The sequence below is a fragment of the Hydrocarboniphaga sp. genome (genome assembly GCF_965279055.1).
Taxonomy (GTDB): domain Bacteria; phylum Pseudomonadota; class Gammaproteobacteria; order Nevskiales; family Nevskiaceae; genus Hydrocarboniphaga.
In genome coordinates this window covers 4,502,471-4,560,141 of sequence record NZ_OZ257125.1, presented here as the reverse complement: position 1 = coordinate 4,560,141, position 57,671 = coordinate 4,502,471, and the positions used below count along the sequence as shown (strand labels likewise).

Here is a 57,671-nt window from a genome sequence, read left to right as displayed (position 1 = left end):
CGAAGATCGCGCCTCGCGCCTCCGGGTCCCAGTACGGCGCACCGAGGCCGGTGAAGGCGGGCACCAGGTAGACGCCCTGGGTGTCTTTTATCGAGCGCGCCAGGGCTTCGGTCTCACCGGCCGAGCCGATCAGCTGCACCGCGTCGCGCAGCCACTGCACCGCGGCGCCGGCGACGAAGATCGCGCCTTCCAGCGCATACGTGGTTTCGCCTTTCAGCCGATAAGCGACCGTCGACAGCAGGCGTTTTTTCGAGTGCGTGAACTTGCGGCCGGTGTTGAGCACCATGAAGCAGCCGGTGCCATAGGTGCTCTTGATCATGCCCGGTTCGAAGCAGGCCTGGCCGACGACCGCGGCCTGCTGGTCGCCGGCGACGCCGCGGATTTTGATCGGCGCGCCGAACAGCTCGGCGACGGTGCTGCCGTAGTCGTCGGCGCAGTCGCGCACTTCGGGCAGCAGCGACGCCGGAATCCTGAAGAACTCGAGCAGCTCGTCGTCCCACTGCTGACGGCGGATGTCGAACAGCGCGGTGCGCGAGGCATTGGTCGCGTCGGTCGCATGCAGCTGGCCGCCGCTCAAATTCCACAGCAGCCAGCTGTCGATGGTGCCGAAGGCGAGTTCGCCGCGCTGCGCCGCCTCGCGCGCGCCGCTGACCTTGTCGAGCAGCCAGGCGATCTTGGTCGCCGAAAAATACGGGTCGATCAGCAGCCCGGTTTTTTTTGCGATCCACTCGTCGCGATCGCCGTTCCTGCGGCAGAAATCGGCGGTGCGGCGGTCCTGCCAGACGATCGCCGGGTGGATCGGCTTGCCGCTTTTGCGATCCCAGATCAGCGTCGTTTCGCGCTGGTTGGTGATGCCGAGCGCGGCGATGCCGTCCGCTTTCAGTCCCGATTTCTGCAGCGCTTCGCGCACGCATTCGACGGTATCGGTCCAGATGCGCAGCGCGTCGTGCTCGACCCATCCCGGCTGCGGGAACGACTGCGGCAGTTCGCGGCTGGCGCTGGCGAGCTTGGCGCCGCCGCGATCGAACACGATCGCCCGCGAGCTGGTGGTTCCCTGGTCGATCGCCAGTAATGCCGCGGCAGGCTGGGCCTGACTCATCGTTCTTCTCCTTCCACTCAAGGTATGCCTCGCTCGACTCATCCGGCGCGCCGTGGAACACTCGGCGGCAGGAGAGGCGCAGACATAGCACAAGACTAACGAATCGCGCCCATATGAACCTCGAAATGAAAGCCGCGGCCAAGGCCGGTGCCAAAAATGGTGAGTTTCAACTGACGGTGAGCAAGAGCGCGATCGCGTTCGTGCGTTGCTGGCTGCCGGAAGGCGCGCCGCGCGCGGTGATCCAGATCGTCCACGGCATGGCCGAGCACAGCGGCCGCTACGACCGTCTGGCGGCGGCGCTGACCGCCGAAGGCTACGCCGTCTACGCCCAGGATCTGCCCGGCCATGGCCGCACCGCGCGCGCGCCGGACGAGCTCGGGCACTTTTCCGAAACCGGCGGCTGGCGCCTCGCGCTGCAGTCGCTGCGCTGCCTGCAGCGCGAACTGGGTGAATGGCACGAGGGCGTGCCGCAATTCATGCTCGGCCACAGCATGGGCTCGTTCCTGCTGCAGGATTATCTGAGCCGCCACGCTCACGATCTCGCCGGCGCGGTGCTGTCGGCGAGCACCGCCGATGCCGGCCCGCTGCGCGCGGTCGGCCTGGCGCTGCTCAAGGCCGAGGGCCTGTGGCGCGGCCTCGATACGCGCAGCGCGCTGGCCGAGGCGCTGACCTTCAAGAGTTACAACCGCAAGTTCGCGCCGACGCGCACCGCCTTCGACTGGCTCAGCCGCGATCCCCATGAAGTGGACCGCTACGTCAGCGATCCGCAGTGCGGCTTCCGTTGCACCACCGGCCTCTGGGTGCAGTTGCTCGAGGCCATGGGCCGGCTCGACAAGCGCCGCGCCGCGCGCGTGCCCAAACGCCTCGCCTTGCTGGCGATCGCCGGCGAGGACGACCCGGTCTGCGCCGGCCGCAAGGGCCCGGCGTCGCTGAAGAAGCGCTACAGCGAAGCCGGGCTGAGCGATGTCAGCGCGCGCAGCTACGTCAAAGGCCGGCACGAGCTGCTGAACGATGTCTGCCGGGATGAAGTCACCGCGGATCTGATTGGCTGGCTGAACCAGCGCGCGCCAGTCGCTTGATGCTTCCCCTGTAGGAGCGGACCCTGTCCGCGACTGTGCACTCGACGCCTCAGTCGCGGACAGGGTCCGCTCCTACAGGTGCAGACCGAAAGCCCTTCGCGCCATCACCGCCGGTGGCGCGCCGCCAGGCACAACTCGCAAGTGCGGTTGGGTCCCTGGATTCGCCGAGTAGCGCCGCAGGCGCGTATCGAGGGACCCGACGAAACCAGCAGGCTTATAATCCCGCCCTCATCGCATCAACCTCCCAGGATTCCGTCTTGAGCCAGCACGCTTTCCCGCGTACCCGTCCGCGCCGTCTGCGCCGCGCCGAATTCATTCGCGGCATGGTGCGCGAGCATTCGCTGCATGCGAGCCAGCTGATCCAGCCGATCTTCGTCGCCGAAGGCGCGCAGAAAGGCGCGGTGTCGTCGATGCCCGGCGTGGTACGGCTGGACATTCCGGAGCTGGTCGCCGAGTGCCAGGAGCTGCTCGCGCTCGGCGTCGGTTGCGTCGCGCTGTTTCCGGTGCTGCCGCAGTCGCTGAAGAGCGAAGACGGCGCCGAGGCGCTGAATCCCGACGGCCTGGTGTGCCGTGCGATCAAGGCGGTGAAAGCGGCCTGCCCGGACTTAGGCGTGATGGTCGACATCGCGCTCGATCCCTACACCACGCATGGCCACGACGGCCTGCTCGACGAGCATGGCTACGTCACCAACGATCTGACGCTGGAGATGCTGCGCAAGCAGGCGCTGCTGTATGCGCGCGCCGGTGCGGATATTGTCTCGCCGTCGGACATGATGGACGGCCGCATCGGCCAGATTCGCGAAGTGCTGGAGCGCGACAGCCAGCACAACACCATCATTCTTTCGTACGCGGCCAAGTACGCGTCGAGCTTCTACGGCCCGTTCCGCGACGCGGTCGGCTCGGCGGCGAACCTCGGCCGCGGCGACAAGCGCACCTACCAGATGGACCCGGCGAACACCGACGAGGCGCTGCGCGAGGTCGAGCTGGATTTGGCCGAGGGCGCCGATATCGTCATGGTCAAGCCGGGCATGCCTTACCTCGACATCATTCGTCGCGTGAAAGACAAATTTGAAGTACCGGTGGCGGCCTACCAGGTCAGCGGCGAGTACGCGATGCTGCACGCGGCGATCGCCAACGGCTGGCTCGACGAGCGCAAGGCGCTGATGGAGGCGCTGCTGTGCTTCCGCCGCGCCGGCGCCGACATCGTGCTGACGTATTACGCGAAAAAAGCCGCGAAATGGCTGGCTGAATAAGCATGGCCGCATCACGCTACGCGGTGATCGGCCAGCCGATCGCGCATTCGCTGTCGCCGCGCATCCATCCGCTGTTCGCCGCGCAATTCAGTATCGAGTTGAGTTACGAGGCGATCGAGATCGCGCCGGCTGAACTCGCAGTGCGTCTGCCGCAACTGCATGCAGACGGCTATAGCGGCATCAACGTGACCTTGCCGCACAAAGCCACGGTCGCCGCGCTGTGTGAAAGCGTCAGCGAACGCGCGCAACTTGCCGGCGCGGTCAACTGCCTCAAGCGCAGCGACACAGGCTGGGTCGGCGACAACACCGACGGTGAAGGTCTGATGCGCGATCTGGCGCGTCTCGGCATCGCGGTCGCGAGCCAGCGCGTGCTGCTGCTCGGCGCCGGCGGCGCCGCGCGCGGCGTGATCGCTCCGCTGCTCGCACTGCAGCCGAAAGAGCTGGTCGTGTCCAGCCGCAATCCGTGGAAGCCCGAAGAACTCGCGGAGCGATTCAAAGGCCGCGGCCCGCTGCGTCCCTGCACGCATCTGGCGCTGAAAGGCGATCACTACGATCTGATCATTAACGCCACGTCCGCCGGCCACGATGGCAGCATGCCGCGCCTGCCCGGGCCGCTGCTGGTCTCAGGCGGCAGCTGCTACGACCTCAGCTACGGCAAAGCGCACGCCCCGTTCGCCGCCTGGGCGCAAAGCCAGGGCGCCGCAAAAATCGCCGACGGCCTCGGCATGCTGGTCGAACAGGCGGCGGTGTCGTTCGAGATATGGCTCGGCAAGAGCCCGGATGTCGAGCCGGTGCTGGCGGCGTTGCGCAACAGCTAGCCGCAACGCCGTTGCAGCGCGTCGATCAAGGCGCCTTGATCTTGACGATGTAGTCCTCGACTTCACCGAAGATCACTTTGCCGGTGGCTTTGACGGTGCCTGTGTCAGCAGGGCTCAAGCGGAAACGCGCATAGGTCAGGCCGAGGGTCGCGGCGTCGGGCACCGGGAACTTGAGCGTGTTGGTGCCGTTGCTGACTACGATCTTCGCGAAGATCTGCTCGCCTTCATCGCTCCAGTCACCATCGGCATTGAAGTCGATCCAGGCGTCGAGTTGCGCGGTGCCGCTCGGTGCGGTGGCAACGACGGTGACCTTGGCCTTGGTGCCGGGTTTGAGCTTGGGCAGTGTCACACCGTCCTCGTCGTCGCTGCCGGCGATGTCGTCACCGGTGGCGCCGCTGTTGGGCTGACCATCCGTTTCGGCGTCGATGCTGCTGCCCAGGTAGGGGCCGTCGGTGTTGATGAAGTGGCGCGCGCCGTTGTCGGCGACGACGGTCGGGTAAGGTGCCGGCGCGTCGCCGTAGTCGGTGCCGATGCGGAATGTGTGCACAGCGCCGCCGTGGGCTCCTTCGGGTACGTTCTCGTCGGATGATCCGATCACGATCCTCGATCCTGCCAGCGCCACGGATTGTCCAAAGCCGTCATGCCCCGACGAGGTGGCGGAGACCAGCCGGGCTTGCTCCGTCCAGGCCGTGCCCGACCGCGCAAAGACTGTTGCGCTTCCCGGTGTCGTTGGCTGCGTTGCAGGAGAGGGGGCTCCGACCAGCGCCAAGTCGCCGGCCACGCTCACCGAGGTGCCGAACAGGCCGAAGGATTGGTCGACCGAAGACTGCAATCTCGCCTGATGTGCCCAAGCGGTTCCCGTGCGCAGATATACGTGGGCTGCGCCCGTTGCCTTTTTGCTGATGTATTCTCCGGACGCACCCACCAAAGCCGTACTGCCGGAGATGGACACCGCGCAACCGAGGTTCGCCGGGGTTGCAGTCGACGTGTTTTCCGGCAATGTCAGCATGGCTTGTTGCGCCCAGGTCTCACCGGAGCGGATAAAGACATAGGCGGCTCCGGCGCCCAGCTCATGATTCGGGGAGCCGACCAGGGCATAGCCGTCGCTCAGCGCGACAGCCGAACCAAATCTGTCGTTGGCCGTTCCACCGGTTGCAGACAGCCGGGCCTGCTGGCTCCAGCCAGAGTCCGTGCGAGCGAAAACATAGACCGAGCCCTGATTCACATTCGAGCTCGTGTCGTCGAAAGGCGTGCCGACCAGCAGGCTGTCTTCGTCAATGGCGACCGAATGGCCGAAATCGTCATAGGCTGCGCCGTCGGAAGCGACGAGCTTGGCCTGCTGGCTCCAGCCAGAGTCCGTGCGAGCGAAAACATAGACCGAGCCCTGATTCACATTCGAGCCCGTGTCGTCGAAAGGCGTGCCGACCAGCAAAGTGTCCCCGGACACCGCGACGGAATATCCAAACTCATCGCCGCTGGACGGATCGGGCGCCTCCAGCCTGGCTTGCTGTACCCAGTTGTCTGCGTCGAGCACGAAAACATAGGCTGAACCTTGCTGATCGTTCGAGCCGATATCGTCGTTGGGCACGCCAACGAGCAGCGTGTCCCCGGACAGGGCGACCGAATAGCCGAAGTGATCGTAGGCCGCCGCACCGTTGGCCACCGCCGTCAGTTTTGCCTGCTGTTCGCCGAGACCGTCGGCGAGCGCGAAAACATAGGCGGCACCCTGATCCACGTCACCGCCAATGTCGGCGCCAACAGCACCGACTATCGCGGTGCTGGCCGACAATGCGACCGATGTGCCAAAGGCGTCGTGGGCGCTACCGTCGGCGGCGGTTAACCTGGATTGCTGGAGCCATTGCGTTCCCGAGCGTGCATACAGGTAGGCCGAACCCTGGTCTTCATTGGAGCCGACGTCGTCGCGTGCGCCGATCAGGGCGATATCGCCCAGCAGCGCAACGGCGTAGCCGAAATCTGGGGCGTGTGATTTGAGCTTGACCTGCTCAGTCCAGTTGGCTTCCGAACGAACGAACACGTAGGCGGTGGACTCGTAGTAGCCGCCGATCAATGCCGTGTCGCCGTCCAGCGCGACAGCGTGGCCGAACGACGCGTATTGACCTGAGCCCGATCCGATCAAGTGGGCCTGTGTCTGCCACACTGCTCCCGAGCGCACGAACACGTAGGCCGAGCCCGACCCGTGTTTGGGATAGCTGTCGTGAGACGCCCCTACCAGGGCGGTGTCTCCTGATAACGCAACGGAGTTGCCGAAGCGGTCGTAGTTTTTGCCGTCGGACGCGGTCAGTCTTTGCTGTTGAGACCAGCTTCCTGCGGAGCGGACGAACACATACGCCGAGCCGCCTTGAGTGATGCCTTTCTTGGAGCCGAAGTCGCCGGGCGACCCGACCAAGGCGGTATCGCCAGACAAGGCGACGGCACTCCCAAACCCGTCTCCATAGATGCCGGCGCCGGTTAGCTTGACCTGTTCCACCCAGGTCGGTCCCGTGCGTAGATAGATATAAGCCGCTCCGGGTCCGGGGGTGACGGCGCTGTCTGGAGATCCGTTCTCGCTTTCAGGAGCTCCGACCAGGATGGTGTCTGCGGACAAGCTGACAGACGCGCCGAAACGATCGTCTGCCGTGGCGTCGCTGGCTCTCAACTGCTGCTGCAGCTGCCAGCTGCCTTCGGTATTGGAAAATACGTACACGGCGCCGTAGCCGTTGGCACCCGGAGCACCGACGAGCAGGGTTGTATCGTTAACCGCAACGGCGGCGCCGAAATCTTGGCTCAGCGAGTTGTATCCATCGCCCGCGTTTTGAATCGTTTGTTCTTCGTTTATAAGCAGAGGATCGACGGTCAACGGGTAGTGCGCTTCGCGATCGTCGAAAACGATGTCGATCCGGCTATCGCCTGATGTTTCCAGCTTCGCCGGCAGCACGAGCCCGTTCGCATCGGTGACGACCAGCTTGCCGTAACTCAATTGATGGCCGTGGTTGTCGCTAAGGCGCAAGCCACCGGTTGCGGTTTCTGTCACCTGCATGCCGGTGATGCCGAGCAGAATACGAACCTCGTCTCCATTCGCTTTATGCACCTCGTCGACGAGCGGACGCTGATCGATCGTGTAACCGTGTTCGAGGCCGTTGCTGGCATTGATGAACCATTCGGTCCATCCCGCGCGCCGGTACTCGACGCGAGGGCCCTGCGCGATCGGCTGCACGGCTTCTGCATCCTGACGGTGAGCGCCGCGTGTCATCGCGACGGTACGCAAGCGCAAGGATGCCGGTGTTTGTTGCGATTGCTTGCGCTGATCACGGGTCGGCGAATTGCGCGATGATTCAACGCGGCCACCATCGCGGTTAAAGGCGAGCCGAAAATCCTGCTCCGCATTGTGTGCGCGGATCGTGGTCGGCTCGGACGGCAGGGAGGCGGCTTCGTACTGCGCCTTCGCAATCTGCTGCTGGATTCCCGTCCAGGCTTGGGCCGTGATGCCCTGAGGGATAACGCCTGAAGCGATCCGCTGGGTTTTTGCCCCTTTCTCCGCGCTCTTTGCAGAGGGCGGCGCAACCGCATCGATGGAGATGTTATCCACATTGTGATCGGCGACGCCGGCAAGGTAAGCCAGATCGTGATCCACCGGCTGTTGTGCTGCATAAGCCGATGTGCAGCACAGCGCGGAAACTACCATCACGTGGAGCAGACTCTTGAAAGAGGGCTGCATAAATTTTCTCCGGTGTCTTTCGAAACGCACTACGGTGTCTTGACCTTGACGATGTAATCCTCGACTTCACCGAAGATCACTTTGCCGGTGGCCTTCACACCGCCGGAATTTGCCGGGCTGATGCGGAAGCGTGCATAGGTCTGGCCGACGACGGCCGTCGTCGGCACGGTGAACTTCAGCGTGTTGCTGCCGTTGCTGACGACGGTCTTCGTGAAGACCTGCTCGCCGGCATCGCTCCAGTCACCGTCGGCGTTGAAGTCGATCCAGGCGTCGAGCTGGGCGGTACCGCCAGGTGCGGTGACGACGATGATCGCCTTGGCATTCTGGCCGGGTATCAGCTTGGCGATCGTCACGCCGTCTTCGTCATCGGATGTCGCGATATCGTCGCCGGTGGCGCCGCTATTGGGCTGGCCGTCGGTTTCCGCATCGATACCGCTGCCCAGGAAGGGACCATCGGTATTGATGAAATGGCGCGGACCGTTGTCGGCGACCAGGGTCGCGTAGGGCGATGGCGCATCGCCGTAGTCGGTGCCGATGCGAAAAAAGTGGACAGAACCGCTGTACTGGCCTTCGGCTGTGAGGCCTTGCGGAGCACCGATCAGTATTTGAGCGCCGGAAAGGCCGACAGGGGAGCCGAACTGGTCGGAAGCCGCGCCATCGGCTGCCGTCAGTTTGGATTGCTGCTCCCAGCCGGTGGAGGTGCGCAAAAACAGGTAAGCAGCACCCTGATCGGTTTTGCCGTCGACGTCGCTACGATTGGCGCCGATCAGCGCCGCGTCGCCCGCAAACGCGACCGAAGTTCCGAAAGCATCATCCAGAGCTCCGTTGATCGCTCTAAAGGTCTGGGCCTGCTGCCATTTGCCGTCGGAGCGCTGATACAAGTAAGCCGAGCCTGTGTCACCGTCGCCGGGTACGCCGATCAGGACGGCGTCGCCTGATAGCGCAACCGCGTTTCCAAAATTGTCGTAGCGCTCGCCGCTGGACGACTCGGATAGCTGCTGCTGCAGCTTCCATTGAGAACCCGATGCCACGTAGATATAAGCGGCTCCCTGGTAGATCTTGTCGCCGTTGCTCTGCAAGGGAGCGCCGATGACGGCGGTATCCGAGGACAGCGCGAGGGCGGCCCCGAAACTGCCGCCCTTCGAAGGAATCAATTTGGCCTGCTGTGTCCACAGGGAGCCGGATCGACCGAATACGTAAGCCGCCCCCTGGCCGCCGTTGAAGCCGGTCGCTCCTATCAGCAGTTTGTCGCCGGACAGGGCAACGGCGCTGCCGAAATTCAGTCCGGGCACGGCACCTGGATCCTCGGCGGCGCTGAGCGCGGCCTGCAGCGTCCAGTTCGGGCCAGTGCGCACGAACACATAGCCGCCACCTTCATCGAAGTCTCCGCGACCCGATGCACCGACGAGAGCGGTATCGCCATCGAGTGCAACAGCGCTGCCAAAAAAATCGCCCGACATCGCGTCAGCGATGGTCAGCTTCGCCTGCTGCTTCCAGCCTGTATCCGTATGCACGTAGACGTAGGCCGCACCTTGATTGGCGATCGAATCCGTGGAGTCGCCGGGAACTCCGACCAGGGCCGTATCGCCGGAAATTGCGATCGAGGTACCAAAGTATTCGCGATAGGCTCCGTCATTCGCCATCAGCTTGGACTGCTGCGTCCAGGTGGTTCCGGACCTTGCGAAGACGTAGGCGGCGCCCTCGTCTTCCGCAAGACCATCGACACGTGGCGCGCTTACTACAGCCGTGTCGCCGACGATCGCGACCGCCGCTCCGAAGTCGGGGGAATATGGCTGCGTCGCGCTGTCGTCGGCGACCAGTTTCGATTGCAGAGGCCAGTTCAGCCCGTCACGGTGAAACACGTAGGCCGCGCCGAATCCGCGTAAAACGCCGACGATGGCCGTATCGCCAGATAGCGCCACCGCCGATGCGGTGAAGGTGTTGGGCGCCGTATCCTCGCCGGCGACGAGCTTGGCCTGCTCGGCCCATGCCGAGCCGGACCGCGAGTAAAGGTAGGCGGCCACATCGCTCGCGTCGACGCCTATCAGAGCCGTATCGCCGGTGAAGGAAATCGATCCGCCGAAGAGGCAGCCGGACTCCTTGGGCTTGAACTTCGCCTGCTGCGGCCATTGGGTGCTGCTGGTTCGCACGAAGACATAGGCAGAGCCGGATTTCTGACAGTCTCCGGGTGCACCGACGATCGCCGTGTCACCCGATAGCGCTACGGCTTGACCGAAGGTGTTCGAGGCGTAGCCGTCAGTCGTCGTCATGACGAGTTGCTCGGTCCATATGCTGCCCGAGCGTGCAAACATGAAAGCACGCAGCCGGCGGTTCCCGACCAGCGCCAGATCACCTTCGATCGACACGGCGGAACCGAAATGGTCGCCGGATCCGCTGATGCTCGGTTTGAGTCGCGCCTGCTGCACCCAGTGCGTGCCGGAATGAACGAACACGTAGGCCGAGCCCTGGCCTTCATGAGCGCCTAGCGCCCCGACCAGCGCGCTGTCGCCCGAGAGAGCGACGGACGATCCAAAATTGTCGCCGACACGGGCATTGTCGCTGGTCAGCCGCTGCTGCAGCGTCCAGGCCGATCCGTCTGACGTGAAAATGTAGGCGGCACCGAAGCCTAGGGCTTCGGGCGCTCCAACCAGCAGCGTTCCAGACGTCATCGCGATGGCGCTGCCAAGCAGGCGCTTACTGTAATTCGGCCAATCGGCCGGATTGGTTATCGCCTGCTCTTCATTCACCAGCAGTGGATCGACCGTCACCGGGTAGCGCGCGTCGCTGTCGTCGATCGCGATCTCGATCCGGTCTGCGCCCGGTGCGCTCATCGTCGATGGCAGCGTTCGGCCATTGGCGTCGGTCGCGATCAGTTTTTCGTACCGTAGCCTGCGTCCATCGGCGGCGGTAAACCTTAAACTCTCGCGCATGCCGTTGGCAGCCTGCATGCCGTCGACCGACAGCAGAATCTTCAATGGCTCGGTCGCCGAGCCAACGCCTGCCGGCACATCGACAGGGCGTCGATTCAACGTGTAGCCGTGCTCGATACCGCCAGGGCTGTTGATGAACCATTCGGTCCAGCCGTCGCGGCGGTACTCGACGCGCGCCCCGTCAGCGACTGGCGGTACGGCTTCAGCCGGTTGTTGTCGCAGTCCCCGCGCGAATGCTGTGGTCTGTAATTTTAGGGGCTGTCGATTTTCGGCGTGGACTTCATCACGAATTTGGCCGACGGCGCTGCGATTGCGTAGCGATTCGAAGCGCGAGCCTGCACGGCTGAAGCTCAGACGCAAATCCTGCTTCGGATTGTGCGCGCTGACCGTAGCCGGATCGGCCGGCGGCGGTGCCGCTTCGTATTGCGCCCTGGCGATCTGCTGTTGGATACCGGCCCAGGCTGCTGCGGTGATTTGCTGCGATGGGACGTCAGCTGATGCAGCCGTCGCCATCGACGGCCAGCACAGGCTCAGCATCACAGTAGCGAGCCATTTTTTCTTTGCATGTCTCATGGATTCCCCTTTGCGTCGCGCTGCTGCTACGGCGCCTTGACCTTGACGATGTAGTCCTCGACTTCGCCGAAGATCACTTTGCCGGTGGCCTTCACACCGCCGGAATCGGCCGGGCTGATGCGGAATCGTGCATAGGTCTGGCCGATAGCGGTCGTCGTCGGCACCGTGAATTTCAGCGTGTTGGTGCCGTTGCTGACGACGGTCTTCACGAAGATCTGCTCGCCGGCATCGCTCCAGTCGCCGTCGGCGTTGAAGTCGATCCAGGCGTCGAGTTGGGCGGTGCCGGCGGGCGCGGTGGCAACCACCGTCAATTTGGCTTTCTGGCCGGGAATGAGTTTGGGTAGCGTCACGCCGTCTTCGTCGTCGCTGGTGGCGATGTCATCGCCCGTAGCACCGCTGCTCGGAGCACCGTCGGTCTCGGCGTCGATTGCACTGCCCAGATACGGGCCATCGGTGTTGATGAAATGGCGCGGGCCGTCATCGACCAGTTTCGTCGGATAGGGCTGCGGCGCATCACCGTAATCGCTGGCAATGCGGTAGATGTGGACAGAGCCGCCGTCGAGACCCTCCGGTACGTCGGCACCGGGTGCGCCCACGACCATCGCTGATCCGGACAGTGCTACCGAGCCGCCGAAGAATTCGTAGTCGGTGCCATCGGGATCGTGAAAATCCTGTTGCTGCTTCCAGTTCGACTCCACCCGGACAAAAACATAGGCCGCGCCACGGGCATATTTTCCGATCGTGTTGAACGACGCGCCGATCAGCGCAATGTCTCCGGCGAGGGCCACGGAGTGGCCGAAGTAATCGGCCGCCGCCCCGTCGCTCGCCGTGAGTTTGGCCTGCTGTATCCAACTGCTACCGGAGCGCACGAACACATAGGCCTGACCCTGGTCCGCGTGGTACTGGGCGCCGACCAAAGCGGTGTCTGCCGATATTGCGACCGAATAGCCGAAGTAGTCGTATGCCCCGCCGTCACCGCCTTTCAGCTTGGCTTGCTGTGACCAGGACGTGCCGGACCGAACGAAGATCGTCGCCGTACCCTGATCGACAATCCCGCCAATGTCTTCGCCATAAGCGCCGATTACGGCGGTGTCGTTCGATATTGCAACCGAATGGCCGAAGTGGCCTCCACCGGTCATCTTGGCTTGTTGCGCCCATGCAAGGCCGGAGCGCACGAAGACGTATGCAGCGTTCGCGCCCTCGGTGCCGATCAATGCGGTTTCTCCAGACAGAGCGACGGACACGCCGAACTGGTCTGATTTGGCGCCGTCTGCGGCGGTCAGCAGTGCCTGTTGCTCCCAGGTATCTCCCGAGCGCAGGTAGACATAGACCGCGCCCTGGCCCGAGTTGGAGCCGACCTGATGCAGGTCCGCACCGATCAATGCCGTGTTGCCCGACAGCGCGACCGAAATGCCGAAGTGATCGCCTTCGGCGCCATCTGCGGCAACCAGCTTGGCGCTCTGGATCCAGTCGCTGCCGGAGCGCACGAATACGAACACCGAACCCTGCTCGATGTTGGCGCCGAGATCGTCGCCGGGAGCACCCACCAGCAAGGTGTCGCCGGATACCGCGACCGACTGTCCAAAATTGTCCTCGACAGCGCCGTCTGACGTGGTGAGTTTGGACTGCTGCGTCCAAGCAGCTGCCGAACGGGTGAACACGTAGGCGGACCCCTGGTTCCGATACGATCCGAAATCGTCTCCGAATGCACCGACCAGGATGGTATCTCCGAACAAGGCGACGTCGATCCCGAAGGCATCGGATTGGCCGCTGTCTTCTGCCCTGATCTTGGCCTGCTGAGTCCAGATCGTTCCCGAACGGACGAAGATATAAGCCGAACCTTCATAGCTCGTTGCGCCATTGTCACCGCGTGCACCGATGATCACGCTGTCGCCAGACAAGGCGACGGTATCGCCAAAGTTGCCGACCGGCCCATCGTCCGCGCTCAGCTTGCTCTGCTGGTTCCAATTCGTACCGTTTCGCACAAACACATAGGCCGCTCCGGCTGAGCCGATCAGAGCGGTGTCGGCTGACAAGGCTGCCGCGGTACCGAACGCGTTGCCCACCGTCCCATCCAGGGCTGTGAGCTGGGCCTGCTGAGTCCAGGCCGTGCCGGACCGAACGAACACGTAGGCCGAGCCTTGCTCGTTGTTTGCGCCGACATCGTCAAGAGGCGCGCCGACCAGGGCGAAGTCTCCTTCAAGTGCAACCGAAGACCCAAAGCGGTCGTCCTTGGCCGCATCGCTGGCAACCAGCTTGGTCTGCTGCGTCCAGGTGGCTCCGGAGCGCACGAAGACGAAGACGGATCCGCGCTGCTCTTTGGTCCCGAAGGCATCGCTTGAAGCGCCGACCAGTGCGGTGTCGCCGGAAAGTGCGACGGACAAACCGAAATCGCCCGCGCCGTCGCCGGCTTTCAACGCTGACTGCAGCACCCAGTCTTCCGCGGAGCGCGTAAAAACGTAAGCCATTGAGTACGAGCCGATCAGCACGGTGTCGCCGTCCATCGAAATGGAAGCGCCGAAGGTGTTGGAGTCGTCGGCTGTCAGTCGCTGCTTCAGTGTCCAGTCGCCGCCGGCGCCCTCGAAAACGTAGACCGCGCCTCGCCCGAGCGCGCCGGGGGCGCCGACCATCAGGACTCCATCGCCGAGGCTTACGCTGCCACCGAATTGCCGGTAGACGTAGGCGTCCTCGTCGTCGCCAGGGTTTTCCAGCAAGCGTTCTTCGTTAACCAACAAGGGGTCGACCGTCACTGGATAGCGTGCTGCGCGGTCGTCAAACACAATCTCCGCACGGTCGGTACCGGCGGTGGCGAGCATCGATGGCAGAAGCTGGCCATCGGCATCTTTGACGATCAGTTTGTCGTAGCGGAGTTGGCCACCGAGTCCGTCGCTGAATTGCAGGCTGCCATCCGGCTGCGCGCCGACCTGCATGCCGGAAACCGACAGCGAAATTCTCACCGGCGCATTCGGGGTGCGCGTTGTCGTGCCGGATAGCGGGCGCTGCAGCAAGGTATAGCCATGCTCAACGCCATCGGCCCCGTTGACGAACCATTCTGTCCAACCGCCGCGCCGATACTCAACGCGTGCGCCTTCCGCAACGGCGGGTACTGGCTCTGCGTCGATGCGCTGCGTGCCGCGCGATATAGCGAGTGTTTGCAGGCCTAGACTGCGAGCGCCAGGTTCACTGCTGCGTCGGGAGTTGATGAGCGCGCCATCCTCGCCGAAGAGGAGGTGCAAATCCTGTCTGGCGTTATGTGCGCCGATCGTGTTCGGGACAGATGGGAGTGCAACAGCCTCGTACTGCGCTTCGACGATCTGTCGCTGGATCCCAGCCCAGGCTTGCGGCGTGATGCCCTGTGGCGCGGCGGAAACCGACGCGTTCTGGCCACCGGCAGGCGACGCTGCGGCGCTGTCAAAAAAAGCCGCGATGCTGATGACCCACGACAGCGCAATGAAACGAACGCATAAACGCGTGACTGACGACATGGCCCGCCCTCCCTGACTGCCGCGCCGCGACCAGCGGCGGCTGTTTCCGTGCATCCCCTGCTCCGACGCTATGCGATGTCGGTTACAGCCGCAATCACGATGGTCGGTTTTCTGTGCTGCAGGGACGTAGATCGTTAATTCCACAGCAAGTCTCACTTAAGCCCCGGCTCATAGGCGCACAGGCAATCTGGCTGCAGTTGAACGGATCGGTGGCGCAGCCTCCTTCCGTCAGCAACCACAACAAGGAGGCTGTCATGCTGAGTTATGCCGTTATCTTTCTGGTGATCGCGCTGATCGCAGGCGCCCTGGGCTTCTTTGGCGTCGCGGGCACCGCGGCCTGGATTGCCAAGGTCCTGTTCCTGGTGTTCCTGGTGCTGTTCGTGGTGTCGCTGATCACCGGCCGCCGCTCGGTACCGTGACGATACGGGCCGGCGCTGCAGGACGCAGCGCCGGCCCGGTCACCGCATCACCCACGAATCGAGTTGAGTTGCCGCCGATTCGTCTCGTCCAAGCGACGAAACCGTTACGCCCCGAATTCCCCATTCCAATCAAGCAAAGGATTTGCTCATGAATACTTCGACTTCGCTGTTCAAGAAATCGCTGATGATCGCCGGCATCGCCGCGACGCTCGGTGTGGCCGCCTGTAACCGCAACGACGGCCAGATGACCGACGGCGCCGCCGCCGATGCGCCCAAGGAAAGCGCCAGCATCGGCGCTGCGATGGACGACACCGCGATCACCGCGAAGGTCAAGCAGCGCCTCGCCTCGGACGAGCGCATGGAGACCGCCAAGATCGATGTCGAAACCAACAACGGCGTCGTCACGCTGACCGGCTCGGCGCCGAGCGGTGATGCGAAGAAGGCCGCTGAAGAACTCGCGCGCAACGTCGCCGAGGTTCAGGGTATCGACAACAAGATCGCCGCGCCGGGCGCGATGGATGATCTCAGCGCCAAGGCTGAAAACGCCGCCGATAAGGCCGGCACCGAAATCTCCGACGCGACCATCACCACCAAGGTCAAGGCCCAGTTCGCGGCCGACGACATGGTCAAGGCCACCGCGATCAACGTCGACACCGACAACGGCGTGGTCACGCTCAAGGGCGAAGTCGCCAGCGCCGCTGCGCAGAAGCGCGCGATCGATATCACCAAGAAGATCGACGGCGTGAAGAGCGTCGACGACGACGAGCTGAAGATCAGCCAGTCGTAAGTTGTACCGCCAGATTTCCGTTGCACCCGCATCAACCCAACGCAGGAGCAGAACATGGACAAGAATACTGTCGAAGGTAAGGCCAAGCAGGTGATCGGCGCCGCCAAGCAGAAGACCGGCGAGCTGATCGACAACAAGGAAATGCAGGTCAAGGGCGGTGCCCAGCGCGCCGAAGGCAAGGTCCAGGAGGGCTATGGCAAGGCCAAGGACGCGGTCAAGGACGGCGCCCGCAAGCTCGACCACTAGTCTCCGCCGTCATCCCCGCGCAGGCGGGGATCCAGGGCCGTTCCCACTGCGCTGGATTCCCGCTTCTGCGGCAATGACACAGACAAAAGGCCGCGTCGATGTCCGACGCGGTTTTTTTGCGTTCTGGCATCCATCTGGCATTCGCTGACGTATGCTTCAAGCTCAGCATGAACCTTCCGCGCCGGGATCGGTCGCGGATCCGATGCAAAAGGAGAACGCCATGTATCACTCGAATCAGCTGAATTTCTTCCGCCGCACCAGCCTCGGCCTGGTGCTGAGCGCCGCTGTTGTCATCGCCGCGCCGGCGATGGCCGATTCTTCCGAGTCGGCGCCCGAAGCCGTTGCGCCGCTGGCCGCTACGCCCGCCGTCGCACCGGTCGCAGCCAGCACGCCGGCGGCAGCGACCCAGAGCGTTGCGATGTCGGCGCCCGCCGAGGCCGCGGCGCCGATCAGCGGCGTCGAGGCGCGCATCCTCACCGGTGCCGAAGTGGTCGAGGACATCACGCCGTACACGATGACCCAGGCCGATCGCGACATCGCCGCCAAGGTCATCGACATCCTGTCCAACGACCCCAAGCTGCGCGGCCGCATCGCGGTGTCGGTGCTCAACGGCGAAGTGCTGCTGTCGGGCAAGGTCAAGTCGGTGCCGATGATCTATCGCGCGGTCGAGCTGTCGCGCAAGGTGGTCAGCGACGGCAAGGTCAACGTCGACAACCTGTGGCGCGGCTGATCGTCGACCGCTGATGCACTGAGCCCGTCGCGTCGCCCGGCGCGCCGCGACGGCGCTGTAACCGGACGGCCCCGCGCCGTCGTCATCGAATAAACTGCGGGACGATGATCCGTCGTTTCACCGCAACCTGCCTGCTGCTCCTGCTCTGCGTGTCGGCCGCGCGTGCGGCCGACGGCGTGCACGTGGACGTCAGCGGCCTCGGCCCCGACGAGAAAGCCAATGTGCTGGCACGGCTGGCGATCCGTCAGCAGGGCGACCGAAAGGACTTGAGCGAGTCGCTGGTCGAGCGTCTGCACGAGCAGGCGCCGGCCGACATCCGCAGCGCGCTGCAGCCTTTCGGCTGGTACACGCCGGTGATCGAGGCCGAGCTGACCGGCTCGGGGCCGAACTGGCAGGCGCACTACCACGTCGACGCCGGCGAGCCGACGCTGATCAGCAAGATCGACATCCAGTTGCTCGGCGAAGGCGCCGACCACGAGGCCTTCAAGCAGGCGCTGCGCCGCGCCAATCGCCGGCTGACGCAGGGCGACCGGCTCAAGCACGCCGACTACGAAGAGGCCAAGAAGCAGCTCACCGACGCTGCCTATGCCGGCGGCTTCCTCGACGCCTACTGGGCGGTCAGCGAGCTGCGCGTGAATCCGCAATTGCGCCAGGCCGAAATTTACCTGCACCTGCAGACCGGTCCGCGCTACGCCTTCGGCCGCGTCAGCCTGCAGCAGGACGGCGAGCAGGGCCTGAATCAGGCGTTTCTGGAGCGCTACATCAGCCTCAGGGAAGGCGAGCCTTTCGACCCGCAGAAACTGCTCGACCAGCAGTTCGCGCTCAGCGATCTGGGCTACTTCCAGTCGGTGGAAATCACGCCGCAGCGCACCGAGGCCGACGCAGAGCACCGCGTGCCGCTGGTGATCCACACCACGCCGCGCAAGAAGCATCGCTATGAAGGCGGCCTCGGCTACGGTACCGACACCGGCGCGCGCATTTCGCTGGGCACCGAATGGCGGCAGATCAACCAATGGGGCCACAACCTCGACGCCAGCGCGCGCGTGTCGCAGATCAAGGACACGCTGGCCGCCAACTACCGTGTGCCGCAGGGCAGCAAGCCCGGCGAGAACATCACCTTCAGCGGCCTACAGGATCAGGAAGACCTGAAGGACGGCGACACCGACAAGTACACGCTGGGTGTCAGCCTGAATCGCCATCCGGGCGAATGGCAGCGCCGCGTGTACCTGGAGTACACGCACGAAGAATCGACGTTCATGCGCGACGCGGTGGACATCGATCCGGTTACCGGTATGCCGAAGGTCGACACGGATGGCAATCAGGTCACCCAGCGCGTCGCCCAGGTGACCACCGCCGACCTGATGACGCCGGGCGTGTCGTTCACCCGCACCGACGCCGACGATCCGATCTTCGCGCATCGCGGCTGGTACCTGTTCGCCGACGTGCATGGCGCGCAGAACAATCTGCTGTCGAACACCTCGTTCGTGCGCACCTACCTGCAGACGCGCGGCGTGTATTCGCTGAACTACAAGACGCGCCTGCTCGGGCGCATGGAACTCGGCGCCAACTTTCACGACCGCTTCGCGGATCTGCCGGCGTCGCAGCGTTTCTTCGCCGGCGGCGATCAGAGCGTGCGCGGCTACAGCTACGAGTCGATCGGCACCGATGCCAACGGCAATGTCATCGGCGGCCAGTACCTGGCCACGTTCAGCGCCGAACTCGAACGCAACATCAAGGGCGCCTGGGGCGCCGCCGTGTTCGTCGATTCGGGCGGCGCCGACGACCGGTTCCTGCCCAAGCAGTACTTCGGTGTCGGCGCCGGCGTGCGCTACCGCGCGCCGGTCGGCAGCTTCCAGCTCGACCTCGCGCACCCGCTGACCGGCGACGCCGAAGGCCAGTTCATCGGCCTGCGCCTGCATATCGGCGTGAGGGTGGGGCTGTGATGTTCTCGCTTGGGATGCCCGACCGCCCCCCGTTCGTCCCGAGTAGCCGCGCCTGCGCGGCGTATCGAGGGAGCCGGCCGCGCTCGATGCGTCCCTCGATACGCTTTGCTGCGCAAAGCTACTCGGGAGGAACGCAGAGTCGAGGTGTGATCGTATGAAGCGCGTCCTGCTCGTTCATCGGCCTGCGTCTGCATATCGGCGTGAGGGTGGGGCTGTGATGTTCTCGCTTGGGATGCCCGACCGCCCCCCGTTCGTCCCGAGTAGCCGCGCCTGCGCGGCGTATCGAGGGAGCCGGCCGCGCTCGATGCGTCCCTCGATACGCTTTGCTGCGCAAAGCTACTCGGGAGGAACGGAAAGTCGAGGTGTGATCGTATGAAACGCGTCCTGCTCGTTCATCGGCCCGCGCCTGCATATCGGCTTGCGGGTGGGGCTGTAATGTTCTCGTTTGGGATGCCCGACCACCCCCCGTTCGTCCCGAGTAGCCGCGCCTGCGCGGCGTATCGAGGGAGCCGGCCGCGCTCGATGCCTCCCTCGATACGCTTTGCTGCGCAAAGCTACTCGGGAGGAACGCAGAGTCGAGGTGTGATCGTATGAAGCGCGTCCTGCTCGTTCATCGGCCTGCGCCTGCATATCGGCGTGCGGGTGGGGCTGTAATGTTCTCGTTTGGGATGCCCGACCATCCCCCGTTCGTCCCGAGTAGCCGCGCCTGCGCGGCGTATCGAGGGAGCCGGCCGCGCTCGATGCGTCCCTCGATACGCTTTGCTGCGCAAAGCTACTCGGGAGGAACGGAGAGTCGAGGTGTGATCGTATGAAGCGCGTCCTGCTCGCCGCCGGCGCGCTGTTCCTGTTCTTCTCGCTGAGCCTGCCCGGCGGACTCTGGTGGCTGATCGCCAGCGAGGCCGGCAATGGCGTGCTGCTCGACAAGCTGGCGCCGCTGATCGGCGCGAAAATCAGCATCGGCGAACGCCGTGGCGACATCAGCGGCGCGCTGGAATGGCGCGATATTTCGTATGAAGACCGCTACGTGCTGGTCACCGCGAAAAGCCTGAAGCTGAACTGGAAGCCGCTGCGGCTCTACGAGCGCCTGGTGTCGGTGCAGGACTTGAGCGCCAGCGGGCTCGAGGTGCATCTCAAGCCCAGTGACTCGCCGTCGCCGCCCAGCGATGCGCCGCCGCTGTCGCGGCTGCCGGTCAACATCGGCCTCGAGTATTTGCGGGTCGACGATCTGAAGCTGTGGCTGGCGGGCGCCGAACAGCCGATCGTGCTGCCGCACGCAGAAATCAGCGGCCGCTGGATCGGCTCGCGCCTCACCATCAAAAAGCTCGAGGCGGACTATCCGCAGGCCGGGCATATCTCGCTGCAGGGCGATGTCGACCTCAGCGGCAAGGGCGTCACCGTGCGCAAGCTGTCGGTGCTGTCGCCGGTGCTGGCGACAGCGAAAGGCTTCGTCGGCTACAAGAGCGCGAGCGATCTGCAGATCGCCTGGCGCGATCTGGTGTGGCCGCTGCCGGGCGTCGCCGGCGCCGCTGCCGATGCGCCGCCGATGGTCAGCAGCCAGCAAGGCGAAGCGACGCTGAAAGGCCCGTGGAGCGATATCCAGTTCAGCCTCGCCGCCGCGCTCGGCGACCACGGGCAGCTCAAGGCGGATGGCCGCTGGAACGGCCAGCTCGACGCAAGGGCGCAGTGGACGCAACTGAGCTGGCCGATGATCGCGCCGCCGCCGTCCGCTGCGAACGCGAAGACGCCGCCGCCGTACCAGAGCGCGCGCGGCGCGCTGTCGTTCAAGGGCCTGCCCGAACAATATGCTTTCGATCTGGACGCCGACCTGGTCGCGCAGCAGCAGGCCGGGCATGTGACCACGCGCGGCAGCGGCACGCTGCAATCGGTGGATCTGCAGGCGCTGAAGCTGCAGGTCGGCACAGGCCTGCTCGAAGCCGCCGGCCAGCTCGCCTGGGCGCCGCAGCCCGGCGGTGCGCTGAAAGGCAAAGTCGAAAAGTTCGATCCGGGCTTGCTGCTGCCCGGCTGGCCCGGTGACATCAACGGCGAATTCAGCGTCGAGGGCGAACTCGCGCAGAAGAGCAACGCGGCCGAACCGGCGCTGCGTTTCACGATCGCGCTGCACGACTCCAGGCTGCGCAATTACCCGCTGAAACTCGACGCCGAAGGCCGCTACGCCGACCAGGTTCTCGATATCGCCAGCCTCGAGCTGCGCAGCGGCGCCAGCGTGCTGACCGCCAGCGGCCGCGCCAGCGAGCCTTACGATGTGCAGGCCAGGCTGGTCAGTCCGCACATGAACGAACTCGCGCCGGGACTGGGCGGCAGCATCAACGCGAGCGCGCATTTGCGCGGCACCTTGAAAGCGCCGAGCCTCAGCGCCGAGGCGGAGCTGGCGCGTGCCAGCTGGCAGGATTATTCGCTGGCCAGCCTGAAGCTGAAAACCGAGTTCGACTGGAACGGCGCGCTGATGCTCGACGCTCAGGCCAAGGACCTGATGGTCGGCACGCACCTGGACAGCGTCGAGCTGCACGGCGAGGGCACGCGCGGCGATCACCGGCTCAAGCTCGCGCTCGCCAGCCACGACATCAAGGCCGACGTTTCGCTGGCCGGCGGCTGGGACGATAAAGCGCAGCTCTGGCAGGGGCAGATCGGCGAAGGCCATGTCACGCCGGCCAAGCTGCCGGCCTGGAGCCTGGAGCAGGCCGCGCCGCTGCTGCTGTCGGCGCAGCGCAATGACCTCGGCCCGGCCTGCTGGAGCGCCAATCCCGGCAAGGTCTGCGTCGAGGCGCACCAGGCGCCGGATCAGGTCCAGGCCAGGCTGCAGATCGAGCAGCTCGCGTTCGCCTCGTTCAAGGCGCTGATGCCGGACGACATGAAAATCGAAGGCGAGCTCAACGGCACTGCCGCGGTGGAGATCTCCGGCGGCGTGCTGCGCCAGGCCAATGCCGAGCTCACCACCACCGCCGGCTCGATGCAGCTCGGCGAGCGCAAGTTCAAGTTCCTGCCGGCGCATCTGACCGTGTCCGACGCGCCCGAGCAGGGCCGCGCCGAGTTGCGCCTGCCGCTGGAAGTCGGCGGCATCGAGGGCGATGCCACGCTGGCGCCGGGAGAGGTGCTGGGCGATCGGCCGCTCAGCGGCGACATCCGCATCGACTTCCCCGATCTGGCCTTCCTCGCGGTGCTGTCCAACGAAATCAGCAGCGCCACCGGCAAGCTCGCCGGCGCCTACCGCATCGGCGGCAAGCTCAGCGCGCCGGAATTCCAGGGCGAAGCCAGGCTCACCGGCGGCACGATGAAGCTGACCCGGCCGGGCATCGAGCTGGCCGATCTGAACGCGACCGTCACCGGCCAGCCCGACGGCAGCGTGCACCTGGTCGCCGACGCCACCTCCGGCGGCGGCAAGCTGCATGTCGACGGCCAGGTGCTCAGCGGGCCGCTGGCGGTGGAGCCGGTGTCGGGCTCGCCGGCGCCGAATACGCGGCGCAAGAGCAACGACGCCAGGACCGACGAGGTCACCGCCGCGACGGTCGCCGCGGCTGCCGCGCCGCCGACCGAAACCGCCAATGCCAACGCCCAGGCCGGCCAGGCGGCGACGCCGACCGCGGTCGGGCCGGAGCCGTCGCTGTCGACGCAACCGCCGCCGCCGGCGAGCCTGCCGACCGAGAACAGCGAGGGCCTGAAGCTGGTGGTGCAGGTCGACGGCGACAACTTCCAGGTCGCCAACCTGGCGCAGGCCCAGGTCTGGGCCTCGCCGAACCTGCGCTTCACCTTGTCCGGCAAGGAGGCCAGCCTCAAGGGCCGGCTGACGATCCCGCGCGCCGACGTGCGCCTGCAGCAGGGCGAGGACACCGGCGTCGGGCCGTCGTCGGACCAGGTCATCGTCGACGCCAGCGGCAAGGCGCCGGAGCCGGCCGAATCCTTCAGCCTGGCCACCGAGGTCAAGCTGGTGCTGGGCGACAAGGTCAAGCTCGAAGGCTACGGCCTGAAGACCCGGCTCGAAGGCGCGGTCACCGCGGTCGACCAGCCCGGCCGCGAAACCCTGGGCTACGGCGAATTCCATCTCGAGGACGGCGAGTACAAGGCCTATGGCCAGGACCTGCGCATCGAGACCGGCAAATTGCTGTTCAACGGCGGCCCGATCGCCAAGCCCGGCCTGGAGATCAAGGCCGAGAAGAAGGAGACCGACGAGGTCACCGTCGGCATCTACGTGCGCGGCAGCCTGGAGAAGCCGGTGCTGTCGCTGTACTCCAGCCCGAGCATGACCCAGCAGCAGCAGCTGTCCTGGCTGCTCTACGGCCAGCCGCTGGAGCAATCCTCGACCAGCTCGCAGGACCGCAGCGCGCTGACCGGCGCGGCGATGGCGCTGGGCCTGGGCGGCGGCAGCCTGCTCGCCTCCGGCCTGCAGAAGGGCCTGGGGCTGGATTCGATCTCGCTCGGCGCCGACCCCGGCGAAACCCAGGAGCAGGCGCGGCTGACCGTCGGCAAATACCTGACGCCGAAAATCTTCGTCTCGTACGGCGTCGGCCTGTTCCAGCCCGGGCAGGTGTTCAAGCTGCTGTACGACCTTGGCCGGGGCTTCAAGCTGTCCACCGAATCCGGCAGCGGCGACCAGTCCAACTTCGCCGGCGGCGACCTGCTGTATCAGGTCGAAACGCGCTGACCCATCGCCGCAAAGCTGGCCGGAACGGCGCCATTGCGGCGCGCTCCGGCATAATCGGCCGGCACCGCCTATGCACAGCGGCGCCTAATATCCGGCGGGCATTCCGGTCAAGTCATACTTCTGTCACCGCTTCGTAACAGCGTCGCAAGCACCTGATCGGTAAAGAAATGATTTTTTGTGTCGAAGCCCTAAAGAAACCGCTTGACTTGCACGGTGGATTGACGCAGCGGCCGGCTCCGGTTTCTTTCCCCAACGTTATCCACAAGCCGGGCGGATGACCCGGCGTCTGGTTTCGGTGGCGGTTCCGGTACCGCTGTACACCGCTTTCGACTATCAGGTTCCGGCCGAAATCGAGGCCGAAAACGCGCTGCTTGCGGGGATGCGCGTGCGCCTGCCGTTCGGCCGCCGCGAACTCACCGGCGTGGTGCTGAAGACCGGCGTCGCGCCGGACCCCAGCGCCGCCGAGGGCCACTACCGCGAACTGCTGCGCGTGCTGGACGCGGAAGCGATGCTGTCGGAAGACCAGCTCGGGCTGGCCGCCTGGATCGCCGACTACTACCGCCACCCGATCGGCGAAGTCGTCGCGGCGATGCTGCCGGTGGCGCTGCGCGCCGACGAGCCGGCGGTGCTGAAACGGCCGCTGCGCTATGCGATCACCGACGCCGGCCGCGCTGCGCTGGCGGCCTTGCCGGCGCGCTCGAAAAAGCTGCGCGAGCTGCTCTCCCGGCTCGACACCGCGGCGGCCGAACGTGCCGCGCTGAGCGCGCCCGCCGCGACCCTGCGCCGCGCGCTGGACGAAGCCTGGATCGCGGAGAGCGCCGACCCGGCGCCGGCCGCGCCGGCGGTCGTGCTGCCGAATCCGGCCGATCTTCCGGCATTGACCGACGATCAGGCGCGCGCGGTCGACGCATTGTCGGCATCGTCCGGCTTCGGCGTGCATCTGCTGCACGGGGTGACCGGCAGCGGCAAGACCGAGGTCTACCTGCGCGCGATCGCCGCCGCGCTGGCGGCGGGCAAGCAGGTGCTGGTGCTGGTGCCGGAGATCGGCCTGACGCCGCAGCTGCTGCAGCGCGTGCGCGAGCGCTTCGGCGCGGCCGCGGTCGCCGGCTCGCACTCGGCACTCAGCGAGACCGAGCGCGGCCAGGTCTGGCTGCGCGCGCGCGCCGGGATCCTTCCGATCGTCGTCGGCACGCGTTCGGCGGTGCTGCTGCCGCTGCCGCGGCTGGGCCTGGTGATCGTGGACGAGGAGCACGACGTCTCGTTCAAGCAGCAGGACGGCCTGCGCTATTCGGCGCGCGACCTCGCCGTGCTGCGCGGCCAGCGTGCCGGCGCGCCGGTGATCCTGGGCTCGGCGACGCCGTCGCTGGAGACGCTGGTGCATGCGCAGAACGGCCGCTACGCCTGGCTGAAGCTACCGCAGCGCGTGCGCCAGGTGCCGCCGCCGCGGCTGCAACTGCTCGACGTGCGCGGCATGCCGCTGAAGGACGGCCTGTCGCCGGCGCTGGCGGTCGCGGTCGCGCGCCATCTCGCGGACGGCGGCCAGGTGCTGCTGTTCATCAACCGCCGCGGCTACGCGCCGGCGCTGCTGTGCCACGACTGCGGCTGGACCGCGCAGTGCAAGCACTGCGATTCGCGGATGACGCTGCATCGCGGCCGCGGCCGGCTGATCTGCCATCACTGCGGCGCGCGGCAGGCGGCGCCGCGCGTCTGCCCGCAGTGCCAGAGCAAACAGCTGGTGCCGCTGGGGCAGGGCACCGAGCGTGTCGAGGAGGGGCTGCGCGAGCGCTTCCCCGAGGCGCGGGTCGAGCGCTTCGACAGCGACCGGCTGCGCAGCTTCAAGGCCCTGGATACCGTGCTGCGCGACACCCGCGAAGGCCGTGTCGACATCCTGGTCGGCACGCAGATGCTGGCCAAGGGCCACGACTTCGCCGGGCTGTCCCTGGTCGGTATCGTCGACGCCGACGCATCGCTGTTCAGCGTCGATTTCCGTTCGCTGGAACGCATGGGCCAGCTGCTGACCCAGGTCGCCGGCCGCGCCGGCCGCGCCGAGCGCCGCGGCGAGGTGCTGGTGCAGACCCATCAGCCCGAACACCCGGCGCTGCTGCGCCTGGTCGGCCAGGGCTACGACGGCCTCGCCGAACTGCTGATCGCCGAGCGCCGCATCGCCGGCCTGCCGCCGTTCGCGCACCTGGCGCTGCTGCGCGCCGAGGCCAAAACCGAGCAGGCCGCGATCGCGTTCCTCGAGGCCGCGCTGGGCTGTCTGCCCGTCGTCGAGGGCTTGCAGGCGCTGGGCCCGGTACCGGCGCCGATGGAGCGCCGCGCCGGCCGTTACCGCGCCCAGCTGCTGCTGCAGGCGCAGGAACGCAGCGCGCTGCACCGCGCGCTCAAACCCTGGCCGCCACTGCTCGACACCCTGCCGGGCGCCCGCGCGGTGCGCTGGTCGCTGGATGTGGATCCGGTGGACTTGTACTGACGCCGGCTGCGATCCGGTCCCTCGATACGCGCCGTTGGCGCTACTCGGGACGAACGGAGTTTTCGTAACCTCGTGGAGGAAAGCCGTTCGTCCCGAGTAGCCCGCGCAGCGGGCGTATCGAGGGACCGGATCGCACGCGCCGACGGCCCAAGCATCACCGGCCCTGCAGGAGCGGCCCTGACCGTGACGGTGCCGTTGAAGCCTCAGTCGCGGCCAAGGCCGCTCCTACAAAAGCCTCAGGGATCGAACACGCCGCCCAGCACCGCCGCGCGGCTGGCGCCGGTGACGCCGGGCAGGTTGCCGGCGCAGCCATCCAGGCGCTGCACCGCCAGCCAGGCGAAGGCGGTGGCCTCGACCCAGTCCGGATGCAGGCCGCGGGCTTCGGTGGACTCGACGCGCAGCTGCGGCGCCAGTGCGCGCAGGCGCTGCATCAGGAAGCGGTTGCGCACGCCGCCGCCGCAGACCAGCAGCTCGCGCGCCTCCGGCATCGCCGCCTGCAGCGCCTGCAGCGCACTGCGCGCGGTCAGCTCGCACAAGGTCCGCTGTACGTCGGCGGCCGGCAGCTGATCCAGCGTCGGCCACAGCGCGCGCACCCAGGCCAGCCGGAAATAACCGCGGCCGGTGCTTTTCGGTGCCGGCAGCGCGAAATAGGGATCGGCCAGCAGCGCCTCCAGCAGCGGCACATGGACCTTGCCGCTGGCGGCGAAGGCGCCGTCGGCGTCGTAGCGCGCGCCGGTGTGCAGCTCGGCCCATTCGTCCATCAGGCCGTTGGCCGGGCCGCAGTCGAAGCCGCGCACGGCAGCGGCGTCGGCGCTCGGCAGCAGGGTCAGATTGGCGATGCCACCCAGGTTCAGCACCGCGGCCGGGCGGCCGTCTTCGGCGAACAGCGCGTGGTGGAAAACCGGCAGCAGCGGCGCGCCCTGGCCGCCGAGGGCGACGTCGGCACGGCGGAAGTCGGCGACGGTGACGATGCGGCTGCGCACCGCGATCCGTGAGGGATCGCCGAGCTGCAGGCTGTTGGCGATGCCGACCGCGTCGTGGAATACGGTCTGGCCGTGGCTGCCGAGCACGTTCACCGCGGCGTGGTCGACGCCGGCGATCCTCAACAGCTCGATCGCGGTATCGGCAAAGGCATCGGCGACCGCACGATCCAGCGCCGCGTATTCGGCGAGCGTGACCGGCGAGGCTTCATAGCCCAGTTCCAGCAGGCGGGAACGGATCGCGGGCGGATAGGCGCCGCTATGAGTCGCGAGCAGCCGCTGGAACTGGCCATGCTCGAACTCGGCCAGCACGGCGTCGATGCCGTCCTGGCTGGTACCGGAGATCAGGCCGATGGCGCGCATCGGCTCAGATCCAGTGGATCAGGGCGCCGCAGTGACGGGCGCCGCGGTGCCGCCGAGCGCCGGCGCGGCCATCGCGCTCTGCTGCCGGGCGTCGACCTGGTCGAGCGCGGCGACCATGGCCTTGCTCGACACCTTGAACTTGGCCAGCTCGTTGCCGCTGATCGGGTTGGCGCGCGGCATCGCCACGGTCACCGGATTGACGACGTTGCCGCCGATGTGGAACTCGAAGTGCAGATGCGGTGCGGTCGCCAGGCCGCTCATGCCGACGTAGCCGATGACCTGGCCCTGGCTGACGCGCTGGCCGACCGACAGGCCGGAGCGGAACGCGGACATGTGCGCGTACAGGGTTTCGTACTGCGAGCCGTGCTGCAGCACGACGACGCGGCCGAAGCCGTTCTTCAGGCCGACGAAGCTGACCTTGGCGTCGCCGACCGCCTTGATCGGCGTGCCCGAGGAGGCGGCGTAATCGACGCCCTTGTGCGCGCGGATGGTGTTCAGGATCGGGTGGCGGCGGTGCAGGTTGAACGGCGAGCTGACCCGGCACACGTCCAGCGGGGTCCGGATGAAGGCCTTGCGCAGCGACTGGCCTTCCGGCGTGTAGTAGGCGACGCGGCCGTCGGCGCCGACGTTGCGCACCGCACGGTAGGTCTTGCCCTGGTTGACGAATTCGGCGGCGAGGATGTCGCCCATGCGCATGCGCTTGCCGTTCTTGTACAGCTCCTCGTAGACCACGGCGAAGCGGTCGCCCTGACGCAGGTCCAGCGCGAAGTCGACGTCGTAGCCGAAGATTTCGGCCATTTCCATGACCATGCGGTCGGTCAGGCCGGCCTTGTTGCCGTCGTTGAACAGCGAGCTGGTGATGGTGCCGGTGGCCTGGGCCTGGCGGTGCTCGACTTCGGCGGTCAGCGTGACGGCCTCGAACTGGTCATCGACGCGGCGTACATTCAAGGTGCGGAGTTCGTCGAGCGCGTAGCTCAGCTCCTGCAGCTGGTCGCCTTCCTTGCGGATCTTGATCTCTTCGCCGGTCTTCAGGCGCTTGAGTTCGAGGGTGTCGCCGCCCAGCTTGAGCAGGGCCATCCATTCATCCGGAGGCAAGCCCTGGGCGTCGAAGATGGTCGAGAGCGTTTCCCCGCTCTTGACCGATACCGTAATCCATTCGCTGGCCTGCGGCACCGCAATCGAGTCGGCCAGAGCGGACTGGATCGACTCGTCGTAGCGAGCGGCATTGTCGGCGTCCAGCACCATCGGTGCGGTCGCCGAGTCCGGCACATGCCGGTTCGCGGAGGTTTCGCGCGACATCAGCGCGGCAACCCCGACGCCGCAGAGTGCCGTGATCAGCACGATGCGGTGAGCCGAACGGCGGGACGCCGGCTCGGCTGAGCTATAATCAAATTTCATTCATCGACCCGTTTTTAAGGCGGTTATGCGGCGATTCTGTCGCCCGCATTCGGTGCTCATGACTGAGCTGTTTTTTTGTTGACGATTCGGTTACGGCCGCCTGTAACCGGCAGCGCGAACCCGTAAGAAACCACAAAAACCTGTTCTACCGCAAGAGTTTCCCTCCTATCCCTCTGTAACGGTCTGTCGCTGCCGCGCACCCCGAGCGGGTTGTACGCTGGCATCCCCGGCAGACGAACGGCACCCTTATGTCACTCGAAGAACTCGAACGCGCGACCAACGAAATCATTCCGAAGGACGAGTTCCGCACGCGGCTGGCCAAGGCCGCCGAGACCGGCGCCAGGCTCAAGATCAAGGCGGGCTTCGACCCCACGGCCAAGGACCTGCACCTCGGCCACACGCTTTTGCTAAACAAGTTACGTGCCTTCCAGGAGCTCGGTCACGAGGCGATCTTTCTGATCGGCGACTTCACCGGCATGATCGGCGACCCCACCGGCAAGAACGAGACGCGCAAGCCGCTGACTCGCGCGCAGGTCGAGGAAAACGCTCAGACCTATAAAGAGCAGGTCTTCAAGATCCTCGATCCGCAACAGACCACCATCGCGTTCAACTCCAGCTGGCTGGACCAGCTCGGCACCGAGGGCATGCTCAAGCTCGCCGCCCAGCACACCGTTGCCCGCATGCTGGAGCGCGACGACTTCCAGACCCGCTACAGGGAAGGCCAGCCGATCGCGATCCACGAGTTCATGTACCCGCTGCTGCAGGGCTACGACTCGGTGGCGCTGAAGGCCGACGTGGAACTCGGCGGCAACGATCAGAAGTTCAACCTGCTGGTCGGCCGCCACCTGCAGGCCGCCTACGGCCAGCGCCCGCAATGCATCCTGACGGTGCCGATCCTGGAGGGCCTGGACGGCGTCAACAAGATGAGCAAGTCGCTGAACAACTACATCGGCCTGACCGACCCGGCCGGCGAGATGTTCGGCAAGGTCATGAGCGTGTCCGACACCCTGATGTGGCGCTGGTACGAGCTGCTGAGCTTCAAGCCGCTGGCCGAGATCGCGGCGCTGCGCGCCAGTGTCGACGGCGGCGCCAACCCGCGCGACGTCAAGATGGCGCTGGGTATCGAGATCGTCGACCGCTTTCATGGCGCCGGTGCCGGCGAGGCGGCCAAGGCCGCGTTCATCGCGCAGTTCAGCCAGGGCGCGCTGCCCGACAACATCCCGGAAGTCACCATCGCGGTGCCGGCCGAAGGCCTGGCGCTGCCGCGCGTGCTCAAGGAGGCCGGCCTGGTCGCCAGCAACGCCGAGGGCAATCGCATGGTCGAGCAGAAAGCGGTGCGCGTGAACCACGAGCGCGTCGAGGATCGCGCGCTGCTGCTGACCGCCGGTGAATACCTGCTGCAGGTGGGGTCGCGGCGTTATGCGCGGGCGATCCTGACGACGGCATAAGCACTTTCCGTTCGTCCCGAGTAGCCGGGGCTTTATCCCGGCGTATCGAGGGACCGGACCGCGGCCGGGTCCCTCGATACGCCTCGCAAGCGAGGCTACTCGGGACGAACGGGGGTTCGGCGATGTCGTCACCATTCGCAGGCAAAGTCCTTGCTGTAGCTGTGGCCTCGCCACCAGGAGCCGCCATGTCCTACCCGCTGCGCACCGCGACGCTCGCCGACAAACCGCTGCTGATGGCGCTGATTGCCCGCTCGATCCGCCAGCTCGGCGCCGGCGACTACCGCAGCGAACAGATCGAGGCCGCGCTGCTGGGTGCTTTCGGTGTCGACACGCAGCTGATCGAAGACCGCACTTACTTCGTCGCCGAAGCCGGCGACGGCCGCATTGTCGGCTGCGGCGGCTGGAGCTGGCGGCGCACCCTGTTCGGCGGCGACGCCAATCGCGGACGCGATGCCGCGGCGCTCGATCCGGCCGTGGACGCGGCGAAAATCCGCGCGTTCTTCATCGACCCCGACTACAGCCGCCGCGGCATCGGCAGCGCGATCCTGGCGCGTTGCGAACAGGCGGCGCGCGAGCGCGGCTTCACGCGCTGCGAAATGATGGCGACCCTGCCCGGCGTGCGGCTGTATAAAACTTTCGGCTACCAGGGCGAGACGATGATCCATCATCCCCTGAACGACGAGGTCACGATCCAGTTCGTGCCGATGAGCAAGACGCTGTGAGTGGCGCCGCCGCCGATGCCATGTTCGCCACCACGCCGGAGCCGCCGTATTACGCGGTGATCTTCACCTCGACGCGCACCGACGGTGACGCCGGTTACGCCGGCATGGCCGAGCGCATGGCCGAACTCGCGGCGCAGCAGCCGGGGTATCTGGGCGTGGAAAGCACGCGCGGCGCCGACGGGCTCGGCATCACCGTTTCCTACTGGCGAGATGCCGATGCGATCGCCGCGTGGAAAGCGGTGGCCGAGCATCGCATCGCGCAGGAGACCGGCAAGCGGCGCTGGTATGAGCACTTCGAAGTGCGCATCGCGAAAGTCGAGCGCGCTTACTCGAAATAAAAAACATTCCCTCCCCCGCGTGCGGCGGAGGGCTAGGGTGGGCGCATTCGTCGCGGCGCTGCGCTTTGGCGATTCGCCCCCATCCCAACCTTCCCCCGCACGCGCGGGGGAAGGAGTTCACTCGTTATCCGCCGCCGCCGCCGCATCACGCCCCTGCTGCCGGATTTCCGCCTCGCGCCGCGCTTCCTCGATATGCAGCATCACGTCGTCGACATCGGCCGACTCCGCGTCGAACACGAAGGTGCCGGTCAGCACGCTGTCCGGCCGCAGCTCGGCGAGCTGATAGAGCTTCCAGATTTCATGCGCGTACTGCGTGTCCAGCAGCTCCGGCGCGGCGTGGCCGCAGTAGCTGCGCATGTTGTTGACGTCGCGCTCGAGCATGCGAAAGGCATTGTTGTTGCCGGCCGCGTCGACCGCCTGCGGCAGATCGATGATCACCGGGCCGTCGACGCCGAGCAGCACGTTGAACTCGGACAAGTCGCCGTGGATCAGGCCGGCGCACAGCATCAGCACGATCTGGCGGATCAGGAACGCATGCCATTCGCGCGCCTGTTCCGGCGTCGGCTGCACGTCGTTGAGTCGCGGCGCGGCGTCGCCGTTTTCGTCGGCGATCACTTCCATGACCAGCACGCCCTCGTAGTAGCCGTAGGGCTTGGGCACGCGCACGCCGGCGGCGACCAGCCGGTACAACGCGTCGACTTCGGCGTTCTTCCATTCTTCCTGAGACTGCTTGCGGCCGTGGCGGCTGCGCTTGCCCATCGCGCGCTCGTCGCGGCTGCCGCGCGCCTTGCGGCCTTCCTGGTACTGCGCCAGGTTCTGGAAGCCGCGGTGCTCGGCCTCCTTGTAGACCTTGGCGCAGCGGATGCTGCTGCCGCTTTCGACCAGAAACACCGAGGCTTCCTTGCCGCTCTTCAGCTGCCGGACCACGCGATCGACGATGCCGTCCTCGATCAGCGGTTGCAGCGCATTCGGTATTTTCATTCGTGTCGATAGGATCTAGGCGGACCCGCACGAGTCTACCGGCTCGCCCGCGCTGGCGTGAAAGCTGCTTTTGACCTCATCCTCCGCCACCCGCCGAACAGGTCGCCCCATGATGAAGACCCTGCCCAGCCACCAACTCGAAATGACCGTGCTGATGACGCCGGACATGGCCAACTTCACCGGCAACGTCCACGGCGGCACGGTGCTCAAATTCCTCGACCAGGTGGCCTACGCCTGCGCCAGCCGCTACGCCGGCGCCTATGTCGTGACGCTGTCGGTGGACCGCGTGGTGTTCCGCCAGCCTATCCATGTCGGCGAACTGGTCACGTTCATGGCCTCGGTCAATTCCACCGGCCATACCTCGATGGAAGTCGGCATCAAGGTCATCACCGAGGACATTCGCAGCAAGGTGGTGCGCCATGCGAACAGCTGTTTCTTCACGATGGTCGCGGTCGGCGACGACAAGCGTCCGACCGCGGTGCCGCCGTTCGTGCCGACCACGCCGGAGGAGCATCGCCGCGTCGCGGCCGCGCAACGCCGTCATGCGCTGCGCCGGCAGCTCGACGAGATCGAGCGCTCGGAGCTGACGGCGGTGGTCAGCCCGGCGAGTTGATCGCGGGAACGACATCGGCAATCGCGAGGTGCGCGCCGACACGCGCTCCATAGCGGGTTCCACAATGGCGCGCGATTGCGTTGCGGCCAAACGGAAACCCCATTCGGCAAACCGGTGCAAACTAGCAGCCGAGTCCGACCCGACCCCGACGCATGCACGACTTACCCCTGGACAGCGGCCTGCTGATCGCGATCCTGCAGATCATCCTGATCGACATCCTGCTCGGCGGCGACAATGCCGTGGTGATCGCGCTGGCCTGCCGCAAGCTGCCGCCCCGGCAGCGCAACCAGGGCATCTTCTGGGGCGTGTTCGGCGCGATCGCGCTGCGCATCCTGCTGATCTTCTTCGCGGTGCAGCTGCTGGCGCTGCCCTATCTGAAAATCACCGGTGCGCTGCTGCTGCTGTACATCGGCGTGCACCTGCTGCTGCCGGAGAAGGATGACGAGCCGCACATCAAGGCCAGCACCCATCTGCTGACCGCGATCCGCACCATCATCATCGCCGATGCGGTGATGAGCCTGGACAACGTCATCGCTATCGCCGGCGCCGCCAACGGCCACATCGGCCTGGTCGCGATCGGTATCGCGATCAGCGTGCCGATCATCGTCTGGGGCAGCAAGCTGGTGATCACGATGATGGATCGCTGGCCTATCGTGATCGTGCTCGGCGGCGCGCTGCTGGGCTGGATTGCCGGTGGCCTGTGGATCGACGATCACGCGCTCGACGCGCTGCAGGATGCGTTGCCGCACTGGACCGAATACCTGTTTTCGGCGATCGGCGCGCTGCTGGTGGTGCTGATCGGCAAGGCGATCGCCGCGCGCCGCGCGCCGCCGTCCGCGTCCGCCTGAGACGACGATGGCCGGCGGCCTGCGCATTCTGGTCGCGGACGATCATCCGCTGTTCCGCGCCGCGGTCGTGCATACCTTGCAGCCCTTCATCGCCGACGGCGGTGCCCTGTACGAGGCCTCGAGTTTCGCTTCGCTGGCGAGCGCGGTCGGCGAGCAGGCCGAACTCGATCTGGTGCTGCTGGATCTGAACATGCCTGGCGCTCAGGGTTTTTCGTCGCTGGTGTATCTGCGCGGCGAGCGGCCGGCGCTGCCGGTGATCGTGATTTCGTCGAACGACCATCCGCGCACCGTCAGCCGCGCGCAGGAGTTCGGCGCCGCCGGCTTCGTGCCCAAGTCGGCGCCGGTGGCGGTGCTGCAGAACGCGCTGCGCCAGGTCATGGACGGCGGCGAATGGTTTCCGCAGGACAAGGCCACGCGCAGCCCCGCCGACGCGCAACTCGCCGGGCAACTCGCGCAGCTGACGCCGCAGCAGTTCCGCGTGCTGATGTGCATCGCCGACGGCCTGTTGAACAAGCAGATCGCATACGAACTGGGCCTGGCCGAAAACACCGTCAAGGTCCACATCACCGCGATCCTGCGCAAGCTGGATTGCAACAGCCGCACGCAGGCGGCGGTGATGGTGAAGGCGCTGCAGCCGGAGGGTGAGTCGTAACTCGATACCTGTAGGAGCGGGCTTGCCCGCGACTCAAACCTTGAAGAACACCATCGCGGGCAAGCCCGCTCCTACAGGGCGGATTAATCGGCGCTGGCGTTCTTGCGCAGCAAAGCCTGCCGCATCCGAACTGGGCCTGGCCGAAAACACCGTCAAGGTCCACATCACCGCGATCCTGCGCAAGCTGGATTGCAACAGCCGCACGCAGGCGGCGGTGATGGTGAAGGCGCTGCAGCCGGAGGGTGACAAGAACCTGTAGGAGCGGATCCTATCCGCGACCGTGGCTTCGAGAGCACAGTCGCGGATAGGATCCGCTCCTACAGCTGCAGATCGATCGGCCTGGCCTTCTGCAACAGCAATTGCCGCATCAAGGCCCGCAACGCCGGCGGCCGCACCGGCTTGGGCAAAAAGCTCCAGCCCTTGTCACGGGCCGCTTGCGATGCGGCCTCGCGCTCGGCCGAGATCACGATCACCGGAGGACGCCGCTGCCAGCGCTCGAACAGCGGCGGCATCAGGGTGGCGCCGCTGTCGTCGCCGAGGCGGTAGTCGAGCAGCACCAGATCCGGCGCCGCATTTCGCTCAGCCAGTATCAGCGCCTCGTCGGCCGAGCCGGCGAGCATGACGACGCAACCCCAGCCTTCGACCAGCACGCGCGTCGCCTCGCGCACGCGCACGTCGTCGTCGATGCACCAGACCACGCGACCCAGCAGTGCCGAGCCGGCTTCGCCAGGCGAAACCCCGGGCGCAGACACCGCCGCGGCGTCGCCGCGTGATACCTCCACCGCGAACACGCTGCCGCGACCGGGTGCGGAGCGCAGGCTGATGCGGTGATCCAGCCGCGTCGCGATGCGCTGCACGATCGCCAGGCCGAGCCCGGCGCCGCGATCGTCGCGACGCCGGCCGCCGTCGAGCCGCTGGAATTCCTCGAAGATCAGCGCCTGCTGATGCGCGGCGATGCCGCAGCCGCTGTCGCGCACTTCGATGCGCCGCGTCGTCGCGTCGCTGCCACGGCGCGCCACGATCAGCACGCCACCCCGCTCGGTGTAGTGCAGCGCGTTCGATATCAGGTTCTGCAGGATCCGTCGCAGCAGCGTTTCGTCGCTGCGGATCACCGCGGCGGTGCTGGCCGCGCGCAGTTTCAGCCCGCGTGCCGCAGCGGCCGGTGCGAACTCGCGAATCAGTGTGTCGAACATCGGCTGCAAGGGCAGATCGCGAACCTCGGTCTGGATCGCGCCGGATTCCAGCCGCGAAATGTCCAGCAGGCTGGCGAGGATATCGTCCTGCGCAGCCAGTGCTTCCTCGACGTTGTCGGCGAGCTGGCCGTCAGCGGCGTCGCGCAGGCGTTCGCGCAGCGCCGAGTTGTACATGCGCGCCGCGTTCAGGGGCTGCAGCAGGTCGTGCACCGCGGCGGCGACGAAGCCGGTCTTGGACTTGTTGGCGCGCTCGGCCTCGCGCCGCGCGGCATCGAGGTCGCGGGTGCGCTCGTCGACGCGCTTTTCCAGCGAGCCGGCGAGCGTGCGCAGGTCGCGCGCGGTGTTCTTGTACGCGGTGATGTCGGTGTAGGAAGTCACGAAGCCACCGCCGGGCAGCGGATTGCCGCGAATTTCCAGCACGGTGCCGTCGGCCCATTCGCGCTCGAACATATGCGGCTTGCCGGCGCGCAGATGATCGAGCCGGCGCTGTACCGCTTCCTCCTGGTCGCCGCCGCCGAGCAGGCCGCGGCGCGCGTTGTAGCGCAGCAGGTCTTCGATCGGCCGGCCGGCTTTCATCAGCTCCGGTGGATGGCGGAAGATTTCGACATAGCGCCGGTTCCAGGCGCTGAGCCGCAGCTCGGCATCGACCACGCTGACGCCTTGCGGCAGATGTTCCAGGCTCTGGCGCTGGCCGACACTGGCGCGCTCGGCGGCGAGCACGATGCCGTCCTCGGCGCTGCGCATCGCCTCGGCGTGCTGGCGCACCAGCTGCTCGAGCTCCTCGCGGCTGCGCGCGCGCAACCGCGCCAGGCGCAGCCGCTGCTGCAGCCACAGCAGCAGGAACAGCAGGCTCAGCGCGACACCGGCCGCGGCCAGCGCGGCGATGCGGCCGGCCTCGACGCTGTCGCCGGTATCGTGCAGCAGATGCAGGGTCCAGTCGCTGGAAGCCAGCGGCAGCGATTGCCACAGGTAGTCGCCGGCGATGTCGCGGCTGAGCACGCGCACATGGCGGCCGTCTTCGCCGAGTGCCTGCAGCTCGCGCGTTTTCAGCGGCAGCAGTTTCTGCCCGGCGTATTGCTGGGTGCGCGCGACTTCGTCGCGATCGGCGGCGCTCTGCTCATGCAGCTCGCGGTAGCGCCAGGCCGGCTGGTTGCTGAGGAAGACGATGCCGTGCACGTCGCTGATCAGCACCACGTCGCTGGCGCTGGCCCATTCGCGTTCGAGCCGGCGCAGGTCGAGCTTGACCGTGACCGCGCCGATGGCGCTGCCGTCGTCGTCGTGCACCGCCTGGGTCATGAAGTAGCCCGGCACGCCGGTGGTGATGCCGATGCCGTAGAAGCGGCCGACGTCCTGCTGCATCGCCTGCTGAAAATACGGCCGGAAGCGATAGTCGACGCCGACGTTGCTGTTGGCCAGCCGCCAGTTGTTGGCGGCGACGCCGAGGCCGTTGCGATCGAGCAGGGTCAGCGTCGACGTCTCGGCGACGCCGTTGACCGCCTCCAGCTTGCGGCTGAGATTCTCGCTGGCGGCCTTGTCCAGCGGCGCCCGCAGCGCGGCGCGCAGTTCCGGGTCCAGCGCCAGCACCGCCGGCAGCGCGCGATAGCGGTCGATCAGCGACTGCAGCGAGCCGGCGTAGAGCGCGAGCTGTTCGAGGCTGCGTGTGCCGGCGTCATGCAGCGCCTGGCGCCGCGCCTGCGCGCCGACGATGAGCATCAGCGCGACGATCACCGCCAGCAGCAACGCGATCGCCAGCGCCAGCCGCAGCGGGTGCGAGCCGCGCCTGAGGCCGCGCGCGGCGCGGTCAGTCATGCACTGGCGTCATCGTCGACGATGCGCGAATGCTTGCGCGTGTCGCGCATCAGCACGTAGACCGCCAGCGAGCAGGCGATGCAGCCGCTGACGTACCAGAAAAAACCGCTTTCATGGCCGATGCTCTTGAACCACAGCGCGATGTATTCCGCGGTGCCGCCGAAAATCGATACGGTGATCGCATAAGGCAGGCCGACGCCGAGCGCGCGGATTTCGGTCGGGAACAGCTCGGCTTTCACGACCGCGTTGATCGAGGTGTAACCGCTGACGACGATCAGCGCGGCCATGATCAGGGCGAAAGCCTGCCAGTCCGACTGCACGCCCTTGAGTGCGGTCATGATCGGCACCGTCAGCAGGGTGCCGAGCACGCCGAACGCGATCAGCAGCGGCCGCCGGCCGATGCGGTCGGACAGCGCGCCGACCAGCGGCTGCAGCAGCATGAACACGAACAGCGTCGCCGCCGAAATCAGCGTCGCATCGGCCTTGTTCATGCCGGCGCTGTTGACCAGGTATTTCTGCATGTAGGTGGTGTAGGTGTAGAACGCCAGCGTGCCGCCCATGGTCAGGCCGACGACGGTGGCGAGCTGCTTCGGATGCTGCAGCAGGCGTCGCATCAGGCCGATCGACGGCGCCTGTGCACGCTTGAACGACTCGGTCTCGCTCATCCCGCGCCGCAGCAGCAGCGCGACCAGGGCGGTGGCGGCGCCGATCACGAACGGAATGCGCCAGCCCCAGCTTTCCAGCTGCTCCGGCGTCAGGAACACGCGCTGCAGCAGGATCAGCACGCCCAGCGCCAGCAGCTGGCCCATGATCAGCGTCACGTACTGGAAGCTCGAATAGAAGCCGCGATTCTGATGCGTCGCCATTTCGCTCAGGTACGTCGCCGAGGTGCCGTATTCACCGCCGACCGACAGGCCCTGGATCAGCCGCGCGAGCAGCAGCAACAGCGGCGCGGCGATGCCGATCTGCGTGTAGCTCGGCGTTATCGCGATGATCAACGAGCCGCCGCACATCAGCCATACCGACAGCAGCAGTGCCGCCTTGCGGCCGTGTTGGTCGGCGTAGACGCCCATCAGCCAGCCGCCGATGGGCCGCATCAGAAAACCGACCGCGAACACCGCGGCGGTGTTCAGCAGCTGAGCGGTCTGGTCGCCCTTGGGAAAGAAATGCTGGGCGAAATACAGTGAAAACGCCGAGTAGACGTACCAGTCGTACCACTCGACCAGGTTGCCGACGGAGCCGCTGAAGATCGACTTCAGGCGCCAGGCGGTGCCGTGGCGGGGCGCGTCCGTGCTGGCGGTCATCGATGGTTTCCTGGCTCGTGGTGCGGTCCTGAATCGTACTCCGATGCGTCCCTCGGTACGCCGGGCGAGCCCGGCTACTCGGGAGGAACGGGGCTTATTCCGTTTTCCAAACACACAGCCGAACTCCGTGCATCCCGAGTCGCCGCTTGCGGTGTATCGAGGGACGCATCGACCCATCAATAAACGATCTGCAGGCGCGCCGCGATCGTGCTCGGCTGGTCCTTGCCGGCGCTGCCGAGGTCGGCGCTGGAGCGCATGTAGTCGAGCATGAAGCGCATCGCCGGGTTCGGGTAGTAGTTCAGGCCAGCGGTCCAGCCGTGGTAATCGCAGTCGTCGACGCCGGCGCTGGCCGCCGGGCCGTTGCTGACGTTGCAGCCCAGCGACTGGCTCGAATCGACATCGGTATTGCGCATGATCTCGTAGCGCAGCTTCAGCTCCAGCGCGCCGATCGGGTTCTTCGGCTTCGGCGTCGTGATCACGTGCTCCTTGACCGCGTAGGTCTTGGACTCGCCGGTGATGAACCAGCTGGCCTGCACATAGGCCGCTTCGACCCGCGAATCCGGCTTGCCGCTTTGCGAAAAATCAGCCGACGCGTATTCGGCGTTCAAATACGCCGGCCCGTAGACCGCCGCGAACTCGGCGCCGACGGTGTCCTGCGACGGCGATGGCCCGGCGCCGTAGCTGGCAAACGTCTGCGTGACCGAGCCGCTGCCGAGACGATAGCCGCCGTAGCGATAGCTTGCGCTCAGCGCGTTGCTGCTGGTCGCCGTGTTGTCGGCATGATCGCTGGAATAGGAGACGCCCAGATGCAGCAGGCGCCCGCTGCTGTTGATCGGCGACCACACCAGGCGTGCGTTCGCGCCGGTGCCTTCGGAGCTGGAAGCGCCGTCGCGGTTGAGCAAATACGCGGCCGCGCCGGCGAACCAGGCCGGCGTCGCGTAGGCGTAGTACAGGCCCTGGGTGTAATCGTGGCCGCCGTAGATGCCGTTGGCCGAGGTCACCGGCCGCTCCATGAACAGCGCGCTGTTGTTGGAGCCGATCTCCTCGATGCTGCGCCAGGGCTTGTGCTGGCCGATATAGAACGTGCTTTCCGGCACCAGAAACGTGTGCGACACCCAGACGTCCTGCAGCGAGTTGGTGCCGCCGGCGATGTTGTAGTGCAGCTTGTAGTTCCAGTCGTAGAGCTTGCCTTCGAGCTGGATGAACACGCGGCGGAAATAACTGCCGCTGTTGTTCTCGGCCTTGTCGCTGCCGATGCCGCTGCCGTCGTCAGGCTCGAGCATCACCGCGTCGAACTGCAGGCGTCCGCCGAGCGAGCCTTCGAAAGCGCCATCGGCGGATTTGATCTTGAGGCCGCCGGTGGTCGTGGCTTCGTCGTCGGCGTGGGCGGTCAGCGAAACACTCAACAGCAGCGCGCACGAAAGTGCGCCGGCAGCGCGCGCTGCCAGTAGCGAGGTATTCATCGGGTTCTCCTCCGGGCAGCGCCGGATTGATTTGGTTTGAAGCTCGGTAGATCCCCCTCTCCCACCGGGAGAGGGGCTAGGGGTGAGGGGGTTTCCGATTACAAGCGGCTTTGATCCGGAGGGGCCCTCACCCGGCCCTTCGGGCCACCCTCTCCCGGGGGGAGAGGGCGTGAACTCAGGTCTGGACGATGCCGTGATCCAGCGTGGCGATGCGCGGCGGCGTGCTGCCGTTGGTATCGGCGTCCGGGCCGGCGGCGAGTTCGCGGCGCATGCGCTCGCGGTCCAGCTCGTTTTCCCAGCCGGCGACGACGATGGTCGCGACACCATTGCCGACCAGGTTGGTCAGCGCCCGCGCCTCGCTCATGAAGCGGTCGATACCGAGGATCAGCGCCAGGCCGGCGACCGGCACACTGGGTACCACCGCGAGCGTCGCCGCCAGCGTGATGAAGCCGGCGCCGGTGACGCCGGAGGCGCCTTTCGACGTCAGCATCGCCACCGCCAGCAGCGTGATTTCCTGCGTCAGCGTCAGATCGACGTTCAAGGCCTGGGCGACGAAGATCGCGGCCATCGTCAGATAAATGTTGGTGCCGTCGAGATTGAACGAGTAGCCGCTGGGCACGACCAGGCCGACCACCGGCTTGCCGCAGCCGAGGCGCTCGAGCTTCTGCATCAAGGGCACCAGCGCCGATTCCGACGACGACGTGCCCAGCACCAGCAGCAGTTCGTCGCGGATGTAGCGCAGGAAGCGCAGGATCGAAAAGCCGCTGATGCGTGCGATCGCGCCGAGCACGAGGATTACGAACAGCACACAGGTCAGATAGAAACTGCCCATCAGCTTGGCCAGCGGGCCGAGGCTGTCGATGCCGTATTTGCCGATCGTGAACGCCATCGCGCCGCCGGCGCCCAGTGGTGCCAGGCGCATGATCATCGACATCATGCGGAAGAACACTTTGGAGATCGCATCGAGGAAGCCCATCACCGGCTTGCCGTGTTCGCCCAGCGCGCTGAGCGCGAAGCCGAACAGCAGCGCCACCAGCAGCACCTGCAGCAGATCGCCGCTGCCGGTGAAGGCATCGGTGAAGGTCTTGGGGATGATGTGCATCAGAAAGCCGACGGTGCTCTGGTCGTGCGCGGCTTCGGCGTACTTGGCGACCGCGGCGGCATCGAGCGTGCTCGGGTCGACGTTGAAGCCGGCGCCGGGCTTGAGCAGGTTGACGACCACCAGGCCGATCACCAGCGCGAAGCTCGACACCACCTCGAAGTACAGGATCGCCTTGAGCCCGACGCGGCCGACTTTCTTGACGTCGGCGACGCCGGCGATGCCCATCACCACGGTCAAAAAGATGATCGGCGCGATCAGCATCTTGATCAGGCCGATGAAGGCGTCGCCCAGCGGCTTCAGCGCGACGCCGGTTTCCGGGAAGAAGTGGCCGATGCTGCCACCGATCGCGATCGCCAATAGCACCCATAGATAAAGGCGCTTTGACGACCCGGAGTGGGCTGCCGATGATGGGGCCGCGTTGGTCGTACTCGTGCTCATAAGTCTCCAGAACTCGCCGATGCCGCGATCGCGGCCTGTGTCGGCCGCGGTTCTTGTGATGCTGCCCGACGATAGTGGCGCGGATCGGCAGACGGCGAAATAACCAGATGGTGTTAGTGGCAGCGCCGGTCGAATAGCGGACAGTATCGGCCGTGGCGCCGCCGGCGGCCGCGGGCGCGACGCTTATAATCGCGGTCCTTCATCGCAGCGGCAGCGCCGCGCGAGCTGCACGCAAAACGAGAGCCCATGAGCCAGGAAGCATCCGTCCCCAGCAAGGTCCGTGAAAGCCTGCGTCAGGCAGCGCTGGATTATCACGAGTTTCCCATTCCCGGAAAGCTGTCGGTCACCGCGACCAAGCAGCTGACCAACCAGCACGATCTGGCGCTGGCGTATTCGCCCGGCGTTGCGGCGGCCTGCGAGGAAATCGTCGCCGATCCGGTCAACGCCTATCGCTACACCGCGCGCGGCAACCTGGTCGGCGTGATCACCAACGGCACCGCGGTGCTCGGCCTGGGCGCGATCGGCCCGCTCGCCGCCAAGCCGGTGATGGAAGGCAAGGCGGTGCTGTTCAAGAAGTTCGCCGGCATCGACGTGTTCGATATCGAAATCAACGAAACCGATCCGGACAAGCTGGTCGAGGTGATCGCCGCGCTGGAGCCGACGTTCGGCGGCATCAACCTCGAGGACATCAAGGCGCCGGAGTGCTTTGAAGTCGAGCGCAAGCTGCGCGCGCGGATGAAGATCCCGGTATTCCACGACGATCAGCACGGCACCGCGATCATCGTCGGTGCGGCCACGCTCAACGGCCTGCAGGTGCTGGGCAAGGACATCCGCGAGGTCAAGCTGGTGGTCAGCGGCGCTGGCGCCGCGGCGCTGGCCTGCGTCGATCTGCTGGTCGATCTTGGCCTGCCGATCGAACACATCTGGCTGACCGACCTGGCCGGTGTCGTCTATCAGGGCCGCAAGGAGCTGATGGACCCGGACAAGGAGCGCTTCGCGCAGCCCACCGAGCTGCGCACGCTGGCCGAGGTGATCAAGGGCGCCGACATGTTCCTCGGCCTGTCGGCCGGCGGCGTGCTGAAGCCGGCGATGGTGGCGACGATGGCCGAGCGGCCGATGATTTTCGCGCTGGCCAATCCCAACCCGGAAATCCTGCCGGAAGACGTGAAGGCGGTGCGCAGCGACGCGATCATCGCCACCGGCCGCACCGACTATCCCAACCAGGTCAACAACGTTTTGTGCTTCCCGTTCATTTTTCGCGGCGCGCTCGATGCCGGCGCGACGACGATCACGCGCGAGATGGAAGTCGCCGCCGTGCGCGCCATCGCCGATCTGGCGCGCATGGAGCAGAGCGATGTCGTCGCGGCCGCCTATTCGATCGAGAACCTGTCGTTTGGTCCCGAGTACATCATCCCGAAACCCTTCGATCCGCGGCTGATCGTGCAGATCGCACCGGCGGTGGCGAAAGCGGCGATGGATTCCGGCGTCGCCTCGCGGCCGATCGAGGACTTCGAAGCCTATCGGCAGAAGCTGCAGCAGTTCGTCTATCAAAGCGGCACGTTCATGAAGCCGGTGTACGACGCCGCGCGCAAGGCGCCGGCCGCGCACAGCCGCATCGTGTTCGCCGAAGGCGAGGAAGAGCGCGTGCTGCGCGCCGCGCAGATCCTGGTCGATGAAAAGCTCGCGCGGCCGATGCTGGTCGGCCGTCCTTCGGTGATCGAGGAGCGCATCAAGCGCTTTGGCCTGCGCCTGAAGCCGGGCCTGCACGTGACCATCATCAACCCGCAGCACGACGACCGCTTCCGCGAATACTGGACCGAATACCACCAGCTGATGGCGCGCCGCGGCGTCACCGCGCAGTACGCCAAGCTGGAGATGCGCCGTCGCAGCACGCTGATCGCCTCCATGCTTCTGAAGAAGGGTGAAGCCGACGGCATGATCTGCGGCACCATCAGCAATACCGCGCGCCACCTGCAGTTCGTCGACCGCGTGATAGGCCGCTGCGACCAGTCCAGCGTCTACGCCGCGATGAATGCGCTGATCCTGCCGAACCGCCAGGTGTTCATCGTCGACACGCATGTGAACATCGACCCGACGGCGGAGCAGCTCGCGGAGATCACCCAGCTCGCCGCCGAGGCCGTGACCCGCTTCGGCCTGGTGCCGAAAGTCGCGCTGCTGTCGCACAGCAACTTCGGCAGCTACGACTCGCCGTCGTCGATCAAGATGCGCCAGACGCTGGCGCTGCTGCGCCTCCTCGCGCCGGATCTGGAAGTCGACGGCGAGATGCACGGCGACTGCGCGCTGGACGAGACGCTGCGCAAACGCATTCTTCCGGAAACCACGCTGGAGGGCCCGGCGAACCTGCTGGTGATGCCGAACATCGACGCCGCCAACATCGCCTACAACCTGCTGAAAACCGCGGCCGGCAACAACGTCGCGGTCGGGCCGATCCTGCTCGGCTGCAAGGCGCCGGTGCACATCCTGACGCCGAGCACGACGGTGCGCCGCATCGTCAACATGACCGCGCTGACCGTGGCCGAGGCGAATCTGGCGCGCAGCGAAGAAGCGGCGGTTTAAGCGCGATCCGGCCCCTCGATACGCCCGCGCAGCGGGCTACTCGGGACGAGCGGGGGTGGTAAAGCCGCAGAGAAAACCACTCTGCGTTCGTCCCGAGTAGCGGGCCTCAGGCCCGCGTATCGAGGGAGCCGACGGCTCTCGATGCGTCCCTCGATACGCCGCGCAAGCGCGGCTACTCGGGAGGAGCGGAGGTCAGTTACGACAGCTCGATCTTCTGCTTCGCCGCCGGCGCCAGCGGTGCCGGGCGCTCCGGCTGGCCGATGCGCAGCTGCTTCGTCGCCAGGAAAATCTCGCGCATGAAGCACAGCAGGCCGCCGATCAGCGCCAGCATCGCCAGCATGAACAGCGCCGCGATCACGCCATCGAAGGCGAGGCTGGTCAGGCTGCTGACGAACAGCAGCACGACGACGCTGCCGATCAGCAGCGCGCAGCTGATGCACAGGCTGATCGCCCAGTGGATCAGCCGCGCGCGACGCGCCAGATCCTTGAGCCATTGATGCAGCAGTTCCAGCCGCCACGGCTCCTGGCCGGACAGGTCGGCTTCGAGCCTGCGCGCGCGGTCGACGATGCGCGACAGCCGGTTGGTCAGCACGCCGAGCATGCTGCCGACGCCGGTCAGCAGGAACACCGGCGCGACGGCGAGCTGGATCACATGCGCGATCGAACCGACCGCCGAGGCCTCGTTCACGCGCAGTGACTCGGTTGGTTTGAAACGCTCAGGCCGCGCGTGGCGGCGTCAGCGGGCGAGCGGCGAGGCGCTCGAAAATCTGTTGCAGCTCGGAGGCGCCGGCAGGCGGCGCCGAGGGGCCGCTGGTCCGCGACGGCTGGGGTCGCAGCATGGGACTGGGAGCAGCGTCGCGGACCGGGCTTTGCATCGGCACATCTCCATCGGGTCCGATGAGAATATTCCGATCAAAGTCAATGTGCAACAGCGGCTAGTTAAAGTGATCTCAAACTCGCCCCATGCCCGGCTCAGACGATCGGCGGCTCGTCCGATTCGATGTCGCGGGTGATCGCCTCGAGCTGTGAGAACGCCATCGACGCCAGCCGGGGGTCGGCGACCTCGGCGATGTGGAACACCGCGTCGCCCTCGTGCACCAGCGGCAGACTGAGCCGGCCGATGACCAGGCCGTCGCGCGGTGCCAGGATCGGCGTATCCACGCCGCCGAAAGGGTCGCCGACGATGCCCAGCGTCTGGCCGCTGCCGACGTGATCGCCGAGCGCGACCTGCGCGCGCAGGATGCCGCTGCTGGGCGAGCGCGCCCAGCGGCTGGACTTGGCCAGCACCGGCGGCGGCGAACGCATCAGCGATTCCGGCAGCTTCGGCAGCATGCCGATTTCGCGCATCACGTTGAGCACGCCCTGCACGCCGATGCGGATCGCGGTCTCGTCGAAACGCAGCGCCTCGCTGGATTCGTAGAGGATCACCGGAATGTCGCGGCGCGTGGTGTATTCGCGCAGCGTTCCCGCGGCGGGCTTGGAATTCAGGAACAGCGGCGCGCCGAACGCCTGCGCCAGCCGCTGGTTCACCGGGTTGCGCAGATCGGTGCGGATCTGCGGCAGGTTGGGCCGGTGGATCGCGCCGGTGTGCAGGTCGATGCCGTAATCGGAGCGCTCGACGACCTGGCTCAGGAATACGTGCGCGAGCCGCGCGGCGAGTGAGCCGCTTTCGCTGCCGGGGAAGCTGCGATTCAAGTCGCGCCGGTCCGGCAGGTAACGCGAGCCTTGCAGGAAGGCCATCACGTTGACCACCGGCACCGCCAGCAGGGTGCCGCGCAGATGCTGCTGCAATACCGGGATTTTCAGCAGGCGGCGGATGATTTCAACGCCGATGATTTCGTCGCCGTGCAGCGCCGCACTGACGAACAAGGTCGGCCCGGCGTCGAGGCCGCGCTGCACGATCACCGGCAGCGACACCGGCGCGCTGGTGTACAGATTGGCGATATGCAGATCGACGCTGCGCCGTTCGCCGGCGGTGATCTGGGCTTGGCCGATCGTGAAGGGCGTGGCGGGGTCGGTCATGGCGCAATGGTAGCGCGCGACGATGGACGCGTTTGCAGCGCGGGTAACGACCCGCCCTGCAACGACGCGAAAGCAAACCCCGTTCGTCCCGAGTAGCGGGCCTTGCCCGCGTATCGAGGGAGCGGGCTGCGCGTGACGTCGGCTCCCTCGATACGCCGCTGCGCGGCTACTCGGGACGAACGGAGATCGGTTGACGCGTGCCGATCAGCCCCGACCGCGCGTCCGCGTGCGCCAGGGCTTGGCGTTTTTCTCGACGAATTCGATGATCTGGTCGGCGATGTCGGTGCCGGCGACGCCTTCGATGCCTTCCAGGCCGGGCGAGGAGTTCACTTCCATGACCACCGGGCCGTCTTTCGCGCGCAGCAAATCGACACCGGCGACATTCAGGCCCATCGCCCTGGCAGCGGCCAGGGCGGTGCGGCGTTCGGCCGATGTGATCTTCACCGGCAGCGCCGAGCCGCCGCGATGCAGGTTGCTGCGGAACTCGCCGACCTTGGCCTGGCGCATCATCGTCGCGATTACTTTCTTACCGATGACGAAGCAGCGGATGTCGGCGCCGTTGGCTTCGGCGATGAAACGCTGCACCAGAAAATGCGCGTCGAGGCCGCGGAAGGCGTCGATCACCGACTCGGCGGCCTTGTCGGTTTCGGCCAGCACCACGCCCTGGCCCTGGGTGCCTTCGATCAGCTTGATCACCATCGGGGCGGCGCCGACGACCTTCATCAGCTCGCCGGTGTCGTCGGGCGAATGGGCGAAGCCGGTGACCGGCATGCCGATGCCGTGGCGCGCCAGCAGCTGATGCGCGCGCAGCTTGTCGCGCGCGCGCGTGATCGCGACCGATTCGTTCAGCGAATACGTGCCCATCATCTCGAACTGGCGCACGACCGCGGCGCCGTAGAACGTGACCGAGGCGCCGATGCGCGGAATCACCGCGTCGAAGCCTTCGAGCTGTTTGCCGCGGTAATGGATTTCGGTGCAGCGCGGCGCGATCTTCATGTAGCAGCGCAGCACGTCGATCACCTGCACGCTGTGGCCGCGGGCCTCGCAGGCCTCGACCAGGCGGCGCGTCGAATACAGCTTGGCGTTGCGCGACAGGATCGCGATTTTCATCTTGCGTTTCATGTTGCGTCGGCCGCCTGCGCCGCGGCGAGCGCGTTGACCGCTTCGGCGACCGCGCGCCGCCGACGCCGGCCGAGCAGGAAGCTCGCCGCCGGATCGACCTCGATGCGCCCGGCCAGCGCGCTGCGGCCGAGCAGCATGCGAAAACGCAGGTTGTCGCGGGCGGTCAGGGTGATCTCCACCGGCCAAGTGTGGGCGCCGATTGTGACCGGCGTGAGGATCACCGGCCTGAGTTCGCGATGGCCGCTGGAACTGGTGATCCAGCGCTCGTCGAGCAGCTCGGTTTCGCACCACACCGGCGTGTCGTCGCGCTGCAGCGGGTGCACGCCGAAGCGGATGCGGCCCGGCTGCGGCCGCTCGATCGCGAACGCATGCAGCGTCGAGGTGCGGGCGCCGGTATCGACCTTGGCCTTGATGTTGAGCAGCTCCAGCTGATTCAGGCCCACCCACTCGCACCAGCCGACGCGCAGCTTCGGTGCCTCCAGACTGGCGGCAAGGCGGCGGGATCGCGCTGAGGTTGGGCTGCTGGTGCTCACGACGACACGGATGGGACAGGAGACGGCCAGCCTATCCCGTTATCCGCATTTGCGGCGAGTGCGCCCGACCGGAACGCCTGGCTGCCTGCGGTCGGCGGCGCCTCACAACCGCGCTTGTGCTGCTGCATGCGCAGCAGCAGGCTGCGGATGCGGTCACCAGTGGCACGCCGGCGTAGAAAAGGATGCATGGCTCACGGGTTGCCGACCAGCACCTCGCGCGGCCAGCCCGGGGCGGCGGGCGCGATGGCCGGCGCAAGGCCGATGGCGGGTTCCACTCGACGGTTCATGCGGGCTCCGACAGCGAGGCCCGCCTGATCCGACGATTCGCAAAAAAACCGCGACCGTCGCCGGCTGCTGATAAAATCGCCAGCCTTTTGCGACCACGGGCCCGGCCCGGCCAGCTGCCATGAGTTCTGCTGCACAGCAATTCGACGTTATCGTCATCGGCGGCGGCCATGCCGGCACCGAGGCCGCGCTGGCCGCGGCGCGTGCCGGCGCCAGCACCTTGCTGGTCACGCAGTCGATCGACACCCTCGGCCAGATGTCCTGCAATCCGGCGATCGGCGGCATCGGCAAAGGCCATCTGGTGCGCGAGATCGACGCGCTCGGCGGCCTGATGGCGCGCGCCGCCGATCACGCCGGCATCCAGTTCCGCATGCTCAACGCGAGCAAGGGTCCGGCGGTGCGCGCGACGCGCGCGCAGGCCGATCGCGCGCTGTACAAGGCCTACGTGCGCAGCGCGCTCGAACATCAGCCGAACCTGACGCTGTTCCAGAACGAAGTCGACGATCTGATCGTCGACGGCACCCGCGTCGCCGGCGTGGTCACGCGCATCGGCCTGCGCTTCACCGCGCGCGCGGTGGTGCTGACCACCGGCACCTTTCTCGGCGGCCGCATCCACGTCGGCCTGGCGAACCATCCGGGCGGCCGCGCCGGCGATTCGCCGTCGCTGCCGCTGGCGGCGCGTCTGCGCGAACTGATGCCGCGCACCGGCCGGCTCAAAACCGGCACGCCGCCGCGGCTCGACGGCCGCACCATCGCCTGGGACAAACTGCTGCCGCAGCCCGGCGACACGCCGGTGCCGGTGTTCTCGTTCATCGGCCACGCCGCGCAGCATCCGCAGCAGATCAGCTGCCATATCACGCACACCAACCAGGCCACGCACGACATCATCCGCAGCGGCTTCGACCGCTCGCCGATGTTCACCGGCGTCATCGAAGGTGTCGGCCCGCGTTATTGCCCGAGCGTCGAAGACAAGGTCAACCGTTTCGCCGACAAGCTCAGCCACCAGATTTTTCTCGAGCCGGAAGGCCTGAGTACGACCGAGATTTATCCGAACGGCATTTCGACGTCGTTGCCCTATGACATTCAGGAGCGCTTCGTGCGCACGATTGCGGGCCTGGAAAACGCGCGCATCGTGCGGCCGGGTTACGCGATCGAATACGACTACTTCGATCCGCGCGATCTGTCGCGCAGCTTGCAGACCAAGGCGGTGCAGGGCCTGTTCTTTGCCGGCCAGATCAATGGCACCACCGGCTATGAAGAGGCAGCGGCGCAGGGCCTGCTCGCCGGCGTCAATGCCGCGCGTTTCGCTGCGGAAAAAGAAGCCTGGATCCCGCTGCGTCACGAGGCCTACATCGGCGTGCTGGTCGACGACCTGATCACGCGCGGCACCAACGAGCCCTACCGCATGTTCACCTCGCGCGCCGAGCATCGCCTGCTGCTGCGCGAGGACAATGCGGACTTGCGGTTGACGCCGGTGGGCCGTGAACTCGGGCTGGTCGACGACGAGCGCTGGTCGCGGTTCGTCGCCAAGCGCGAGGCGATCGATGCGGAACGCGCGCGGCTGGATTGCCTGTGGCTGAAGCCGGCGCAGTTGGCCGAGCCCGCGACGGTGGCAGTGTTCGGACCGGCGCCGGTTTCGAATCGTGTTTCGGCTTTGGAATTGCTGCGCCGGCCCGAGGGCAGTTACGCGGTGCTGCGTGATCTGGGACTGGCCGATGCGGCTATCGATCCGCTGGCGGCGGAGCAGGTCGAGATCGAAGTGAAATACGCGGGTTATGTGACGCGGCAGACAGTGGAGATCGAGCGCGCATCACGTTATGAAAATGCGCGCTTGCCGGTGGAGCTGGATTATTCGGCGGTATCGGGCTTGTCCAACGAAGTGAAGCAGAAGCTGATGCAGCATCGGCCGGAGACCTTGGCGCAGGCGTCGCGCATTTCCGGCGTTACTCCTGCCGCGGTTTCATTGTTGATGGTTCACCTGAAGAAGATCGGGTTGTTGCGGGTGATGGCTACGGCCTAGGGGCCTGCGTTCTGTGTGGTTTTGGCCTGCCCGGCCGGGGGTAACTTTTCTTTTCTTGTGCATCGAGGCGTCACCAAAAGAAAGCACACCCTGGAGAAGCGTCGGCTGCGCCGGTACCCGTGGAAAAAGCCGTGCTCGGGGTCCACTGCGCGCGACTTTTTCCACGGCGCTTCTCAAGGGCACCCGGACAGTCAAAAGCGAAGCGCTCATCCTGTAGGAGCGGACCCTGTCCGCGACTCACACTCCAACGGCACGGTCGCGGACAGGGTCCGCTCCTACAGGTTCGGATACTTCGCTGTACCGGCTGCCCTTTCCAGGGTGTGCTTTCTCTAAGGCCCGCCGGCGAGGCTGAAAACTAGCAGGGCACAGCAGGCAAGGAGCGAGCAGCTACAACGCTCTAGGCTTCCGCACTGGCGCAAGCATCCCCGATCGCGCGAAGCGCATCGCGCCGCGAGATGATCCCGACCAGCTTGCCCTCCTCGACCACCGGATAACGCCGGTGCGAGGAGTTGGTGAACATCGTGCACAGATGCGTCAGGCTCGTGTCCGGCGACACGGTGACCACCTTGGTGCTCATGAACTGGCTCACCGGGCCGGCGACGCAGGTGTCGTGCGAGGCGATGAAGGCGATCGACAGGCAGTCGCGTTCCGACAGCATGCCGACCAGGCTGCCCTGGTGGTCGAGCACCGGCGCGCTGGCGATGCGGTGCTTGACCAGCGCATGCACCGCCGACATGACCTCGGTATCGGGCGTGAAGGAAATGAGGCTGGTCGTCATGTAATCGCGGACGACAACGGAATCGAGCGTAGCCATGGTCGGGTGCCGGTTGGTGCCTGAGCGGATACAGCGCGCTCATCCCTGAGCGCCCTTGAACCTTACTCCCGGCACCCGGCGCCGACAACCGCCATCCGGACGAGCTGCCCGGCAGGCACCTAGCCAGGCAAGTACCAGTGCAGACGCTGACCATGTTCGCGCAGCCAGCGGCGGTGGCGCTCGAAATCCGGCATCTGTTTCTCCACCAGCGCCCAGAAGCGCTCGGAGTGGTCCAGGTGCACGCGGTGACACAGCTCGTGGATGACGACGTAGCGGAACACCGGCGGCGGCGTCAGCACCAGCCGCCACGACAGGCTGATCAGGCCCGACGGCGCGCAGCTGCCCCACAGGGTTTTCTGGTCGGCGATGCGCGGGCCTTCGAAGGTGACGCCGAGGCGCGCGGCTTCTTCCGTCATCAGTTTCTGCGCGTCGTTGAACGCCTCTTTGCGCAGTGCCTCGCGCAGCACTTTTTCCAGCTTGGCCGGATGCGACAGCAGAGACGGCGAGCAGAACAGGCTCAAGGTGTCGGCCTCGATGCGCAGCAGCGGCGCGCGCACCTGCGCCGGTATCACTTTGAGCGCAGTCGGGTGATCGCGCAGCGGCAGCAGGTCGTTGCCATCCCAGCGCAGCTGCGGGCTGGGGCCGGACTCGGCGTCGCGCGCTTCGCGCAGCTTCCACTCACCGATCTTCTGGCGGATCCAGTCTTCGCGGCTGCGCAGGAATTCGCGCGCGACCTGGCGCGAGACGAAGCGCGGAATCACCAGCACCACTTCGCTCGACGACACCACCTCGACGCGGATGCTGCGCGACTTGGCACTGATGCGCTCGCTGATCGTGTAGGAGTCGAACAGCAGATCGAGTTGGTCGGAAGGGTTCACTGCAACGAGTCGCGGACGTGCCTAAATGTTGCCGATGAAAATATTATGCATCAAAAAATCACGAACTGGGGGAGGCACTCAACCGAGACGGTTGAATGCGTCCAGCTCGGCCTGGTTGAGCAGCACGATCTGCTGCTCGGAGGCCGGCCGCTCGATGTCGCCGCGGCCGACGTTGAGCATCTTCAGCAGGTACGGCACCAGCGCCAGCCGCAGGTTCTTCTCGAGCACGCCGCGACGCATGCCGAAATCGTGTTCGACCACGCGCTGCTGTGGCTCGGTCAGCCCGGGATGCGGGCCGATGCGCACGGTGACGTGGTTGCGCCAGTCCCAGTCCTGATCGCTGGCGATGTTCGCCGTCTCGCCCAGTTCCGGCAGGCCGATGATCCGCGACAGCAGAAAATCACGAAACGCCTGGTGCTCGCCGGAATAGGCGCGCGCATGCCAGCGGCCGACATAGGCCAGCGAATGCGGCGCGATCAGCAAACGCCGCGGATCGGGCCGGTTCATCGACTGGTATTCGATCGCCAGCCAGCGCCGTTCGCGGATTGCGCTGCCGATGCGCTGCAGTACGCGCACGTCGAATTCGCGCTGCGGCAGGTCCAGTGTTTCCGCCGGCACGTGGCCCGCGGCGGCCATCGCCAGCGGCAGATCCTGGGCCAGGTCGTGATGACGCAGCACGGTCAGGAATTCTTCGGCGCTGCCGCGCAGGAAAGCCGGCTCGAAGCGATCGTCGGCGCGATAGATGCCGGTGTCGTGATCGAGCAGCAGATTGTTCGGGCAGCGCGTCCGATACAGCTCGATGTCCTTTTCGGCCTTGCGCGTGCTGATGTCGAACGCGTCGCGCAGATCGCCGGCGCGAATGCGGCCGTCCCAGATCACGCGCGCCTCGAGCAGCATGAAACGCTGACGTTGATCCCAGGGCAGCTTGGCGGTGTCGGCGGTGATCATTTCGATGTTGGATTCGGTGGCTTGTCTGCACTCAATGCATTGACGGGACGATGAAATTACTGACGGGAAGGTAAGTCAGCTTAAAACGGTAAAAAAATCGTCATCGCGCTGTCGAGCCATATAGAACGGGGCCTTCAGGCACTTTCGGAGCCGCTTATCCACAGGCTTATCCCCTCGATCTGTCGATAAGTTGCAAGCTTACATTTTGGTCAGCGTGCAAGCCGCAGGACGTATCGGCAGCGCACGATGAACCGCGATTCGACAGGCGACATAAGCTCATGCCGCCACCTCAGTCCGCACGATAGCCGATACGTTCGAGCAGGCCTTCGAGTTCGTCCAGCGAATGGAACTTGACGCGCAGCTCGCCTTCGCCACCGCGCTCGGCGAGCACGCTGACCGGATAGCCGAGCTGATCCGACAAGGCGCGCTCCAGCGCGCTCCAGTCGCTGTTCTTGACGCCGCTGCCGGACACCGGCTTGAACATGATGCTGGCGTCGCGTAGCGCCGCGACGCGCCGCTCCAGCGCACGCACCGTGAGCTTGTGGCGGATGATTTCGTCGGCCATGCCGACCTGGTCGCGCAGCGCCATGCCGGCCAGCACCTTGGCGTGGCCGAGATGGATATGGCCTTCGTTGACCAGCGCCGCGACTTCCGGCGCCAGGTGCAGCAGCCGCAGGTAATTGCTGACGTACTCGCGCGACTTGCCGATGCGCTTGCCGATCTGCTCGTGCGTCAGCTCGAACACCTCGCCCAGGCGCTTCATGCCGCTGGCGGCTTCCATCGGCGTCAGCGATTCGCGTTGCAGATTTTCGATCAGGCCAACGACGAAGGCTTCGGTGTCGGACAGATCGTCGCGAATGATCGCCGGAATCTCGTGCACGCCCGCGGCCTGCGATGCACGCCAGCGGCGCTCACCGGCGAGCAACTCGTAACCCCAGACGCGCGTGCGCAGCACCACCGGCTGAATCACGCCGGATTCGCGTATCGACTGCGCCAGCTCGGCCAGGCTCGCCGCGTCGAAATGCCGCCGCGCCTGCTGCGAGCCGGGGCGGATCATGTCGACGGGAATGTGCCGGATGGCGTCGGCGGGTCGGGTGCTCATGCTGCGCTGCGGTGTTTGATCGAACGGACTCGGCGGGTCGGCAGGGTTGAATCCGGAACGGCGGCACTCACGAAAGCCTATGCCACAATGCGCGACACGCCACTCCAGAAGGGCATTATCGTGGAAGAGCAGTACAGAGCCATCATCCAGCAGTTGGGCGAAGACCCGGATCGCGAAGGCCTGGCGCGTACGCCGGCCCGCGCCGCCAAGGCGATGCGCTTCCTGACCCAGGGCTACGAGCAGGATATCGATACCATCGTCAACGGCGCGATTTTCGAATCGAGCAACGACGAAATGGTGATCGTGCGCGACATCGAGCTGTACTCGATGTGCGAGCACCACCTGCTGCCCTTCATCGGCCGCGCGCACGTCGCCTACCTGCCGCAGGGCAAGGTCGTCGGCCTGTCCAAGATCTCGCGTATCGTCGACATGTTCGCGCGCCGCCTGCAGATCCAGGAGAACCTGACCAAGCAGATCGGCGAGTGCATCCAGAGCGTCACCAACGCCGCCGGCGTTGCCGTCGTCATCGAAGCGAAACACCTGTGCTCGATGATGCGCGGCGTCGAGAAGCAGAATTCGGCGATGGTCACATCGATGATGATCGGCCGCTTTCGCGAGGATTCCCGTACGCGTGCCGAATTCCTCGAACTCGTGCGGCGCCCCTAGCCGGCCATCCATGGCCTACATTGACCGATCGGTCCGGCCCAGGCAGCGGCATCGGGTAGAATTTCAGGCCGGCCCGGGGCATTCCCTGTACACAGTCGACACTACCCGACGGCCGTCGTCATCCGGGTTGGAGGTTTGAAGATGGGCTCAGCCCCAGGCTTAAGGCTGGAGAAGACCGGCCAGGTCGAAGTCCTCGCTTCGATGGACGCCTTCGTGCGCGCCGAAATGGAGGCGCACAAGGAACGTCGCAATTTGTGGTTCCCCAACGAACTGGTGCCGGCCGACGCCGATCTGCCCGGCAGCTGGGACGAGTCGCTGCGCGAAGTGCGCGCCGCTGCGCTGGAGTTGCCCGACGTGATCCGCGTCGCGGTCGCGTTGAACCTGCTGACCGAAGAAGGCCTGCCGCATTTCCATCGCCTGATCGCCGTGTATTTCGGCGAGCATTCCGCGTGGTCGGACTGGAACAACATGTGGACCGCCGAGGAAGATCGCCACGGCTGTGCGCTGCGCGACTACGTCCGCGACGCGCGCCTGTTCAACATGGGCGAACTCGAGCGCCTGCAGTATTCCTACATCGAGGCCGGCTTCGATCCGGAATGGGAACAGGATCCGTATCGCCTGCTCGCCTACACCTCGCTGCAGGAGAAGGCCACGCAGTTCAGCCACGCCAATACCGGCCGCATGGCCGCCGGACGCGAAAGCCTGCTGCAGCGCGTGCTCGCGCATCTGGCCGGCGACGAGGCACGTCACTACGTGTTCTATCGCTCGATGTTCGGCGAGATCATCCGCCTGGATCCGGATCGCGCGCTGGTGTCGCTGCAGAAAGTGGTGTCGAACTTCTCGATGCCCGGCCACCGCATCGCCGGCTTCGACGACATGAGCGAAGTGGTGCGTCGCGCCGACATCTTCGGCGCGCGCCAGTATCAGAAGATCGTCGAGGAATGTCTGGCGCACTGGCAGGTCGACCAGCTCACCGGCCTCAACGGCGCCGGTGCCGAAGCGCAGGAAAAGCTGATGAAAGTGCCGGCGCGCCTGGAACGCATGGCGGACTACGTCGACAGCAAGGAAAAGCCGAAGACGTTCCGGTTTGCCTTCGCCTACAACCGCGACATCGTCATCTAGGGCCTGTGAACGCTTATTGGCTCGTTGCGTTGCCGCCCAAAAGACGGCCAGGCAAGGCGCGAGGAGGAGGCATAGTGATGACTATGGTGACGACGAGCAACGCGGTATGGCCGTCTTTTGGGCGGCAACCCTCCGGGCTGGCCCCGGGGAGGACGCATTGCCGCGTCTCTCCTTCCTCGTGTACATCCCGTACACCGCGTCAGTCGATCCTTGCACTGCGTCCTCCCCGGGGCCAGCGCAGCGATCCAATAAGCGTTCACAGGCCCTAGGCCGCCGCCCGTGGCCGCACTGCCGAAGTTTCAGGGCCAGCGTGTCCTGATCACCGGCGCCGGCAGCGGCCTCGGCCGCGCGCTGGCCGAACAGTTCGCCGGTGCAGGATGGAAAGTCGCCTGCAGCGACGTGCGCCTCGATGCGGCGCAGAAAACCGCTGCCGATCTGGCCGCGCGCGGTGCGGTTGCACTGGCGCTGGCGCTCGACGTGCGCGCCGAGGAAGGCTTCACTGCGGCGGTCTCCGAGGTGGAAAAAACCTGGGGCGGCATCGACGTGCTGATCAACAACGCCGGCGTCGCCACCGCCGGTACCGTCGTCGATTCGCCGCTGGAACAATGGCGTTTCGTGCTCGACATCAACCTGCTCGGCTGCGTGCGCGGCGCGCGCGCGGTGATTCCGCTGATGAAGGCGCAGCGCGCCGGCCGCATCGTCAACATCGCCTCGTTCGCCGGCATCGCCAATCCGCCGGCGCTGGCCAGCTACAACGTCAGCAAGGCCGCGGTGCTGTCGTTGTCCGAGACCTTGCGCAGCGAGTTGTACGGCGACGGCATTGGCGTGACCGTCGCGGCGCCGTCGTTCTTCAAGACCGATCTGCTCAATAGCGGCAGAGGCGAAATCGCCGACGACGCGCACAGCACCGCGCCGCAGATGCAGCGCATCGTCGAGCGCCTGATGGACAAGGCCAGCGTCGGCGCCGCCGACGTCGCGCGCGATATTTTCGATGCGGTCGAGAACGACCGCTTCCTGGTGATCACGCATGCCGAGTCGCGCCGGCTCGCGAAGATCAAGCGCTTCGCGCCGGAGTTCTTCTTCCGCAAGGCGCTGAAGAGCACCGCCGCGTTCCTGGTGAACCGCAAGTAGTGGCTGCACCTGTAGGAGCGGACCCTGTCCGCGACTGTGCTCTCGAAGCGTGAGTCGCGGACAGGGTCCGCTCCTACAGGCGGAGCTAGCGAAGTACGTCGAAGCTGCCGAACGACTGCATTGAGTCGGCCTCCCACTCCACCCGCTCCACCTTCGCCGCCGGCGGACCCAGCTGCAGCCATTCGCGCAGCTGCCGCAGCGCATCGTCATTGCCGCAGGCAAGGCCCTCCACCGAACCGTCATCGCAATTACGTACCCAGCCGCACAGACCGAGCTGCTGTGCGCGCTGTCGCGTCGACTGACGAAAGTACACACCCTGAACGCGACCGTTCACGCTGAAGCGGTAACATGAGCTCATCGATTCACCGGGTTCGAAAGTCATCGCAGGAGGGCCGACATGGGCATTTTAAAACGCTGGCGCGAGCGCGCGGCCGCGAGTCTGGCCGATGAAGACTCGACCTTGCCCGAGCGCCTGAATTTCTCCGCGGCGATTCCGGCGGGCAGTTTCGGCTCGCTGTGCAAGGTCGATCTGCAGCTGCTGCGCGAGCCGCAGCAGGACGGCGAGCGCCTGCATTTTCGCGCGCATTTCCAG

The 57,671-nt window shown here is 66.0% G+C and carries 43 protein-coding genes and 1 pseudogene (2 of these 44 running past the window's edge); 23 read left to right on the top strand and 21 right to left on the bottom strand.

All coding sequences use genetic code 11. The features are described 5' to 3' along the window. Positions 1-1,099 carry the 5' portion of a glycerol kinase GlpK gene (gene glpK, locus ACQZF9_RS20430; protein WP_428310806.1) on the bottom strand. Its footprint begins 395 nt before the window's first position, so only the first 1,099 of its 1,494 coding nucleotides appear in the window; its start codon is at positions 1,097-1,099; its stop codon lies off the left edge, out of view. Between the two features lie 113 nt (positions 1,100-1,212). On the opposite strand from glpK, the gene ACQZF9_RS20425 reads away from it, so the two are divergent. From ACQZF9_RS20425 to aroE, 3 genes are all read left to right on the top strand, one after another. Continuing rightward, entirely contained in the window at positions 1,213-2,178 is a 966-nt protein-coding gene (locus tag ACQZF9_RS20425; protein WP_428310805.1) for an alpha/beta hydrolase, read from the top strand. 257 nt (positions 2,179-2,435) lie between these two features. Then, a complete protein-coding gene (gene hemB / locus ACQZF9_RS20420; RefSeq protein WP_428310804.1) occupies positions 2,436-3,431 on the top strand; it encodes a porphobilinogen synthase in 996 nt (331 codons plus the stop codon). Between the two features lie 2 nt (positions 3,432-3,433). After that, entirely contained in the window at positions 3,434-4,249 is an 816-nt protein-coding gene (gene aroE / locus ACQZF9_RS20415) for a shikimate dehydrogenase (RefSeq protein WP_428310803.1), read from the top strand. A 25-nt stretch (positions 4,250-4,274) separates the two neighbouring features. On the opposite strand, the gene ACQZF9_RS20410 is transcribed toward aroE, so the two are convergent. From ACQZF9_RS20410 to ACQZF9_RS20400, 3 genes are read right to left on the bottom strand one after another with little or no spacing between them, the layout of a single operon-like run. Beyond that, positions 4,275-7,964: a GEVED domain-containing protein gene (locus tag ACQZF9_RS20410; protein WP_428310802.1), complete on the bottom strand. Its 3,690-nt coding sequence runs from the start codon at positions 7,962-7,964 to the stop codon at positions 4,275-4,277. Between the two features lie 29 nt (positions 7,965-7,993). Next, positions 7,994-11,467, bottom strand: coding sequence for a GEVED domain-containing protein (locus tag ACQZF9_RS20405; RefSeq protein ID WP_428310801.1), 3,474 nt, complete (start codon positions 11,465-11,467; stop codon positions 7,994-7,996). Positions 11,468-11,493: 26 nt separating this feature from the next. Then, complete coding sequence (locus tag ACQZF9_RS20400) at positions 11,494-14,952, bottom strand: GEVED domain-containing protein (RefSeq protein WP_428310800.1); 3,459 nt, start codon at positions 14,950-14,952, stop codon at positions 11,494-11,496. A 254-nt stretch (positions 14,953-15,206) separates the two neighbouring features. On the opposite strand from ACQZF9_RS20400, the gene ACQZF9_RS20395 reads away from it, so the two are divergent. The 7 genes from ACQZF9_RS20395 to ACQZF9_RS20365 all read left to right on the top strand — a co-directional run bounded on the left by ACQZF9_RS20395 (position 15,207) and on the right by ACQZF9_RS20365 (position 26,207). Next, complete coding sequence (locus tag ACQZF9_RS20395) at positions 15,207-15,371, top strand: DUF1328 domain-containing protein (RefSeq protein WP_428310799.1); 165 nt, start codon at positions 15,207-15,209, stop codon at positions 15,369-15,371. Positions 15,372-15,519: 148 nt separating this feature from the next. Next, on the top strand, positions 15,520-16,158 hold the full coding sequence (locus ACQZF9_RS20390) for a BON domain-containing protein (protein WP_428310798.1): 639 nt from the start codon (positions 15,520-15,522) through the stop codon (positions 16,156-16,158). Between the two features lie 54 nt (positions 16,159-16,212). Next, positions 16,213-16,404 carry a CsbD family protein gene (locus ACQZF9_RS20385; RefSeq protein ID WP_428310797.1) on the top strand — a complete coding sequence of 64 codons (192 nt, stop codon included), beginning with the start codon at positions 16,213-16,215 and terminating at the stop codon, positions 16,402-16,404. A gap of 220 nt (positions 16,405-16,624) precedes the next feature. After that, entirely contained in the window at positions 16,625-17,134 is a 510-nt protein-coding gene (locus tag ACQZF9_RS20380; RefSeq protein WP_428310796.1) for a BON domain-containing protein, read from the top strand. 104 nt (positions 17,135-17,238) lie between these two features. Beyond that, on the top strand, positions 17,239-19,077 hold the full coding sequence (locus ACQZF9_RS20375; RefSeq protein WP_428310795.1) for an autotransporter assembly complex protein TamA: 1,839 nt from the start codon (positions 17,239-17,241) through the stop codon (positions 19,075-19,077). Between the two features lie 808 nt (positions 19,078-19,885). After that, on the top strand, positions 19,886-23,734 hold the full coding sequence (locus tag ACQZF9_RS20370; protein ID WP_428310794.1) for a translocation/assembly module TamB domain-containing protein: 3,849 nt from the start codon (positions 19,886-19,888) through the stop codon (positions 23,732-23,734). A gap of 274 nt (positions 23,735-24,008) precedes the next feature. Continuing rightward, a complete protein-coding gene (locus tag ACQZF9_RS20365; protein WP_428310793.1) occupies positions 24,009-26,207 on the top strand; it encodes a primosomal protein N' in 2,199 nt (732 codons plus the stop codon). Between the two features lie 236 nt (positions 26,208-26,443). Here ACQZF9_RS20365 and ACQZF9_RS20360 read toward each other — a convergent pair whose 3' ends face one another. Further along, complete coding sequence (locus ACQZF9_RS20360) at positions 26,444-27,550, bottom strand: anhydro-N-acetylmuramic acid kinase (RefSeq protein WP_428310792.1); 1,107 nt, start codon at positions 27,548-27,550, stop codon at positions 26,444-26,446. 18 nt (positions 27,551-27,568) lie between these two features. Next, complete coding sequence (locus tag ACQZF9_RS20355) at positions 27,569-28,948, bottom strand: OapA family protein (RefSeq protein WP_428310791.1); 1,380 nt, start codon at positions 28,946-28,948, stop codon at positions 27,569-27,571. Positions 28,949-29,196: 248 nt separating this feature from the next. Between ACQZF9_RS20355 and tyrS the strand changes: the two genes are divergently transcribed. From tyrS to ACQZF9_RS20340, 3 genes are all read left to right on the top strand, one after another. Continuing rightward, a complete protein-coding gene (gene tyrS / locus ACQZF9_RS20350; RefSeq protein ID WP_428310790.1) occupies positions 29,197-30,396 on the top strand; it encodes a tyrosine--tRNA ligase in 1,200 nt (399 codons plus the stop codon). A 185-nt stretch (positions 30,397-30,581) separates the two neighbouring features. Further along, the gene (locus ACQZF9_RS20345; RefSeq protein ID WP_428310789.1) at positions 30,582-31,118 is read left to right on the top strand and encodes a GNAT family N-acetyltransferase; all 537 of its coding nucleotides are present in this window, start codon (positions 30,582-30,584) and stop codon (positions 31,116-31,118) included. Between the two features lie 20 nt (positions 31,119-31,138). Then, positions 31,139-31,456 carry an antibiotic biosynthesis monooxygenase family protein gene (locus ACQZF9_RS20340; RefSeq protein ID WP_428313465.1) on the top strand — a complete coding sequence of 106 codons (318 nt, stop codon included), beginning with the start codon at positions 31,139-31,141 and terminating at the stop codon, positions 31,454-31,456. A gap of 117 nt (positions 31,457-31,573) precedes the next feature. On the opposite strand, the gene ACQZF9_RS20335 is transcribed toward ACQZF9_RS20340, so the two are convergent. After that, positions 31,574-32,437, bottom strand: coding sequence for a PA4780 family RIO1-like protein kinase (locus ACQZF9_RS20335; protein ID WP_428310788.1), 864 nt, complete (start codon positions 32,435-32,437; stop codon positions 31,574-31,576). 109 nt (positions 32,438-32,546) lie between these two features. Here ACQZF9_RS20335 and ACQZF9_RS20330 point away from each other — a divergent pair, with 109 nt between their 5' ends. The 4 genes and pseudogenes from ACQZF9_RS20330 to ACQZF9_RS20315 all read left to right on the top strand — a co-directional run. After that, positions 32,547-33,050: an acyl-CoA thioesterase gene (locus tag ACQZF9_RS20330; RefSeq protein WP_428310787.1), complete on the top strand. Its 504-nt coding sequence runs from the start codon at positions 32,547-32,549 to the stop codon at positions 33,048-33,050. A gap of 152 nt (positions 33,051-33,202) precedes the next feature. Beyond that, on the top strand, positions 33,203-33,898 hold the full coding sequence (locus ACQZF9_RS20325; RefSeq protein ID WP_428310786.1) for a TerC family protein: 696 nt from the start codon (positions 33,203-33,205) through the stop codon (positions 33,896-33,898). 7 nt (positions 33,899-33,905) lie between these two features. Next, positions 33,906-34,550 carry a LuxR C-terminal-related transcriptional regulator gene (locus tag ACQZF9_RS20320; protein WP_428310785.1) on the top strand — a complete coding sequence of 215 codons (645 nt, stop codon included), beginning with the start codon at positions 33,906-33,908 and terminating at the stop codon, positions 34,548-34,550. Positions 34,551-34,662: 112 nt separating this feature from the next. Continuing rightward, positions 34,663-34,809, top strand: a pseudogene (locus ACQZF9_RS20315) (LuxR C-terminal-related transcriptional regulator); the annotation flags it as partial. A 58-nt stretch (positions 34,810-34,867) separates the two neighbouring features. Here ACQZF9_RS20315 and ACQZF9_RS20310 read toward each other — a convergent pair. The 4 genes from ACQZF9_RS20310 to ACQZF9_RS20295 form a co-directional block, all read right to left on the bottom strand. Further along, positions 34,868-37,552 carry a PAS-domain containing protein gene (locus tag ACQZF9_RS20310; RefSeq protein ID WP_428310784.1) on the bottom strand — a complete coding sequence of 895 codons (2,685 nt, stop codon included), beginning with the start codon at positions 37,550-37,552 and terminating at the stop codon, positions 34,868-34,870. Then, positions 37,549-38,856, bottom strand: a complete 1,308-nt coding sequence (locus ACQZF9_RS20305) for an MFS transporter (RefSeq protein ID WP_428310783.1) — start codon at positions 38,854-38,856, stop codon at positions 37,549-37,551. The genes ACQZF9_RS20310 and ACQZF9_RS20305 overlap by 4 nt, the downstream gene beginning before the upstream one ends. Positions 38,857-39,032: 176 nt before the next feature. After that, a complete protein-coding gene (locus ACQZF9_RS20300; RefSeq protein ID WP_428310782.1) occupies positions 39,033-40,319 on the bottom strand; it encodes an OprO/OprP family phosphate-selective porin in 1,287 nt (428 codons plus the stop codon). A 175-nt stretch (positions 40,320-40,494) separates the two neighbouring features. Then, a complete protein-coding gene (locus ACQZF9_RS20295; RefSeq protein WP_428310781.1) occupies positions 40,495-41,859 on the bottom strand; it encodes a dicarboxylate/amino acid:cation symporter in 1,365 nt (454 codons plus the stop codon). Positions 41,860-42,105: 246 nt separating this feature from the next. Here ACQZF9_RS20295 and ACQZF9_RS20290 point away from each other — a divergent pair, with 246 nt between their 5' ends. After that, positions 42,106-44,436 carry an NADP-dependent malic enzyme gene (locus ACQZF9_RS20290; RefSeq protein ID WP_428310780.1) on the top strand — a complete coding sequence of 777 codons (2,331 nt, stop codon included), beginning with the start codon at positions 42,106-42,108 and terminating at the stop codon, positions 44,434-44,436. Positions 44,437-44,632: 196 nt separating this feature from the next. Here ACQZF9_RS20290 and ACQZF9_RS20285 read toward each other — a convergent pair whose 3' ends face one another. The 5 genes from ACQZF9_RS20285 to ACQZF9_RS20265 form a co-directional block, all read right to left on the bottom strand. After that, positions 44,633-45,124, bottom strand: a complete 492-nt coding sequence (locus ACQZF9_RS20285; protein WP_428310779.1) for a DUF2721 domain-containing protein — start codon at positions 45,122-45,124, stop codon at positions 44,633-44,635. A 28-nt stretch (positions 45,125-45,152) separates the two neighbouring features. Continuing rightward, positions 45,153-45,275 carry a hypothetical protein gene (locus tag ACQZF9_RS20280; protein ID WP_428310778.1) on the bottom strand — a complete coding sequence of 41 codons (123 nt, stop codon included), beginning with the start codon at positions 45,273-45,275 and terminating at the stop codon, positions 45,153-45,155. 133 nt (positions 45,276-45,408) lie between these two features. Beyond that, complete coding sequence (locus tag ACQZF9_RS20275; protein ID WP_428310777.1) at positions 45,409-46,458, bottom strand: succinylglutamate desuccinylase/aspartoacylase family protein; 1,050 nt, start codon at positions 46,456-46,458, stop codon at positions 45,409-45,411. Positions 46,459-46,662: 204 nt separating this feature from the next. Then, positions 46,663-47,568 (bottom strand): 30S ribosomal protein S6--L-glutamate ligase, encoded by a 906-nt coding sequence (rimK, locus tag ACQZF9_RS20270; RefSeq protein WP_428313464.1) that lies wholly within the window; start codon positions 47,566-47,568, stop codon positions 46,663-46,665. A gap of 8 nt (positions 47,569-47,576) precedes the next feature. After that, complete coding sequence (locus tag ACQZF9_RS20265) at positions 47,577-48,023, bottom strand: ATP-dependent zinc protease family protein (RefSeq protein ID WP_428310776.1); 447 nt, start codon at positions 48,021-48,023, stop codon at positions 47,577-47,579. A gap of 496 nt (positions 48,024-48,519) precedes the next feature. On the opposite strand from ACQZF9_RS20265, the gene mnmG reads away from it, so the two are divergent. Then, on the top strand, positions 48,520-50,418 hold the full coding sequence (mnmG, locus tag ACQZF9_RS20260) for a tRNA uridine-5-carboxymethylaminomethyl(34) synthesis enzyme MnmG (protein ID WP_428310775.1): 1,899 nt from the start codon (positions 48,520-48,522) through the stop codon (positions 50,416-50,418). A gap of 397 nt (positions 50,419-50,815) precedes the next feature. On the opposite strand, the gene ACQZF9_RS20255 is transcribed toward mnmG, so the two are convergent. From ACQZF9_RS20255 to ACQZF9_RS20240, 4 genes are all read right to left on the bottom strand, one after another. Then, entirely contained in the window at positions 50,816-51,232 is a 417-nt protein-coding gene (locus ACQZF9_RS20255) for a CBS domain-containing protein (protein ID WP_428310774.1), read from the bottom strand. Between the two features lie 119 nt (positions 51,233-51,351). Beyond that, positions 51,352-52,110, bottom strand: coding sequence for a M48 family metallopeptidase (locus tag ACQZF9_RS20250; RefSeq protein ID WP_428310773.1), 759 nt, complete (start codon positions 52,108-52,110; stop codon positions 51,352-51,354). 78 nt (positions 52,111-52,188) lie between these two features. Next, on the bottom strand, positions 52,189-53,058 hold the full coding sequence (locus ACQZF9_RS20245; protein ID WP_428310772.1) for a WYL domain-containing protein: 870 nt from the start codon (positions 53,056-53,058) through the stop codon (positions 52,189-52,191). Positions 53,059-53,347: 289 nt separating this feature from the next. After that, on the bottom strand, positions 53,348-54,160 hold the full coding sequence (locus ACQZF9_RS20240) for a ParB/RepB/Spo0J family partition protein (protein ID WP_428310771.1): 813 nt from the start codon (positions 54,158-54,160) through the stop codon (positions 53,348-53,350). Between the two features lie 87 nt (positions 54,161-54,247). Here ACQZF9_RS20240 and folE point away from each other — a divergent pair, with 87 nt between their 5' ends. The 3 genes from folE (at position 54,248) to ACQZF9_RS20225 (ending at position 57,079) form a co-directional block, all read left to right on the top strand. After that, positions 54,248-54,826, top strand: coding sequence for a GTP cyclohydrolase I FolE (gene folE, locus ACQZF9_RS20235; RefSeq protein WP_428310770.1), 579 nt, complete (start codon positions 54,248-54,250; stop codon positions 54,824-54,826). Positions 54,827-54,967: 141 nt separating this feature from the next. Then, complete coding sequence (locus ACQZF9_RS20230) at positions 54,968-55,948, top strand: acyl-ACP desaturase (RefSeq protein WP_428310769.1); 981 nt, start codon at positions 54,968-54,970, stop codon at positions 55,946-55,948. 279 nt (positions 55,949-56,227) lie between these two features. Continuing rightward, a complete protein-coding gene (locus ACQZF9_RS20225) occupies positions 56,228-57,079 on the top strand; it encodes an SDR family oxidoreductase (protein ID WP_428310768.1) in 852 nt (283 codons plus the stop codon). An 85-nt stretch (positions 57,080-57,164) separates the two neighbouring features. On the opposite strand, the gene ACQZF9_RS20220 is transcribed toward ACQZF9_RS20225, so the two are convergent. Beyond that, positions 57,165-57,461, bottom strand: coding sequence for an acylphosphatase (locus ACQZF9_RS20220; RefSeq protein WP_428310767.1), 297 nt, complete (start codon positions 57,459-57,461; stop codon positions 57,165-57,167). 15 nt (positions 57,462-57,476) lie between these two features. Here ACQZF9_RS20220 and ACQZF9_RS20215 point away from each other — a divergent pair, with 15 nt between their 5' ends. Continuing rightward, positions 57,477-57,671 carry the 5' end (the start) of a hypothetical protein gene (locus ACQZF9_RS20215; protein ID WP_428310766.1) on the top strand. It continues 474 nt past the right edge of the window, so the window shows 195 of its 669 coding nt (coding positions 1-195); it begins with the start codon at positions 57,477-57,479; its stop codon lies beyond the right edge, outside the window.

Excerpts from the sequence above, each read along its gene's own strand:
- ACQZF9_RS20340 (WP_428313465.1), top strand. The coding sequence starts at position 31,139 with ATGTTCGCCACCACGCCGGAGCCGCCGTATTACGCGGTGATCTTCACC.
- ACQZF9_RS20405 (WP_428310801.1), bottom strand. The coding sequence starts at position 11,467 with ATGAGACATGCAAAGAAAAAATGGCTCGCTACTGTGATGCTGAGCCTG.
- ACQZF9_RS20360 (WP_428310792.1), bottom strand. The coding sequence starts at position 27,550 with ATGCGCGCCATCGGCCTGATCTCCGGTACCAGCCAGGACGGCATCGAC.
- ACQZF9_RS20385 (WP_428310797.1), top strand. The coding sequence starts at position 16,213 with ATGGACAAGAATACTGTCGAAGGTAAGGCCAAGCAGGTGATCGGCGCC.
- ACQZF9_RS20255 (WP_428310774.1), bottom strand. The coding sequence starts at position 51,232 with ATGGCTACGCTCGATTCCGTTGTCGTCCGCGATTACATGACGACCAGC.
- ACQZF9_RS20400 (WP_428310800.1), bottom strand. The coding sequence starts at position 14,952 with ATGTCGTCAGTCACGCGTTTATGCGTTCGTTTCATTGCGCTGTCGTGG.
- ACQZF9_RS20425 (WP_428310805.1), top strand. The coding sequence starts at position 1,213 with ATGAACCTCGAAATGAAAGCCGCGGCCAAGGCCGGTGCCAAAAATGGT.
- ACQZF9_RS20345 (WP_428310789.1), top strand. The coding sequence starts at position 30,582 with ATGTCCTACCCGCTGCGCACCGCGACGCTCGCCGACAAACCGCTGCTG.
- mnmG (WP_428310775.1), top strand. The coding sequence starts at position 48,520 with ATGAGTTCTGCTGCACAGCAATTCGACGTTATCGTCATCGGCGGCGGC.
- ACQZF9_RS20300 (WP_428310782.1), bottom strand. The coding sequence starts at position 40,319 with ATGAATACCTCGCTACTGGCAGCGCGCGCTGCCGGCGCACTTTCGTGC.
- ACQZF9_RS20310 (WP_428310784.1), bottom strand. The coding sequence starts at position 37,552 with ATGACTGACCGCGCCGCGCGCGGCCTCAGGCGCGGCTCGCACCCGCTG.
- ACQZF9_RS20290 (WP_428310780.1), top strand. The coding sequence starts at position 42,106 with ATGAGCCAGGAAGCATCCGTCCCCAGCAAGGTCCGTGAAAGCCTGCGT.
- ACQZF9_RS20365 (WP_428310793.1), top strand. The coding sequence starts at position 24,009 with ATGACCCGGCGTCTGGTTTCGGTGGCGGTTCCGGTACCGCTGTACACC.
- ACQZF9_RS20330 (WP_428310787.1), top strand. The coding sequence starts at position 32,547 with ATGATGAAGACCCTGCCCAGCCACCAACTCGAAATGACCGTGCTGATG.
- rimK (WP_428313464.1), bottom strand. The coding sequence starts at position 47,568 with ATGAAAATCGCGATCCTGTCGCGCAACGCCAAGCTGTATTCGACGCGC.
- ACQZF9_RS20395 (WP_428310799.1), top strand. The coding sequence starts at position 15,207 with ATGCTGAGTTATGCCGTTATCTTTCTGGTGATCGCGCTGATCGCAGGC.
- ACQZF9_RS20320 (WP_428310785.1), top strand. The coding sequence starts at position 33,906 with ATGGCCGGCGGCCTGCGCATTCTGGTCGCGGACGATCATCCGCTGTTC.
- ACQZF9_RS20325 (WP_428310786.1), top strand. The coding sequence starts at position 33,203 with ATGCACGACTTACCCCTGGACAGCGGCCTGCTGATCGCGATCCTGCAG.
- ACQZF9_RS20275 (WP_428310777.1), bottom strand. The coding sequence starts at position 46,458 with ATGACCGACCCCGCCACGCCCTTCACGATCGGCCAAGCCCAGATCACC.
- ACQZF9_RS20390 (WP_428310798.1), top strand. The coding sequence starts at position 15,520 with ATGAATACTTCGACTTCGCTGTTCAAGAAATCGCTGATGATCGCCGGC.
- ACQZF9_RS20410 (WP_428310802.1), bottom strand. The coding sequence starts at position 7,964 with ATGCAGCCCTCTTTCAAGAGTCTGCTCCACGTGATGGTAGTTTCCGCG.
- ACQZF9_RS20335 (WP_428310788.1), bottom strand. The coding sequence starts at position 32,437 with ATGAAAATACCGAATGCGCTGCAACCGCTGATCGAGGACGGCATCGTC.
- ACQZF9_RS20305 (WP_428310783.1), bottom strand. The coding sequence starts at position 38,856 with ATGACCGCCAGCACGGACGCGCCCCGCCACGGCACCGCCTGGCGCCTG.
- ACQZF9_RS20355 (WP_428310791.1), bottom strand. The coding sequence starts at position 28,948 with ATGAAATTTGATTATAGCTCAGCCGAGCCGGCGTCCCGCCGTTCGGCT.
- ACQZF9_RS20375 (WP_428310795.1), top strand. The coding sequence starts at position 17,239 with ATGATCCGTCGTTTCACCGCAACCTGCCTGCTGCTCCTGCTCTGCGTG.
- aroE (WP_428310803.1), top strand. The coding sequence starts at position 3,434 with ATGGCCGCATCACGCTACGCGGTGATCGGCCAGCCGATCGCGCATTCG.
- ACQZF9_RS20370 (WP_428310794.1), top strand. The coding sequence starts at position 19,886 with ATGAAGCGCGTCCTGCTCGCCGCCGGCGCGCTGTTCCTGTTCTTCTCG.
- ACQZF9_RS20295 (WP_428310781.1), bottom strand. The coding sequence starts at position 41,859 with ATGAGCACGAGTACGACCAACGCGGCCCCATCATCGGCAGCCCACTCC.
- ACQZF9_RS20240 (WP_428310771.1), bottom strand. The coding sequence starts at position 54,160 with ATGAGCACCCGACCCGCCGACGCCATCCGGCACATTCCCGTCGACATG.
- ACQZF9_RS20280 (WP_428310778.1), bottom strand. The coding sequence starts at position 45,275 with ATGCTGCGACCCCAGCCGTCGCGGACCAGCGGCCCCTCGGCGCCGCCT.
- ACQZF9_RS20230 (WP_428310769.1), top strand. The coding sequence starts at position 54,968 with ATGGGCTCAGCCCCAGGCTTAAGGCTGGAGAAGACCGGCCAGGTCGAA.
- folE (WP_428310770.1), top strand. The coding sequence starts at position 54,248 with ATGCGCGACACGCCACTCCAGAAGGGCATTATCGTGGAAGAGCAGTAC.
- ACQZF9_RS20220 (WP_428310767.1), bottom strand. The coding sequence starts at position 57,461 with ATGACTTTCGAACCCGGTGAATCGATGAGCTCATGTTACCGCTTCAGC.
- ACQZF9_RS20380 (WP_428310796.1), top strand. The coding sequence starts at position 16,625 with ATGTATCACTCGAATCAGCTGAATTTCTTCCGCCGCACCAGCCTCGGC.
- tyrS (WP_428310790.1), top strand. The coding sequence starts at position 29,197 with ATGTCACTCGAAGAACTCGAACGCGCGACCAACGAAATCATTCCGAAG.
- ACQZF9_RS20245 (WP_428310772.1), bottom strand. The coding sequence starts at position 53,058 with ATGATCACCGCCGACACCGCCAAGCTGCCCTGGGATCAACGTCAGCGT.